A 57,671-nucleotide genomic window follows, 5' to 3' on the forward strand; every position below is an offset into this window, starting at 1 on the left:
AAGAGGTGCTATCAAAGCACAGTAGCTATGGCTTGTGCCTTCCTATGGCTACCCATGTGAAACGGGAACAGCCCCTAAGGCTGGGCTCTTTGTGATCATCTGCTGGGGACGGGAAGCTGCAAGCAATGCTACAGCCATATAAGGAAAGGCGTCTCATTCAGGGGGCACTACTCAAATACTGTATGTGTATACAGCTTGGTCTTGTAAGCCACTGCCGCCAAGGGTGAGGCTGACCGGTAGGCCGGGTAGTATTCACATAGCCAGCCTGATTGTTCCCCTGCCTTTGGGTTTTGCTCGCAGCGTCATTTTACCGACTATAGAGTTTCCAAAGCCAAATCCACTACCGGCATGAATGCCGTGCTCTAAGAACTCCACCAGACAGGAATTTTCAGGAGTTCAGATAGCACCTTTATCTCACTGATCAAACCATTGAGCGGAGTGCTTATACGGGGAGGAGCATGCGCAAAACAAACTTCAAAACCGGAGTAACACACCCACGCCACCGTGATATTCATTGTGATAGCTGGCAGCAAAGGATAAAAAATCCGAATGCCAATAAGTGAGTTCCACGACGTATTCGGATTTGGAGAAGGAATCGTACTCGTACTCAAAACCTAACCCGAACCGGTCAATAATCGCCAGCTCTCGACTAATCGTGATCCGTCCGTTGCCGCGGTCATCCGCCCACAACAGGGCATTAATTTTGAAAGGCAAAAGACAGTAGAAGCCTGCCACGGCACGGGTGCGGTGGGGGTCAAGATCGGTATCGGTATTAATGCCCGCAAAACCGGAGAAAAAGCGGTTCACAAAGCGATAGTACCCGAGCGTTGCTTGATACTCGTTGTCCCAGTTGCTCTCCCAGGTCAGAAATACATCGTTACGATTGTTGCGCGTTATCATGAAGCCTGTGTTCATATTGGTCTGCAGGCCAATATCCGCCCAGGCATACCAGGGGCCTTCCAGTGCTTTATAGCGAATCGCCTGAATTTCCGGGGACACTTCCGTGCCTTCGTAGTGAACGATTCGCGCCATACCTGACTCCAGGTGATACAGAATATGGCAGTGGAAGAACCAGTCTTTCTCCTCGTTGGCTTTAAATTCGATCATGGTGGTGTTCATCGGTGCCACATCCACCGTGTGTTTTAGGGGCGAATAATCGCCCTGGCCATTCACCACCCGGAAAAAGTGGCCATGCAGGTGCATGGGGTGGCGCATCATGGTGTTGTTTACCAACACAAACCGCACATTTTCTCCTTTCTTGATCTTGATATAGGCATCTTCACTCAGGGTTTTGCCATTCATGGACCACACATAGCGTTTCATATCACCGGTCAGCATCAATTTCACAATACGGGTAGGGGCGTGTTTGGGCAGGGCGGTGGAAGTGACTGAGCGCAGTTGCTGGTAAGGGGCTGGTGGACGTTGTTGCGCATCGCCACCGGTCAATATGGGGCCCTCGATATTAGTGATATGCCCCATATCTGATTTAGGCATCCCCCCGGGGCTTTTATGCTTCTTCTGGATACGCTGAATCATTTCAGTGCCCACGTTGGCTGCATAGGTATAGATATTCGGTTTCTCGATAGCCAGCGCATAGACTTTTTCGCCACGCCCGATCCAACTGGATGTATGGTTGGAACCATCGTAATTGGTGGCGCGAAACTCCAGGCTTTTGCCCTCGGGCACCGTGACCAGTATGTCGTAGGTCTCCGCGACGGCAATCAACATCCGCTCCAACTCAATCGGTTCAATATCCTGGCCATCAGCAGCAATAACGGTCATTGGACCGCCTGCATAGTTCAGGTAAAAATATGTGGAAGTACTGCCATTAATAACCCGCAACCGGACCTGCCGACCGGCTGGCTGATCCACAACCCAGTCCTTTCGGCCATTGGTGATGACCCTGTCGTAAGCGATATCGGAAACCTCCGCATTGATCAGGGAATACAGGTTGCGTTTAGTCACATTATCGATGGTTCCCGCCCGAATGGCGCCAACCAGGGTTTGCGAGTTACCGGTGCGGATGGCAAAGCCTTCGTTATCGCGTTTGAGCTTTCGCAGTGTCTCTTCCGGGCGCTCATCATTCCAATCCGCCAGCATAATGATCTGATCAACTGGTGCATTGGGAGGGCGCTCTTTGGGGTGAATAATGATAGGACCAGTCAGACCGTACTGCTCCTGCAACCCAAAGTGCGAATGATACCAATAAGTGCCGCTCTGCTTGATCGGGAATTCATAGGTGAAAGCAGTGCCAGGCATAATGGGGACATTGGTTACATAGGGCACACCATCCATATTGTCGGGCACCAAAAGGCCGTGCCAGTGGATTGTAATGGGTTTTTCCATGTGGTTTTCCACATGCATTACAGCGTAATCACCTTCGATAAATTCCAGTGTCGGACCAGGTAGCTGGCTGTTAATGGTGATCGCCTGCACTGTTTTTCCTGTAATACTTCTGGGCTCACGATCCACCACCAAGGTGTATTCCACACGTTTTGATAACGTCGGCAGTGATATCAACATCAGCAGAATCCAACTTATCCATAAAAGCAGAATTTTCATGTTGCTATCTCTAAAACACACCCAGCCCTAACTGACAAGGGCACATCTTGAACAAGCCGGAAAAATTAGTCGGCAACTTGTACAATAAGAGCCATTTTTTCTCTTATCACTCAATTTTTTATTTTCTCAAAAAGTATGCCATGCGTACCCCGGTCCATTTTGCTCCCTGCCTCTTGATTGCCCGGAAATTTTTGACGCTCTTGTTACTGATTCCCAGGGGCTTTATCCACAACGATTGCCATGGCAATCGTGCATGATTGCATTGATGTATTCGATCACTGTGTAGATATTAAAAAACGAACCAAGAATCACGGAACACATACTCCGCGCACCAACAGTCCACACAGACCTGCAAACGCTGCACTGCCGGTCACCCGCCCTGCCAATGCCCATTCACCAGACCGGCTATCGCTTGTGTCAGGGGAGAGAACAACGACCATCCCCCAGCAATACTGGCAGCGGTAGCACAAAAAACACCCGACCCCAAAGTCAAACATTAGTATCCAATTGTAGTTGCGACATCGGCCGCATGGAGAGTGCGTTGAGTGAAAATGGGCTGCTTCTAGAAAGACAATGCCAGGGGGCAATAGGGAACACACCTGGACAGGTTGTTATCAGACTACTCCGAGCCCGGATAGTAGAACTCCCCGGTGCTCAGGTGTCTTGTGGCAGATACAGGGGACCCTCCCATGTCATACACCGCCCCACCTGAATTGTGGTGCTGTACCAACCCGTGGCTCTATCTGTTGGCGGATAGTAGAAGCCAGCCATGATGCTCCAGCAGTACTGGCAAGAGTTGAAGCGCCAGTTCACCCTTCAAGCCGCCGGCAGGCCCAGTCCTTGCTATCCCCCAACCCCATGGGCAGCAATCCCCCCCCGTAGAAGCGCCGGCCGCCAAGCGGCGCCATCCAACGCCCGACAGATGCAAGCGCTGGCAAAGCCTGGCGGGAGACGGAAACCCAGAGTTTCCCAGCATAACCAGCGACTGCGACGACCTCCGCCCAGCCCCTCGACACTGGAGCGTCGGGCGCAAAAAGTCACCGCTTATATCGCCCAAACCCCCTGCTGGGTGATCACTCTCCATCCCCGAGGTGAGGGTGTACACGGCCTGCTGGACGTCCTTAGGAGCCAGCGTCTGCGCACTGGTCTTGTTGCCGGTATCGACGGCCGCACGGATTTTCCCCAGCTTGAAACGGGTGAATATATCGCCAATGCAGCCACCCGCTGGCGCCACTTATGCGAGCTGACAAGTTCTGAAATCGGCTGCTATCTGGCCCACCTTCGCACCATAAACCGCGCATACCGGGCCGGATTCAACAGGATCTGTATTCTGGAGGACGATGTACAGCTGGAGCCGGATTTTGGCAGGGTCCTGGCAGAGCTGGAGCGCCTGCCCCCCGAGGTGGAGATGATCCGCCTGATGGGGCTCAAGCTCAGGAAGCGCCGGGTAGTAAAAATCCTGGGGGATGGTATCCACAAACTTGTGCGCCCCGAGCGCGGCTGGTGCGGAGCCCAGGGATACCTCATCAACCGGGAGGGGATGCAGAAAGTGTTGAATTATGCCAACCGTATCTTGAAACCCATCGACAAAGTTTTTGATCACTTCTGGCAATTCGATCTGCACCTGTATGGCGTCGAACCACATTTGCTGTGGGAGACCGAACACGCTTCCAGCATCGTGAAGTCCAATATGGGCAGGACCAAGGTCACCTCATGGCTGTACTGGTTGCACCCTATTGGAAAACTGTGGCGCAGTGTCGGGCGGCATTACTATCTGATCCGCCATACGCGCGCATTCTATCCGGCACAAAAACCCCATCGACGTACCGGGCGCACGATGAGAATAAAACCCTGACACCCGCTTCAGAGAGCGGCAGTGCTAGCTCTCCCAGTGCCTTTGCATTTTCACGAACATAAACGAAGCGGTCCAGGTAATCATCATCAATCCCGTCAGCGCCTCCAGACCCGCAGTAAAACGCAGGTGCCCGTGCGGTTCGATATCCCCGAAACCGAGTGAAGTGTAAGTGGTGAATGAGAAATAGGCACAGTCCAGCAGGCTGCCATTAAAGTTACCAATCAGTGTGCCAAAATACGGTGAATTCACCATAAAGTAATAGCTGTAGGCGAACAGCCAGATCTCCGCCACATGGGCCAGCAGTGCGCCAAATACCCCGATCATAAGCCCCACATTGTACCGCAGGGAGTGCCATTGCCCGATACGAGCGAGCACATTGAGTACTGTCTGGTGAATCAGCACGACGGCCGCGGTAACAATGCAATTGATCACAAAGGCAAAGGCTGTTTCAGCGTCGATCATAAAAAAACTCGCGCACCAGTCTTCCCGCTTCCTCAGCCATAATCCCGGATTCTATATAAATTTTATGATTGAAAAAGTCCATCTGGCCCAAACTTAAGTGACTCTCTACAACGCCTGCGCGGGGTTCGCAGGCACCGTAGACCAGGCGCCGCACCCGCGCATGCACCAATGCACCAAAACACATGGTGCAGGGCTCGATGGTTACATACAGCGTAGTATTTGGCAGACGGTAATTTTGCAGCCCTGCGGCAGCGTGGCGCAAGGCGACAATTTCCGCGTGAGCGCTGGGATCGCAGTCTCCGATAGGGCGATTGCTGCCCTCACCGATTACCTTACCGTCATGCACCAAAACCGCCCCTACCGGCACCTCGCCACGCGAGGCAGCAATTTCTGCCAGATCCAGGGCTCTGCGCATAAATCCGTAATCTTTTGGTGTTGCCATGAATCTTTCTTGTTACCTCTGCTTCACCCATGTACAGCCCTGAGGTGGGTCTTAATGCCACCGAGGGAATGACACGCGCCCTGGGATACGGGCAGCTCCGGCAATTGTACCGATATTTCAATAGCGATCACCAGACAGGCCGTGAAAACGCTATCAGGATGCAGGGTTAATAAAACGGCGTACGATAAAGTCGGCTTCCAGTGTCAGGCTGTCCTGCTGAGCCAATGCAGCACGGACCTCCCGATTTCCCCTCCAGGCGAGCGGTGTCATGGCGAGGAAGTCGGCAATTGCCGCACAGCCTCGCAGCTCAAGTGGAAAGCAGCAACGCAGATCCACTTCGGGATAAAGCCCTTTCACAACCCTGGGCACAGGGTGCTTGCGCGGCTCTTTATACAGTCGGCCTTTCAGGGTCCATAGATGATCCGGGCCGGGGGAGACATCCAACAGACATCCCCCGGCTTTTATGACCCGCAACATTTCGCTATCCGGTGCTGGTGCAAAAATACGCAACAGGTGGTCCACGCTATCCGAGGCAACTGGCAAATTGACATTGCTCGCCACGACAAACTGGGCGCCGCTGTCCGACTTGGCCGCCATACGCACCCCAAACTTGGCAATATCCACCCCGGCAAGCGCGTGCCCGTGCCAGCCGGCAGACTCCAATTGGCGCAGATAATAGCCCTCGCCACAACCGATATCCAACAGGTTGCCTCCCGGTTTATAGGGAAGCAGCGCTGTAATCGCCTCTACCAGCGGGCGGTAGTGTCCCGCCTTGAGAAAGCGCCGCCGCGCGCGCAGCATCTGTGCCGAATCCCCGGGTTCTTTACAGCGTTTGCGGTACACGGGCAGAAGATTGACATATCCCTCGCGGGCACAGTCGAAACTGTGCCGGTTACTGCAGTGCCAGCGCTTATTATCGGGTATCAATGGCTTTGCACAGAGAGGACATTGCCAGATCATTCAGTTTCCTGATGTTGTATATGCTTCATCAATGACAGCGAATCGCGCTGCAGGATAAGATCCGCCGCCTTTTCCGCAATGGCGATCACAGGCGCATTGGTGTTGCCGCTGATCAGGGTGGGCATTATGGAGGCGTCCACAACCCTCAGTCCATCCACCCCATACACTTTTAACTCTGCATCAACCACGGCAAGTTCGTCATTGCCCATTTTGCAGGTCCCCGCCGGGTGGTAGATGGTCTCTGCATTCTGGCGAATATAGTGTTCTATAGCAGCCTTGCTAGTGAGCTTTTGCTCCGGCAGCCAGTGGCGTTTCTGATAGCGCAGTAAATCCTTCTGGGAGAGAATATCCCTGGCCATCTCAAATGCCTCCAACATCACCTGCAGGTCCTCGGCCTCACTGAGATAACGGGGCTGAATACGCGGCAGCGCCCGCGGATCTTGCGTATCCAGGGTGATTTCTCCGCGGCTTCTGGGGCGCAGCGCACAGGCGTGCAGGGAATACCCGTACCCGGGCTTCTTGATCAGGCCGTGATGAAATAGCGGTGCCGCAGTCAGATGAAATTGAATATCCGGACAGCCGTTGGCCAGGGTGGAGCTGGCAAATCCCCCGGCTTCGGCCACGTTACTGGTGAGCGGTCCCCGATTCAGAAACCAATACTCGGGCGCGCGCAAGGCGCTTTGCAGTTTGGGCCACAAAGACTCAGAAAAGCTCACCGGCGCCGACGCCTCCATGACCTGGGTGATATCCAGGTGATCCTGCAGATTCTTCCCGACACCGGGCAAATGATTCTGGGGCAGCAGGTCGAATTTGCTCAGTTCTTCCTGTGGGCCAATGCCGGAAAGCAGGAGAATCTGTGGAGACTGGATCGCCCCGGCACAGAGCAGAACCTCCTTGTTGGCCAGAATCTGCTTGCCGTTGATCAATTCCACCCCCGCCGCCCTGTCTCCCCTTAAAATCAGGCGGGCAACCGGGCTTCGGGTACGGATACGCAAATTCGGCCGTCTCTTGACCGGATGCAAATACGCTGCAGCCGCAGAACAGCGACGCCCCCTGCGCTGGGTGACCTGATAAAAACCGACGCCCGACTGCTGACTGCCATTGAAATCCGGGTTAAGCCTGTGCCCCGCGGACTGCGCAGCCCGAACAAATGCCTGCCCCGCCTCCGTCTTCCACTTCAAGTCCGCAACAGACAGGGGGCCATAGCCGCTGTGGTGGGCATCGCTTCCCCGTTCATTGCCCTCGGCCAAAAGGAAGTACGGCAACAGGTTCCGCCACCCCCAACCGGGGTTGCCGGCAGCCTCCCAGGCATCATAGTCCTCACCACTACCGCGAATATAAACCATGGCATTGATAGCGCTGCTGCCGCCCAGAGTGCGTCCCCGCGGCCAGAACAGGCGGCGATTCAGCAAATGCACCTGGGGCTCGGTGTAGTGGTGAAGGTTGTAGCGGGTACCCGGCAGCAGGTGACCGATACCCAAAGGCATTGAAATCAGCGGACTGCTATCGGATGGCCCTGCCTCCAGCAGGCAAACCCGGTGTTGCTCATCGGCGCTCAGTCGGTTGGCCAGTACACAGCCGGCAGAACCGGCACCTACGATCACATAATCAAACACCATTTGAGCAGACATAAGAGCGTGGCCCCTTTGCAACTGGATTTCCCACGACGGTACACTCAACCAGAAGCGAATAACAGCCAGGCGGGGAATCCATTGTGAGGGATTGCGAATTCAGCGATAGGAAAATCCTGCAGAGTTGGCACAAAAATGCCAGAGAGTGGGTGCGGGTAATAGAAGAGGCCGCAATCCCCAGCCGCAGGCGGGTAACCGACCAGGCAATTATCGATGCGGTGCGGGCGTGCAAACCCAAAAGCGTGTTGGATGTGGGTTGCGGGGAGGGCTGGCTGGCCCGGGCCCTTGCGGCAGAGGGGATTGAGGTCTGCGGCATCGATGGCGTCGCCCGGCTGATCGAAGTGGCACAGCACCGCGCGGGAAAACACCAGGAGTTTCGGCTGCTTTGTTACGATAATTTATGCGCCAGCACTCTACAGCGAGACTTTGACCTGGCGGTGTGCAATTTCTCACTGTTTGGTGAGTCCATAAAGGGTTTCTTCACAGAGGCGAGAGAACTGCTGTATCCGGGAGGACATCTGGTGGTGCAAACTTTACATCCCCCGCTCTGTTGCGGCGAATTCTGCTATCGGGACGGCTGGAGGGCGGGAACCTGGGAGGGCATTGAAGGGTGCTTTGCAGATACACCACCCTGGTATTTTCGTACGCTGTCGAGCTGGGTCAGACTGTTTATCGACAATGGTTTCGCATTGACTGCGCTACAGGAGCCTCTCCATCCGGATACAGGCAAACCCGCCTCCCTGATCCTGTGTGGACAGCTTAAATCTGACACCGGCGTTTCGCCCTGAAGGGCTTTACTGGCCTCTCAGTATAGATACGATGCACGCCAGATGCTCTGTGGAAACGATAGACCGGGCGGCCGCCAAGATCGACCGACCCGGTGCACAAGATCAATTTTTCATCAAGTCTGGCGCCACAATATCAAAAAAATAATAAAAAAACCTTGGCGCCATCCTGCTCACAGATCCGACCCCTTGGACAAAAATGGAAAACTCCCCAATTCATGCGGTCTCCGGGGAAGGAACTGCCATTTCCCGACTGTCCAGTATGAAAAGTTGCAACAGCCGCCTAATTAATACAGGAAAACACATTGACATAGGTGTCCCATAATTAATTCAACCACCGCTTGCGGCCACCTAAGTGAATCGTCATGCCTTTGGGGGAGATAGAATGGTACTCTGCAGTTTCCGAATCAGTTTGCACAGCACCCTGGCAAAGACATTCGGACTACTCTTACTTCCCGCCTGCTGCCTCTGCTCCGCCGACGACCTGTTTATCCCCGATTCCCACCAGGCACTGAATATACAATCGGAAAGCGTATTTTTCTCCGACAGTGCCTTTGCCATGGATAACACGGCCTTATTCCAGGCCGCAGATTACCTCAGGAATAACACCATGAGCGGCGTGCAGCGACGCCTTAACTACCAGTGGCTGCAAATGCATACCAACCCGGATGAATTCCGTCCCACTACCGGCGGCAAAGTGCTTTCCAAAATCCTGAAAATGGGCTGGGAAACCTACAAACAGCACAACAAGCGGACTGTGCAGAACAGCCTGCTTCGCTATACCACCCATCAAGGTAAAATCAGCAGTGTCATCGATTACGACATCAGACTCTCCAACGACAAGTTTCGTTTTTCCTTTGAGTATGAGTTTTAGCGCTTGAAGGCCCCTCCTGATTGCCCCCAAGTTTGTTAGAATCTCCGCCAACTGGTATTGGCGGAGACAACCTTGAGTACCTCAACCCGTGCGACCTCGTTCCCGAAACTGCCCATCGCCGGTGTCGGACGGCGCCTGGCGGCACTGCTTTACGACCTCCTGATTTTGACGGGTCTAATGATGGTCTACGGCTTTGTCGCCCTACCTGTGGCATCGGTGTTCGGGGGATTGAATTGCCAACCGGAAACCCTCGATTACAGCCCCTGCGTGGGTGGCCCCCTCTTCCAACTGGGTGCAGTGGCGGTTATTGCCGGTTATTTTTTCTGGTCGTGGCGTGCGGCGGGACAAACAGTCGGCATGCGTGCCTGGCGGCTGTTGTTGGCCAACCCAGACGGCACCCAATTGACCTGGGGGCAATGCCTCCTGCGTGCCACAGTGGGCCCTCTCTCTATCGCCTGCCTGGGCCTCGGCTATTTTTCCGCTTGGGCCAGGCCGGATAAGGCCAGCTGGCACGATCTGATCTCCAAGTCCCAGGTGCGCCTGCTGCCCAAGAAGCAAAAATAGCCCGCCTGCTCAGCGCGCACGCTTGAGCAATAACCAGCCAGCGGCAAAGCACAGCACGATCGGCAGTAGTACCGCGAGAAATGGCGGGAAGCCAAACACTAGCGAGGAGGGGCCGAGCATATCCTGCACGGTCTGGAAAACGATGCCCACAATAATGCCGGCAAAGACCCGAAGCCCGGTGGTCACTTCCCGGAGTGGACCGAATATAAAGGAAATAGCCACCATCACCAGGGCGGCAATCGTGAGTGGCTGCAGGAGTTTTTTCCAGAATTGCAGCCAATAGCGGCTGGCGTCTTCCCCTTTGCGATCGAGGAAAGTGGCATAGGACCACAGATTCCGCGGCGAGAGATCCGAGGGCAGCGGCACAATCAGCGCAAACAATTCCGGTGAGATTTCCGCTTTCCACGCACTGGTTGGCAACTGTGCGCTGTGGGAGTTTTGTGCGGAAAACGAGGTAATACGGCTGTTCTCCAGCGACCACTGCTGTCCGGTAAACTGGCCGCGCTCGGAGAATTCCACTCTCTCCAGCTCCCGGTTGTCACCGAACTGGTAGCGGGTCACCCCGTAGAGTGCTCCATCCGGCAAGGCGGCATTGAAGTGCACGAATTCACCGCTGTCTCTCAGCCAGAGCCCCCGCTCCAGACCACTGGCCTCAAGCTCACCAAGCGCCCGGGCCTTGTTGCCCTCCGCAATCGCATTGGTCTTGGGAATCACAAACTCCGCCAGGGCGAGCCCCGACATAATGAGCACGAGAATCGGTTTCATCACCGCCCAGGCAATACGGCCAATGGACACACCGGCGGCGCGCATGACGGTCAGTTCGCTGGTACCGGCCAGGGTACCCAGTCCAACCATACAGCCCACAAGTGCCGAAAAACCCAACTGCCCATAGATTCGAGCAGGTAGCGTCCAGATCACATACTGCACTGCCTCAGCTAAGCCATAGCCCCTCTCGAACTCACCCAACTGATCGACAATGGCAAAGACGATATCGAGGCCGAGAATAACCAGCAGTACGGCACCTATTGCCAGGGCGATGGTGCGCCCAATATAGAGATCCAGCTTAAGCATCTGCCGACTCCTTTGTCCCTTCCGGCAGGCGTCCGGGTCTGCGCCACCACCCTCTGCCAGTGAGGAGTAACAACCCAAGCAGCAGAAAAGGCAGATGCACCAGCCAGATCACCCCCGGAATGGCAATCTCGCCGTCTTCAATCGCGCCGCGAACCCCCTGCAACGTCACCAGATAAGTGATATACAGCAGCACCGCAGGGATCATTTTGGCAAACCGCCCCTGTCTCGGGTTGGTGCGTGACAGCGGCACTGCCAATACTGCAACAACCAGTACCAATAGCGGAAGGCTCAAGCGCCAGTACAGAAAGGCCTTTTCCTTGGGATCGTCACTACCCAGCAGTTGCAGAGTCGAAGCCGACTCCATCTGGTCGCGCCAGCGATTGCGCATTTGCGGCGCTTCCAACAGTACCGCATAACTGGCAAACGCCATCCGGCGGTAATCCCGCTGACCGGGAACACCCTCGTAGCGGTAGCCGTCACGCAATACCAGGTAGCGCAATCCCGTCTCCGGATCTATCTCCTGCACACCTTCACGAGCGCGAATCACTACCTGGTGACCCGCTTCAGTCCCGGCACCCGCGTCGCCCAGCTCGGCAAGAAATACCCCCTGCATGGTGGATTTGTCCTTACTGAGGAAATCGGCGTAATACACCGCGCGACCATCCCCGGTAGAGACAAATTTTCTCGGCACCAGATGGTCAAACTCATTGCGGGCTTTTTCCGCATTTAACAGGCTCGAAGATTGTTCCACCCCTGCCGGTGAGAAGTACAAACTCATGGAAGCCACCGGCAGAGCCACCATCAACGCCGGCGCCAGGGTGTACATCAGCAGACGCCACTCGCTGAACCCGCAAGCGTGCAGCACCGTCATTTCACTCTCTATATAGAGCCGTCCGTAGGCGAGGAGAATTCCAACAAACAAACCCAGCGGCAATACCAACTCCAGAAAACCCGGCAGGCGGAACCCCATCAGGGAGAAAAGGATATCGGCCGAAATATCACCTGCCGCAGCCTCCGCCAGATATTTTACAAATCGGCCGCTCATCACCATTAACAGCAGGACTGCGCTGACTGCCAGCGTGGCAAAAAGCAGCTCGCGACAGAGATAGCGGAAGATAATCACGGGGCGAAGACATTCCTCGATGGCAATGGTGTGATACTGCACAAGTTTCCCACTGGGTACAGCAATCCACACACGGTCGGGTTAAACTAGCGCGACGCATTATCACTAAAAATTCTTGCTATGTCTCGGCTCGGGGCCATGCATCCACTGTCAGATTTTAAGGAAAGCGAAACATGCAGTTCTCCGCCAAGGTTTCAGATATCACCAAACAACGCAGTGCCTGTTCCATTATTTCGGCAGATGCCAAAAACGGCCTCAGTAGCAGCGGCAAAAGACTCGACCAGCTCACCGGGGGGGTGATCGGCAAAATCCTGAAACGCGGCGACCTGGGCTCCAAGCTGGGCAGCACTCAGCTGATCAATCTTTTCGAGGGCCCCAGCGAGCGCATACTGATCGTACGCGCAGGTAAAGCCCCCCTCACTCAGGCAGAGTTTCGCAAGTTGGCAATGGCCAGTGCCAATGGGGTGAAACACTGTAAGGATGCCATCAGCTACCTGTGTGAACTGGAGGTTGAGGGCGAAAACAAAGCCTGGCAGGCCCAGCAGGTCACCATGGCCGCGGGACTGGCCGGCTACCGCTTCATCCAGTGCCGCAGCGATGCCAGACCCTATCCCCTGACAAAATTTACACTGCACGCCCTGGAGCGCAAACAGCTCAAAGCCCTGCAGGACGGTATGAAACTGGGTGCCGCCCAGGCTTTGGGTAGTAATGTCGCCCGGGAGTTGGGCGATCTGCCCGGCAATATCTGTACACCGTCCTACCTGGCAGCAGAAGCCCGCAAGCTGGCCAAGAAACAGGCAAAGCTGACTGCGACTGTGCTCGACGAGAAAAAGATGCAATCCCTGGGCATGGGCGCCCTGCTCAGCGTGTCCAAAGGCAGCGACCAGCCACCTGCGCTGATCGCCATGCATTACAAAGGGGGCAAAGCCAGTGACAAACCCGTTGTGCTCGTAGGCAAGGGCATAACCTTTGACAGTGGCGGCATCAGTATCAAGCCGGGCCTGGCCATGGATGAAATGAAATACGATATGGGTGGCGCCGCCTGTGTATTCGGCGTCATGAACGCCCTGGTCGAACTGCAGCCCTCCATCAATGTCGTAGGGCTGGTGGCCGCAGCCGAAAACATGCCCAGTGGGGGCGCCAGCAAGCCCGGCGACATTGTCACCTCTATGTCCGGCAAAACCATTGAGATTCTGAATACCGACGCCGAGGGCCGCCTGGTGCTCTGCGACACCCTCACCTATGCGGGCAAGTATAAACCCCGTGCTGTGATTGACATCGCCACCCTTACCGGTGCTTGTGTCATCGCCCTGGGCCACCATGCCAGCGGCCTCTATGCCAATAACCAAGCGCTTGCCCAGGCACTGCTGAGTGCCGGCGAAACCACCGGCGATCGCGCCTGGCAGATGCCACTGTGGGATGAGTACCAACCCTCTCTGGATTCCAACTTCGCAGACCTCCAGAATATCGGTGGTCGCGAAGCGGGCTCAGTGACGGCCGCCTGCTTCCTATCGCGCTTTGCCAGGGACTACAACTGGGCGCATCTGGATATCGCCGGCAGTGCCTGGAAATCCGGCGCCGCCAAGGGCGCTACCGGCCGTCCGGTTCCCCTATTGGTGGAATACCTGCTGGGACAATAAATACCCCGGGCGCAAAAAAGTCGCCCGCAGTAATGGGTGGCGACCCCGCGCGCGGGGCGCCTGCCTCAGCAGGTTGAAGCCACAGTAAGGACAATAAACTGATGCACCGGCAACCTGAATGACCCAAATCGACTTTTACATTCTTTCCTCCCAACGAATCGAGCAGGCTGATATCTTCGCCTGTCGCCTGGCGGAGAAGGCGTACCGCACAGGGCTGGGTGTACTGCTGGCTGTGGATCATCCGGAGCGCGCAGAGCAGCTAAACCGGTTGCTGTGGACCTTTCGCGAAGATAGCTTCGTACCCCACGCACCCCAGGGCGAGGAGCCCCCTGCGGCGGTGGAGATCAACTGTGGTGAAGATCCGGGAGCGCACCACGGGCTCATGATCAACCTGTGCAGCGCGGTGCCCAACTGGTTTAGCCGCTTCGAACGGCTCGCCGAGATCGTCGTGCAGCAACCGCAGGCCCTGCAGCGCTCACGCACGCGATTCGGCCTCTTCCGCGAGCGCGGATATCCGTTAAAATCCCACAAGATCAACCAGAGCAACTAAATCACCAATACCGCCATGTCCGGTCGAAAGAACAAACACAAGCACCGCGGACAGCAGCACCGGCAGCCCAGAGAATTACTCGACGAGCTAAGCGCACTGCATGCCCTGCTCGACCGTGGCGGCCCGGATGCAATTCCCCTGCTGAATCAAGTGGCCAACCCCCGCGGCCAGGAGACCCCTGAGTTCGCTGCCAAAGAGGAGCGTCCGCAGGCGAATGTCCAAACCAAAACCTCCCCGGAGGCGCCGCCGGATGAGGACGCCGACCTGCCCATTCTATTCTCTCCACTCAAAGAGCAACTGCCCGAAGAACACAGGGTTCGGCTCGCGGACTCCGATTTGGCTCTGTTGCGCCCTTTGCAAAACCTGCCCAGACAGGATAGCGAGGCTACAACTGCCTGCACTCTCGCCGGGAAGGGAGGGGAAGCTCCCATTACTGATACGGTATCCGAAGAGCACGACGAACCTGCCCCCGAGCGGGCCACAGATACACAGCTCCAAGCGCCGAATAGCAAAGAAATACCGGAGAACCCCTTCCTGCCCGCCCATATTCGCGCGCGCCTGACCGGTGGCTGCCCTCCCGCAGACAACAGCCTGGCAGCACCGAATACCGCTTCCAGGCCCGAAACCACAAGTACAGTAAGTGCCGGTACCCGTACCCAGGCTCTGGTGATGGCTCAGGCCATGGCCGAGCGGGAGGGTCCTGCGGACCAGCTGGAGACTTCGGGTAAAAAACGCCAGCGCCGGGCGCTGGTGGAGCAACTGGTCTCACAGCAACTACCGGAACTGGAGCGCCAGTTGCGTGCCCAGATCGAAAAAGTGGTCGATGAGCTTGAGATCTGGGAGTGATCGTCACTAAGGACAACACCTGCCTTTTGCCCACCGCACCCCCGGCGGTATAATTCCCGCCTTTTCGACGCAGCCACGGTCGGGCATCCCGGACCAAACCGCTGCGCCCGCTGTCAGTTAACACAAGGCTTCCCACCCCCATGGACAAAACATACCAACCCAACACCATAGAACAAAAGTGGTACAAGACCTGGGAGGAGAACGGTTACTTCAAACCGAGCGGCGACACAGAGGCCAAGCCCTTCTGCATTATAATCCCGCCGCCGAACGTCACCGGCAGTCTGCATATGGGCCACGGCTTTCAGGAGTCCATCATGGACGCGCTGATCCGCTACCACCGCATGCAAGGGGACAACACGCTCTGGCAGGTGGGCACCGACCATGCCGGTATCGCCACACAGATGGTGGTGGAGCGCATGCTGGCAGCGGAAGGCACCTCGCGCCACGAACTGGGCCGCGAACAGTTCATCGAGAAAGTGTGGCAGTGGAAGGCGCAATCCGGCGGCACCATTACCCGCCAGTTGCGCCGCCTGGGTGCCAGCCCGGACTGGTCGCGCGAGCGTTTCACCATGGACGACGGCTTCTACAAGGCGGTACAGGAAGTTTTTATCAAGCTGTACGAGGATGGCCTGATCTACCGCGGCAAGCGCCTGGTGAACTGGGACCCCAAATTCCACACGGCGATTTCCGATCTCGAAGTGCTCAACGAGGAGAAACAGGGCCATCTGTGGCACTTCCGCTACCCGCTCGCCGATGGCTCCGGGCACCTGGTGGTTGCCACCACCCGCCCGGAAACCATGCTCGGCGATACCGCGGTAGCTGTACACCCGGAAGATGCGCGCTACCGGCACCTGGTCGGCAAGACCGTCAAACTGCCCCTCACCGATCGCGAGATCCCTATTATCGCCGATGAGTATGTAGACCGGGCATTCGGCACCGGCTGCGTGAAAATCACTCCGGCCCACGACTTCAACGACTACGAAATGGGGCAGCGTCACAGTCTTGAGATTATCAATATCCTCGACGCGGACGCCAACCTGAATGATGCCGTGCCGGCGCAATACCGCGGTATGGAACGCTTTGCCGCGCGCGTCCAGATCGCCGACGACCTGGACGCCCTCGGCCTGCTGGAGAAGGTGGAGCCCCACACCCTCAAGGTGCCCCATGGCGACCGCTCCGGCGCCGTTATCGAACCCTGGCTCACCGACCAATGGTATGTAAAAACCCAGCCCCTAGCGGAAGAAGCTATCGCCGCCGTGGAAGACGGCCGGGTAAACTTCGTACCGAAGAACTACGAAAATATGTACTTCTCCTGGATGCGCGATCTCCAGGACTGGTGTATTTCCCGCCAGTTGTGGTGGGGCCACCGCATTCCGGCCTGGTACGACAATGAGGGCAATGTGTTTGTGGGCCGCTCCGAGGAGGAAGTGCGTGAAAAATACACGCTCGATGCCGATGTCGCCCTGCGCCAGGACGACGATGTACTGGATACCTGGTTCTCCTCCGGCCTGTGGACCTTCGGTACCCTCGGTTGGCCCGAAGAGACCAAAGCACTGCAGGCATTCCACCCAAGCTCCGTGCTGGTCACCGGCTTCGACATCATCTTCTTCTGGGTCGCGCGCATGATCATGCTGACCCTGTATTTCAAAAAGGAAGTGCCCTTCCACACCGTGTATGTCCACGGTCTGGTACGCGACAGCCACGGCCAGAAGATGTCCAAATCCAAGGGCAATGTGATTGACCCCATCGACCTGATCGACGGCATTGACCTGGAGCGTTTGGTCCAAAAGCGCACCACCGGGCTGATGCACCCACAGGACGCCCCCAAGATTGAAAAGCTGACCCGCAAGGATTTCCCACACGGTTTTTCCGCCTTCGGCACCGATGCCCTGCGCTACACCTATTACTCGCTGGCCTCTACCGGTCGCGATATCCGGTTCGACGTGGGCCGTATCGAAGGCTTCCGCAATTTCTGCAATAAAATCTGGAACGCTTCCCGCTACGTATTACAAAATTGCGAGGGGTACGACTGTGGACAGGACAACAACGGCGATTTCGAACTGACCATCGCCGACCGCTGGATTGTTTCCCAGTTGCAGCGCACCGAAACCTCTGTGCGTCAAGCCTTGGACAGCTACCGTTTTGATCTCGCCTCGCAAACACTGTACGACTTTATCTGGGGCGAGTACTGCAGCTGGTACCTGGAGCTTTCAAAGCCAATTCTCAAAGACGAAAATGCCTCCAACACCATCAAGATAGGCACACGCCGCACCTTGATCCGCGTATTGGAGACCCTGCTGCGCCTGGCACACCCATTGATGCCGTTTATCACCGAGGAAATCTGGCAGCGGGTGAAAACCCTGGCCTGTGCCACAGGTGACACCATCATGCTGCAGCCTTACCCGAAGGCCGATAGCCACAAGGTCGACGAAGAAGCCGAAACCGCTATTGCCTGGCTTAAGCAGGTCGTTGAAGCGGTGCGCAATATCCGCGGAGAAATGAACATCTCCCCAGCCAGGAAAATTCCGCTGATCCTGCGCAGCGGTTCCATCCGGGACAAGGCGCTGCTGGAGCAGGCTCACAGCCTGTTAATGCAGCTGGTCAGTCTGGAAGCCATTACCTGGCTCGGCGCCGGTGAACCCACTCCCACCTCGGCTACCGCACTGGTGGGAGAGATGGAACTGCTGGTGCCTATGGCTGGCCTGATTGATGTGAAAGCCGAGAGCGCGCGCTTACAAAAAGAAATCGACAAGCTGACAAAAGAATTCCAGCGAGGCCAGGGCAAACTCAATAACCCCAAGTTTGTAAGCAAGGCGCCGGCAGAAGTGGTGTCCAGGGAAAAAGACAAACTGGCGGAGACAGAAAGTGCCCGGAAGCGCCTGCAGCAGCAGCTGGAAGCACTTAGCCGGCTTTAGTCCACAAGGCGGGTCGGTGTTGATCGTTTCGAAACGGCTATTGAACCGTCGCTCAAACAGCGCTTCTGCTGCCTGTTTGGGCGTCGCTGTTGAACAGGAATACAACGGCTTGAAGATACCTGTCTCTCAGGCGCTCGGGCCAGCCACCGGTGACACCCGGATTAATCGGTAACCCTGTCTTCACATTCGCCGCATCATCCATAGCTGGCATTTGGTTCTCAAATTAGATAATGCATACCCGGTTGCTCACAAAGGCAAGGCAACAGGACATTACCACAGCGGTCAGGAACTGATGTTATGGTGCTGGTGATGGACATAGTGACTGTTCATGTCAGCAGCGCTAGCTATTATTATGGCTAGTATCATCGCCATTGGAACACTGAACCGGGCCGCTTTTAGTCGCCGCTCCCTCGGGATAGCTAAACCCAGTCAACCAGGCTGGATATTTTGCAGTGCCAAAATTGCATAGAAATTCTTGCTGCAGCCCAGTGTCATGCACAGTTTGAACAGTGAATCACCCCGGGCTTCTCGGCGTACACAGTCTTGCCGCCCTTACTGCCACCTACCATTTTCTTTCTACACCTTCACCACTTCCGCAACTCCCGGAAATGGATTTCTATTTAAGGGCATCTCTATAAATTGAGTTTTCCTTGGTTTTATCGCCCTGGAGCCCCCATTATTCGGTGCTTATGGGCAACAAAAAAGTAATTTTTATAACTGCCCTTAAATGAAGTTCCAGTTACTCCCTGGAAGTAGCGTTCGCACTCTGACCAATAAGGTCGAGGTAAAATGCATACTGTAAGGCAGTTTCGTGGTAACGGCGGAAGCGACCAGAAGAACCTCCATGCCCAGCCTCCATATTTACTTGAAATAAAAGCTGGTTTTTATCGGTTTTTAGCTCGCGTAACTTGGCCACCCATTTCATGGGCTCAAAATATTGCACTTGGGAATCATGCAAACCGGTAGTCACAAGCAGGTTGGGGTAGTCCTGGGCCCGGATCTGGTCGTAAGGAGAATAAGACAGCATATATTCATAGCTGTCCTTATTATTGGGGTTCCCCCACTCATCATATTCATTGACCGTCAGGGGAATGGACTCATCCAGCATTGTGGTCACAACATCGACAAATGGAACGGCTGCAGTCACACCACGATATAGCTCCGGAGCCAAATTCACCACGGCCCCCATCAGCAAGCCCCCAGCACTGCCACCGGATGCAAATATTTTATCGTGTGCGCCATACTTCATCTTGGTAAGACCTTTGGTCACGTCGATAAAGTCGGTAAACGTGTTCTTCTTATTGAACATTTTTCCATCTTCATACCAGGCCCGCCCCAATTTTTGTCCGCCTCGAATATGAGCAATAGCAAAAACAAAGCCACGATCGAGCAGGGAAACGATTGAAGAACGGAACCAGGGATCAACGGTACTACCGTAAGAGCCATAGGCGTATTGCAGCAGCGGATTGGAGCCATCCTGCTTGAATTTATCCTTACGATATACCAGGGATACCGGCACTTTCACTCCATCCCGAACAGTGATCAGGATACCTTCGCTCTGGTAGTGCTCGGGGTCAAAGCCACCGGGAACTTTATCCTGCTTGAGTAAACTCAACTCTCCATTGTCCAACTTTGCTTCATAAATACTGCGGGGAGTGGTTAAGCTGGAATAAGAAACCCGCACACGATCCGAGTCAGGGCTGGGGTTGGCGCTTAAACTCAATTGATAAACCGGATCATTAAAACCAACCTGCAAGTCTTTGTTGTCTTTCAGGTTGATAATACGCAAACTTGCTTGCCCCGCTTTCCGTTCTATAACGGCAAGATGCCGGTCGAACAGGGTAAAATCCTCGAGCAACACAGCCTTGTCATGGGGGATAACTTCAAGCCACTTGGATTTATTCGAAACATCTCCCATGGCGACTTTCATCAGACGGAAGTTTTCAGCCTGCCAGTTGGTCAGGATATAAAAGTCATTCCCAAGCTTCAGGGCTGAGTATTCATGGTTTTCCTCGCGCGGATACAGAGGAGAGAACTCTCCCTGTGGTGAATCAGCACTGAGGATGGACTGGCCGCTAGTCGTGGTGGAATCGTGGTGAATATTAACCAGCTCCCCATCCCTGGATTTTGAAATCCAGGTATAGAACGCCTTGTCACGCTCCTCATAAACAACAACATCCTCACTTTGTGGCGTTCCCAACTTGTGGCGCAGTACCTGGTAGCCGAGCAAGGTCTGACGGTCTTTATTAATATAAAAAACGGTCTGGTTGTCATTAGCCCAAACCGCTACAGGAGACGCATTCTGCAATTTATCCGGCAACAATTCCCCGGTTTTTAAATCCTTGAAGCGAATAGTATAGACACGGCGTCCCATATTATCTTCGGGATATGCCAGCAGCTGGTTGCTGGGGGAAACCGCCAAGGGCCCAACACTGAAGTAGCCAGTGTCTTCAGCAAGCTTATTGACATCCAGCAATACTTGCTCGGTAGCCTCCAAGTTACCTTTACGGCGTGCGTGGATAGCATATTCTCTTTCAGGCAGATAACGGGTGTAATACCAATAGCCATTGTGAAATACCGGCGCAGTGGATTTGTCTTTCTCCAGGCGTCCGGTCATCTCCTCAAACAGCGTTTCCTGCAACTCCTTAGTGTGCTGCATAACAGAATCGGTGTAGGTATTTTCCGCCTCGAGATGAGCGATAACCTCAGGAGCCTTACGTTCATCATCGCGCATCCAATAATAATTATCGACCCGTTCATGACCATGGATGGACATCTTGTAGGGTACTTTCTTGGCAACCGGAGCCGATGGCAGCTCTGCAGATGCTGTCACTTTCTGATCGGTTTTGGCTGCTTCATCACCAGACTCGCCACAAGCCACAAGGCCAAGGGCGAGCATCACTGTTGCGGTGGTGATTTTCATGAATTTTGATTCCTCTCTAGCTCTGTGAGTTTAAGGAGAATAAACACCTTATTTGGTCATTCACAAGCAAGCACAGACTCTGATTTGCGGCCCTTTTCTTGTCTTTTTGTAGCATTTCCGGGTGAAGATCGGACGGATTTTCACTGGCTTTAGCTTGCATTGAACAACCTGGACGACTGACCCACGAACTGGGACCCATCGGGCTCGCAGTGTAAATGGAAAAGGTTCATCGAACAACCGCATCACTGGTAGTGCGCATTCCTACGGGAGTTCGTACGGCTACATACCGGTTCTCAAGACTTCCTTCTGTTTCACGCGTTTTAGAATATGTGCAATCACAGCCGGGCCTTCGATACTGGCAGTCACCTTAACCTTTCCACTGCAACGCTCAAAGATTTCGATATCGTGATTGAAAACCCACCTCCGTCGCTGCATCCACTTTATTACCGGTATATTCCGGCCTACCCTGAACCTCTATTCCAGTTCTTCGTGAACACGTTTGGCAAATTTTCTGATATCAGTGTTCACGAGGAACCGAAATTCCTCTTAAAGCAGTATTTATCCATATTTTTTGCTACGTTTCGTACTTCTTGGAGGAGCGAGCGTGACCAGGTTGAGAGTCACAATGCGTCATATACGAGAAATCCTTCGCCTGGGCCGTAAGCATCTTTAAGTCAACGCCTTTTCCCCGCCCAATCCCACGCGCAAAATTGCTCCCGGCTCAATTACTACTAGGCTGGAAGGAAAGAATATCCCCCTCCCAAGACGCGCCGTAAATACATCCCTGTACGCTCGCAATCGGCATCCATGCCTCATACGATCCTGGCAGAGGGGTAGTCTTCCCTCTTGCCTTACCAGTACCTTCAAGGAGGCACGCTATGGATACCAACCCCAACCAGAATCACAAGCAGAATACTGACAGCAGCAAATTCCGTCTGGCAGCAGTCGGGCTTCTCAGTCACCAAGTTCTGCCAGGCCAATGCTCAAGCTTATCTCCGGTTTTTAGGTTCTTAAAAAGTATTCTGTAATCCTGTGGAATACAGTCATACTTTCATCGGGGAATTACCAAATCCTCTATGGCGAAGTGGATTTCAAGCGTCACATGTATCAGACGTCGCGTGGTAGGAAAATACTGCTCCCTGGACTCGACAGTATGCATCATTCGTGCAGCCATTCCCCCGGCCTGCACCGCGAGCAGTTGCAAGCGGCTATTACCCGCTTTGAGCACCAAATGCCACGCATGGATTATGCAACCAATGTAAAGCCGAATTTCGCCATCGGCTCGGGCGTGACTAAGGCGGCTTGCAACAGGTTGATCCAGCAACGCTCCTCTTGTTCCCGCATACGCTGGAAGGAAAAGGGCCCGAAGACGGCTCTCAGCTTGTGTGAACTGACCCAAACAGCTGGACGACGAGATCCATTCTGGAAGAAAGTTGATCAATATGATGCGATGATTGCTGCGTGAGAACAACATACAGAGGCAATATCCATACTTTAGGGCATCACAGCCGTGCTTTTCTCTACCCTTTATTCCTTAGATTTCCCCTTCCTTTTGTTCTAAAAAACGGTTGTCGCTAAATATTACAGAATTATAGTAAATAAAAAAAACACCCCTAAGAAACAAACGTTCTTTAGTGATGCTGGCGCTATCTGCCGCAACGCTTTATAAAAAGAACACAACCGCGCCTGCTCGCAGAATCCGACCGGGAACTCAGAAACTGCGCACACGCCGAGAAAAAGAACGCTTTACTCAAGAGACTTTCATTTTAAATGAAAGTCTCTCTATGAAACCTTTTTAACGCAGTGTAGTTAACCGAGGTACCAGTAATTTATCCGGGCCAGGTCCCGGCATAAACTCGGGGGAGAGTAACGTTGAACCACCCAGACCAGTTCAACCCGGAAGTATGGCCACTTGTAGTTTACTGCCTTGCCGTATTTGGGTTGATCGCCTTAATGCTCGGCCTTTCCTATTTTCTCGGTCAAAAACGCAGAGATCCCGCAACCGACGAACCCTTTGAATCCGGCATTATCTCCCAGGGTAGCGCGCGGCTGCGTATTTCTGTCGCCTACTATCTGGTTGCCATTTTATTTATCGTCTTCGATTTGGAGGCGATCTACCTTTTCAGCTGGTCCATAGCATTTTTCGAAACCGGGCTGCTCGGATTTATCGAGGCCACTGTTTTTATCGTGATACTGCTGGTGGGTCTGATTTACCTCTGGCGCCTCGGCGCATTGGAGTGGGGTGGGCATCAGGAAAGCCTGGTCGGCCGCAAAGATCATCGCTAAAAATAGACAGGAAGACACTATGCGCTGGCAGCTTAGCAAAGCACGGGATGTGATTGCCGCAGATTCTACCCAGGCAGAAGAAGGCGCAATTGCCGAGGACCTGAAAAAAAATATTCTGCTGGCGAAACTGGAGGAACTGGTTGCCTGGGGCAGGGCCAATTCACTCTGGCCATTCAATTTTGGCCTCTCCTGTTGTTATGTGGAAATGGCCACCGCCTTTACCAGTCGTCACGATATCTCGCGTTTTGGCGCAGAGGTTATCCGTGCCACACCACGCCAGGCAGACCTGATTGTGATTTCCGGTACGGTATTTTTAAAAATGGCACCGGTGTTGCAGCGTCTGTACGAACAGATGATTGAGCCGCGCTGGGTGATATCCATGGGTTCCTGTGCCAACTCCGGCGGAATGTATGACATTTATAGTGTGGTGCAGGGCGTAGATAAGTTTCTCCCGGTAGACGTCTACGTACCCGGATGCCCACCCCGCCCCGAGGCGCTGTTACAGGGGCTCACCCTACTACAGGCCTCGGTTGCCGCCGAGCGACGAAACTTCAGCTGGGTGGTGGACGAACAGGGCGCCAGAAAGACCCCCAAACCCAGCCAGCGCGATCTGAACCGTGAAGAGCGCATGCGCGCAACGGTTTTGCGCTCGCCGGATACAGTCTAAGTGCGCAGTTGTCGCCGAGAAACAGACCTCTGATAACGGAAATCCCGATGAGTGGCGTCATAGCAAAAAGTGTGCATAGCAAGACCCCCTATACAAAAGAGGCCAAGGTCTTTGTGCGGGACCTGGCACTGGAGTATCGCTGGCACAATTATTGGCTGCAGCACGATAGCCCCGATATGCCCATTCTGTGGATAGACGCCCACGCATTGATTCCTCTGCTGCATTTCCTCAAGCAGGAGATTTCCCGTCCCTTCGCCATGCTCTATGACCTCAGCGCCATCGACGAGCGCCTGCGGGCCAACCGGGGAAGGGGGAAAGAGAGACAGCCAGCCAGTGACTTTACCCTGGTTTACCAGTTGCTGTCTTTCACGCGCAATTTATTTATCAGCATTAAGGTCGCCCTGCCAGAATCCAATCTGTCCGTGCCTTCCATCACCGGGGTTTGGAAAAATGCGAACTGGTACGAGCGGGAAGCCTGGGATTTGTTTGGGATCAATTTTACCGGTCATCCCAATTTGCAACGTATTCTGATGCCCACGACCTGGAAAGGGCATCCCCTGCGCAAGGACCATCATGCCCGTGCCACCGAAGTGGATCCCTATACCCTTTCCGAGGAAAAGGAGCGCAGGGAACAGGAGGCCCTGTTGTTTTGCCCGGAGGACTGGGGCATGGCGCGTGCCAGTGAAGACTCGGAATTTATGTTCCTGAATCTGGGGCCCAACCACCCCAGCGTCCACGGCGTTTTTCGCGTGGCCCTGCAACTCGATGGCGAACAGATTGTGGATGCCGTACCGGATATCGGCTACCACCACCGCGGTGCTGAGAAGATGGCCGAGCGCCAGGCCTGGCACACCTATGTGCCCTATACGGACCGCATCGATTATCTGGGCGGGGTAATGAATAACCTGCCCTACCTACTCGCGCTGGAACAGCTGGCGGGCATACAGATACCACCGCGGGCTCAGGTGATCCGCGTGATGCTGTGCGAGCTGTTCCGCATCTCCAGCCACCTGGTGTTCTTCGGCACCTTTGCTCAGGATATCGGACAGATGTCGCCGGTCTTTTATATGTTTATCGACCGGGAAAAACTGTTTGGCGTTATCGAAGCAATCACCGGCGGACGCATGCATCCGGCTTGGTTTCGCATTGGTGGTGTCGCCCAGGACCTGCCCGAGGGCTGGGACAAAATGCTGCGTGAATTTCTTGATTACATGCCCGCCCGCCTGCGTGACTACGACGGTTTGGTGATCAAAAACAAATTAGTGCAAAAGCGTACCCGAGGGATTGGCGTCTATGATACCGCCGAAGCGCTGGAATGGGGGGTGACCGGACCGGGTCTGCGCGCCACCGGATTGGCATGGGACCTGCGCAAGAAGCGCCCTTACAGCGGTTACGACCAGTATGAATTCGATATCCCCAGCTACGATGGTGGCGATTGTTTTGATCGCTGCCGCGTACGGGTCGACGAAATGTGGCAGAGCCTGCGCATTATTCGACAGTGCCTGGAAAACATGCCCCCCGGTCCCTATAAATCCGATCACCCGCTGACTACCCCGCCACGCAAGGGGCGCACCATGCAGGATATCGAGACACTGATCCAACACTTTGTAAATAACAGCTGGGGCCCGGTAATGCCCGCCGGCGAGGTCTGCTTTCCCATAGAGGCCACCAAGGGCCTAAACAGTTATCAGATTGTCAGTGACGGCGGCACCGCCTCATATCGAACCCGAATTCGCGCCCCATCGTTCCCGCATCTGCAGATGATTCCATTGATGTCACGGGGGCTGCTGATCGCCGACCTGATTGCAATTATTGCCAGCATTGATTTTGTGATGGCGGATGTGGATCGGTAAAAACTATAGCAGTGCGCGGCTCAAGCCGCCATCACAACGGAGGAGACCAGTGCACGGGAGAGAGCCGTACACCCCTGCCGCAGAAGAATATTTCAGCGGCACAGTCACTTCACATATGCCTCTCCGAAGTCGGCCGAGGAAGCATATATGTCCAGCTTACTAGAACCGGAATTGATTGAAGTAATGGAGCACAGCAGCGCGGACCCAAAAAAAAGCCCCGGTGGCCTCACAGCCGTGGAAAAAGAGGAAATCGATCGCGAATCTTCTCACTACGAGAACAAATCAGCCGTGGGGCTGGAAGCACTCAGAATCGTACAGAAATATCGTGGCTGGATTTCCGATGACACCCTACAGGCGATCTCCACCTACCTGGATATTCCCGTAGCACAACTGGAATCTGTGGCCACTTATTTCCAGTTGATCTTTCGCCAGCCCGTGGGCAAGGAGGTCATCTACCTGTGCAAAAGTGTCAGCTGCTGGATTAAGGGCTGTGACCGCCTGCAACAACGCATTTGCGAACACCTGAAAATCCAACCTGGACAAACCTCTGCAGACGGCATCTTCACCCTGCTGGAAGCTCCCTGCCTGGGGGACTGTGACAAGGCTCCGGTATTGATGCTCGGCGAAGAGATGTTCCGCAATCTCGATGAAGCCGCCCTAGAGAATCTGATCAAAAAAAAGAAGAAATACCATGCTGATCAATCCCCTGACTAAAAATGTCACCGATCAGAATATCGCCACCGATCTCGAGCGCTACCTGGGCAACGGGGGCTACGTGGGCTGGCGCAAAGCCCACACCATAGATCCAGACAAGATTATTGATCTGGTCAAAGACGGTGGCCTGCGCGGGCGCGGTGGCGCGGGATTCAATACCGGACTCAAATGGAGTTTTGTCCCCCGCGGAGCAGATGCACCGGAACAGAAATTTATTGTCTGCAACGCAGACGAAATGGAACCGGGGACCTTCAAAGACCGGCTGCTGATGGAGCGCGACCCCCATCTGCTGCTCGAGGGTATGGCTATTGCCGCCTACGCCATTGGCGCTTCCATCGGTTACATTTTTATCCGGGGTGAATACCACTTGGCTGCAGAGCGTCTGGAATATGCCATCGAAGAGGCAAAAGCGCAGGGGCTTCTCGGTACCGACATCTGCGCGAGCGGATTCAGCCTGGAAATCTTCGTGCATCGCAGCGCCGGAAATTATATCTGTGGCGAGGAAACCGCGCTGTTGAATGCGCTGGAAGGTCGGCGCGCGATTCCCCGGGCAAAGCCGCCCTTCCCCCAGGTCAGCGGGCTTTGGGGTAAGCCCACCGTGGTCAACAACGTAGAAACATTTTGCAATATTCCCCATCTGGTGGAATTTGGCGTTGACTGGTATCGGGGACTGGGGCGCGGAGAGGATGCCGGCAGCAAGCTGTTCGGTGTGAGCGGCCATGTCAAGAATCCTGGTACCTGGGAGTTGCCTATGGGCACACCTATCCGGGAAATCATCGAACAGCATGCCGGCGGCATGCACGACGGCTTGCGGCTGAGAGGCCTTCTGCCGGGCGGCGGCTCTACGGATTTTCTCGGGCCCGAGCACCTGGACCTGCCGATGGATTACGACGTGATCGGCAAAGCAGGCAGCCGTATGGGTACCGGCACCATAATTGTGCTCGACAACAAGACCTGCCCGGTGGGACTGGTGCTGAACCTCTCCCAGTTTTTCGCCCGCGAATCCTGCGGCTGGTGCACCCCCTGCCGCGACGGGCTGCCCTGGGTCGTGAAAATATTACAGCGTATAGAAGCGGGCGAAGGACGCTCCGAGGACCTCGATCTGCTGCACGAACAGTGCAAACGCATAGGCCCCGGCAATACTTTCTGCGCCCTCGCACCCGGAGCTGCGGAACCATTACAAAGTGCTCTGGTGCGTTTTGAACAGGACTTTTTCAACCATATAAATCAGCACCGCTGCCCCTACCGGTAGCGTTTAGCGAAACCCAGGCGATACAACCACAACGGACTGACAATGCCAACCATCACGATTGACGGCGAAAAATATCAGGTCGACGGAGAACAGAACCTGCTCAACACCTGTCTGTCTCTGGGCCTCGATATTCCTTATTTTTGCTGGCATCCGGCAATGGGCTCCGTAGGTGCCTGTCGACAGTGCGCGATGATCGAATACAAGGGCAAAGAGGATCAGAGCGGCCGCCTGATCATAAGCTGCATGACCCCCATCCGTGACGGCGCCATTTACAGTATTGAGGCCGAGGCCGCAGAAACGTTTCGCGGTAGTATTATCGAAAACCTGATGATCAACCACCCGCACGACTGCCCCGTCTGTGAAGAGGGCGGCGAGTGCCATCTGCAGGACATGACGGAAATGTCCGGGCACACCCTGCGCCGCTACCGGGGCACCAAGCGCACCCACCGCAACCAATATCTGGGGCCCTTTATTAACCACGAAATGAACCGCTGTATTACCTGCTATCGCTGTGTGCGGTTTTACGATGACTATGCAGGTGGGATGGATCTTCAAGCGCTCGGCAGGAATGACCAGGTGTATTTCGGGCGCCAGGAAGAGGGGCGGCTGGAAAATGGCTTTAGTGGTAACTTGGTCGAAGTCTGCCCCACGGGAGTCTTTACCGATAAAACCTTCAGTGCACACTTTGTACGCAAGTGGGACTTGCAGACCGCTCCCTCTATCTGTGAACACTGCGCGGTGGGCTGCAACACCGCTCCGGGTGCACGGGAACCCGGCAATGGGCACGAGCCGATACTGCGCAGGGTGATCAACCTCTATCACCGGGATATCAACGGCTATTTCCTCTGCGACCGTGGTCGCTTTGGCTATGAATACATCAATAGCGCGACACGCATTGAGAAAGTATTCTCAGCCAGACACGAAACGGTCATCAGCTCCACGGCACAAAGTGGCGATCGACTACACAGGGAGGTCGCACCACAAAAAGCGCTCCTGCATTTGGCACAACAGATATCGGCAGCCCAAGACAACAGGAGACACATGCTCGGCATTGGCTCACCGCGCACCTCCCTGGAAAATAATTTCGCCCTGAGACAGCTGGTGGGCCCGGAAAATTTCTTCTCCGGCCTCAATCAAAGAGACCAGGAGTTGCTTCAGCTGGTCAATAATATCCAAAGCGACAACCGAATCCTGTGCCCGACCACACCGGAAATTGAGGCCGCCGACGCAGTGTTCATTCTTGCTGAGGATATCTATAACACCGCACCGCGTATTTCCCTGGCAATACGCCAAGCTGCCCGCAATCGTCAAAAACAACAAGCACAATCACTAAAAATCCCCCTGTGGCAGGATGCTTCTGTCCGACAATTGGAGGGGAATGGCAGCCCGATTATTTTCGCCGGTACAGAACTCACTGATTTAGAGAACATAGCCTCCACCACCCTGTTTGAGACACCGGAAAAAGTAGCACAGTTTGCCCGATCCCTGGCCCTTCTGCTTTCCAATCCAGAAAACGCTCAGACCGGACTGGAACCACAACAGCAGGAAATCGCTGTGCATGCGGCAGAAATACTCCGCAACGCCAAAAATCCACTGATCATCTCGGGAACCTCCAGCAAGCACGCAGAAATACTGCATGCTGCGGCACAAATCGCCACCACCTTGAGCGAACAAAAAACCGTGCCCGTTATGCTGTATCTGGCCTGTGACGAAGTCAACAGCCTGGGGCTCAGTCAGTTTTTTAGCGGAGAAAGCGGTTATCTCGAGCAGCTGTTGCAAACACTCAGGGAAAGGGAACAAAGTGAAGTACCCACTACCCTGATTGTATTGGAAAATGATCTCTACAGACGCCTGGATAGAAAATCGCTTGCGCACTTGTTTGAGCACATCGATGAGGTCGTGCTCCTGGACACGCTGTTCCACTCCACGTCCAAGCGCGCAGACTGGATTTTTCCCGCAGCTGCCACGGCGGAATCCCAGGGAACTGTTGTGAACGCCAACGGGCTGGCCCAGCGCTTTTACGCAATTTATGAAGGCAAAGGCTTTATACAGGAAAGCTGGCGCTGGCTGGTGGATGCCGTGGAATTCTGTACGGAAAAATCCGGAGCGCTGTCGCAAATCACCAGTTGGAAACACAGTACCGATCTCAGTGAAGCCATCGCCAGGGAGTTCAAAACTTTAGAGGTCCTCAATGTACTCGGGCCGGACGAAAACTACCGTATCGATGGACTCAAAGTCGCCCGCCAAAGTGGCCGTTACAGTGGCCGCACAGCTGTCCATGCGCAAGAACATGTCTCGGAAGAGCCACCCATCCAGGACCCGGATGCCCCCATGAATTTCAGCATGGAGGGGATACACAACCCTGACAAGACACAGCTCCAAGCCAATATCTGGTCCCCCGGCTGGAACTCCAATCAATCTATCAACAAATTTCAGGAACAGATTGGCGGCGAGCGTAAGGGGGGGCCTTCCGGTCTGGCCATCAAACGTTCCAAACACCCGATGCCAGAATGGATCACTCCTGCAAAGGAAACAGCAACAGAGGAATTACCGGACATCCCCAACCCCGTACAGATGCAGCCGGTCTATCGGCTGTTTGGCTCCGGAGAACTGAGCAACCAGTCGAAGTGCATTGTTGAAGCAACTGAAGCGCCCTTTGTGCTCATTAATCTGGCGGAGGCAAAAATACCCGGTATCCACGACGGACAACCGATCGAACTTGTGACCAGTTGCGGCACCTATCGGGCCGAGGCGCGCTCAGCCCCCACAATACCGCCGGGCAACGTAGGCGTACCCTATGGATTGCCAGGCCTTGAAACCCTGACCCCCCTACTCCCCGGATACGCTTCCCTGCGCCCAGCGGAAGCGTCCGCCAGTATTGAGGACTGAGAGACCGATGAGCACGCCACTTTGGATAACACTGCTGAATATCTTCGGTGTATTGATCGCCACAGTCCTGCTGGCGGCAGTACTCACCTGGGGGGAACGGCGCCTTCTGGGATTCTGGCAGGACAGGCCCGGCCCCAACCGGGTAGGCCCCTTCGGCACCCTGCAGGTCGTTGCCGATATGATCAAACTCTTTTTCAAAGAGGACTTCATACCACGCTTTGCGGACATTCCGGTGTTCGTGCTGGCACCCACCGTGGTGATGGCCACCATGTTGATCGCCTTTGCCGTCGTACCCATGTCCCCCAGTATCGGCGTGGCGGATCTCAATATCGGATTACTGTTTGTGCTCGCCATGAGTTCCATTGCGGTCTACAGCATTATTCTCGGTGGCTATGCCTCCAACAACAAATACGCCCTGCTCGGCAGCCTGCGTGCCGCCGCTCAGACAGTCTCCTATGAAGTGTTTATGGGATTGAGCCTGATGGGTGTCGTGATGCTGTCCGGCAGCTTCAACCTGCGGGATATTGTCGACGCCCAGGCAGGTTACTGGTTTATCCTGCCCCAGTTCCTCGGGTTTATTGTATTTTTTATCGCCGGAATCGCTGAGAGCCGGCGCACACCGTTTGATCTTCCCGAGGCGGAACACGAGCTTACTGCCGGATTTCACACCGAATATTCCGGAATGAAATTCGGCATGTTCTTTGTCGGCGAATATCTTGCCGTAATCCTGATCTCGGCACTGATCACCACGTTGTTTCTGGGCGGCTGGCACGGCCCCTGGCTGCCACCCATTGTCTGGTTTTGCCTGAAAACCGCATTTTTGGTGGCCCTGTTTATCCTGCTGCGCGCTTCCCTGCCACGCCCCCGCTACGATCAACTGATGAAATTTGGCTGGAAAGTGATGCTGCCCCTGTCACTGGTTAATCTGCTCGCCACCGCAGGGATACTACTATGGATCGCTTGAGCACCAGCCAACCTCAGGAAAAACCGGCGGGAGGAAAAAGATGATCGCAAGCCAAATCCGCAGCCTGTGGCTGGTGTTCAAGCACCTGTTTCGGCGCAATGTCACAGTACAATATCCAGACCAAAAGCCCTACCTGGCCCCACGCTATCGCGGACGGATCATTTTGACCCGGGACCCCAACGGGGATGAACGCTGCGTAGCCTGTAACCTCTGTGCAGTGGCCTGCCCACCGGACTGCATCTCCCTGCAAAAAACCGAAGATCCGGACGGACGCTGGCGACCCGCGTATTTTCGCATTAATTTCTCACGCTGCATCATGTGCGGCCTGTGTGAAGATGCCTGTCCCACCTATGCAATCCAGTTGACACCGGATTTTGAGATGTGTGAATACGACCGGCAAAATATGGTGTACGAAAAAGAAGACCTGCTGATCGACGGTCCGGGAAAATATCACGATTACAGTTTTTATCAGGTAGCGGGCAAGGCAATCCGGGGCAAAGGGAAAGGCGAGGCACAAAATGAAGCCGAGCCCATCGACATAAAGAGCCTTAATCTATAAAGCGTCAACAAACCCCTGGATAAAAATACCGATTTTCATCCAGGCGTGAAAAGTACCTGCAGATGCTCATTACAGTGGGAGGGTTTTTGTGAATTACCTATTCTATCTCACCGCGGCAATCGCGGTACTTTCTACCACTATGGTGATTTTTCACCGCAACGCGGTCCATGCACTTTTGTATCTGGTCACTTCCCTGCTGGCCGTGGCTGTTATTTTTTACCAGTATGGTGCCCCCCTGGCTGCGGCTTTGGAAGTCATTATCTATGCCGGTGCCATTATGGTGCTGATCATATTTGTCATCATGATGCTCAACCAGGGGGATTCCACGGTGGTTCAGGAACGGGCCTGGTTGCAGCCCAGCACCTGGGTCGGCCCGGCCCTGTTATCCGCACTATTGCTGATTCAACTGATTTTATTGGTCAGCAGCGCTCCGTTCTCTGCAGTCCGGGCCTTCCACTATATCGGTCCCAAGCAGGTGGGCATTGCTCTGTTCAGTCACTATGTCCTCGCCGTGGAGCTGGCTTCAATGCTTCTGCTGGCAGGATTGGTTGGTGCCTTTCACTTGGCCCGACATCGAAAACCAGAAACAGGGAGATCCGGCAATGCCAATTGAGACGGCACCTGGGCTAGAGGCCGGAATCCTTCTGGCCTCGACACTCTTTTGCCTGGGTTTGGCCGGGCTGATGATGCGGCGCAATGTCATTTTTATGCTGATGTGTGTCGAGATCTGTACCAATGCTGCGGCCCTGATGTTCGTCGTCGCCGGCGCCCACTGGGGCAATGCCGACGGCCAGGTGATGTTTATTTTTGTGGTGACCCTGGCGGCAGCGGAAGTCGCCATAGCCCTCGCTCTGGTCCTGCAGTTCTACCACCGCAAACACACCGTCGATATCGATCAATTGAACGACCTGAGAGGGTAATATGCAGGGGCTTTTGGCCTGGGTGCCACTTCTACCGCTGATTGGCTTTTTGATACTGGTGGGTATCCCGTTGTTTTATCGGCGCGAACCTCCGGAGAGCGTGATCACGGTGATCGGGGTGGGCAGTGTCGGCATTGCGGCACTGTTCACGGCAGTCGCAACGGCCGCTGTTTTTTGGCAAACCCCGTCCGGAGTGGTCAATATTGCCCTCTGGCAGTGGATGCAACTGGGGGAGCTTAAACTCGGCATCAACTTCCATGTAGACTGGCTGACACTCGTGATGCTGATGATCGTTACCGGTGTCGGTTTTCTGATTCATCTCTATTCTGCCGGGTATATGCGCAAGGACCCGGATTTCCGCCGCTATTTTGCCTACCTGAACCTGTTTATCTTTGCCATGCTGACCCTGGTGATGGCCGATAACCTGGTGCTGCTTTATCTGGGCTGGGAGGGCGTAGGGCTTTGCAGCTATCTGCTGATCGGCTTCTGGTACAAAGACCCTGTCAATGGCACCGCCGCGTGCAAAGCCTTTATTGTCACCCGTATCGGCGATACCGCCATGGCCATCGGCCTGTTCCTGCTGTTTTACGAGTTCTCGACCCTCAATATCCCAGAACTGATCAATGCAGCGGGCGACCCTGGCGCAGACCGGGAAATAATTACTATCGCCACCCTGCTGCTACTTGGCGGCGCAGTGGGCAAATCGGCACAGCTGCCACTGCAGACCTGGCTGCCCGATGCCATGGCCGGCCCAACCCCGGTGAGCGCTTTGATCCACGCGGCCACCATGGTCACTGCAGGTGTCTACCTGATCGCCCGTATGCACCCCTTGTATACACTCTCTGAAACGGCGATGACCGCAGTGGCCATTGTCGGCGCTCTCACACTACTTCTCGCCGGATTCAGCGCCATCGCCCAAAGTGACATCAAACGAGTGCTGGCTTATTCCACCATCAGCCAGATTGGTTATATGTTTCTGGCTCTGGGTGTGGGCGCCTGGTCCGGGGCCATTTTCCACTTGATGACCCACGCCTTTTTCAAGGCACTGCTTTTCCTCTCCGCCGGGTCGGTTATTCTGAGTCTGCACCACGAGCAGAATATTTTCCGTATGGGCGGTCTATACCGGAAAATTCCGTTTACTTTTCTCTGCTTTACCATCGGCTGCGCTTCCCTGGCAGCCCTGCCCTTGACTTCCGGGTTTTACAGCAAAGACCAAATATTGCTGCGTGCCTGGGAATTCCACCAGGGTTTTAACAGTCTCTGGCTTGCGGGAGTCCTCGGCGCCCTGATCACCGGTATCTATACGTTTCGCGTACTCTTCCTGGTATTTGCCGGCAGTGAGGGGGCCGCCTCAAGACACTGTAAAGATGCCAATACGCCGGCAATGACGATACCTTTGGCCATTCTCGCAATACTCGCACTGCTCGGTGGGCTGTTGACGCCGCCTCTCCAGGCGGTATTCGGCACTACTGCAGAGAGGCACCCCGCGGCATGGGTCGAAGGTGTGGCCATTGCCATGCCGCTGATTGGCCTGGGCGTGGCCTGGCAGCTGTATCGGCGCGAAAAAAAGACGGGCGAACAGCGCTCCCGGGTTACGCAATTCTGGTTCAGTGGCTGGGGCTTCGACTGGCTCTACGATCACCTGCTGGTAAGGCCATTCAACATGCTCGCGCGCCTGAACCACAACGACATGATCGACGCGTTATACAAAGGCACTGCCGCGTTCAGCCGCCAGTTGAATACGCTACTGAGCGCTTCACAAAACGGCCAGGTGCGCTGGTACCTGGCAACCTTTGCTGCGGGTTCTATTCTATTCCTCGCACTTTTGGTGGCCCTATGACACTAATGGCAATCATTATTCTGTTGTTCGCTGGCGGTATACTAGCCTGGCTTTCGGAGCGTTATCTGCAGCGGGGCGGGCACTGGATCGGCCTTGTCAGCCTACTGCTGGCCAGTTTGCTGCTGGCCAGTTACTGGCCCTATTTAGGTGCGGCACAAGTGATCGGCAGTGGTCCCTGGTGGGACAGTGTGCAAATCAACTGGATTCCCAGATTTGGGATCAGCTTTCACCTGGCCATTGATGGTTTGGGCTTCCTGATGCTGGCTCTGACCATGGCGATGGGTATTTTCGGGCTGGTCATGACCTGGAACGATATACATTTTCGCCGTGGTTTTTTCTATTTTAACTACCTGTGGACCCTCGCCGGTGTAGTCGGTGTATTCACGGCCATGGACCTCTTCCTGTTTTTTTTCTTTTGGGAAGTGATGCTGGTTCCCATGCTTTTCCTTATCGCGGTATGGGGGTATGAGCAGCGCCTCTTCGCCGCCATCAAATTCTTTATTTTTACCCAGGCCAGTAGCCTGCTGATGCTCATCGCCATCGTGGCACTGGCTTACCTCCACTACGGCAATTCCGGGCAACTGACCTTCAATTACAATGACCTGCTCGACGCCCAATTGGCACCCTCGACCGCCTACTGGCTGATGCTGGGCTTTTTCGTGGCATTTATTGTCAAGTTACCCGCGCTTCCATTCCACCCCTGGCTGCCCGATGCGCACACCCAGGCGCCGACGGCCGGCAGTATCCTGCTGGCGGCCATTCTGCTGAAAACCGGTGCCTATGGTCTTTTGCGGTTTAACCTGCCTCTGTTTCCCGAGAGCTCTGCGGCATTTGCACCGGTGGCAATGAGCATCGGCGCTGTTAGTGTAATCTACGGCGCTATGCTCGCCTTTGCCCAAAGTGACATGAAGCGGCTGGTCGCCTATTCCAGCGTCAGCCATATGGGGTTTGTTCTGCTCGGACTCTACGCGCTGAATACGATTGCCATGCAGGGGGCCGTGATGCAGATGATTGCCCACGGACTCAGTACCGCCGCCCTGTTTGCGCTGGTGGGCGCCCTGCAACACCGGTTGCATACCCGAGATATGACGCAGTTGGGCGGAGTCTGGGCCATCCTGCCCAAGCTGTCCGCAATTGCGCTGTTCTTCGCAGTGGCCTCCCTGGGTCTCCCGGGGCTGGGGAACTTTGTCGCCGAATTCACAGTTTTGGTGGGCAGTTTTCGCAGCAGTCACTGGATTGCCGTACTTGCCGCCACAGGTCTGATTGGCGCCGCCCTGTACGCACTCATCATGATGCAGAGGGGGTTTTTTGGTGCACTGAACAAGCGGCTCCAGAAACTTTCCCCGCAGGCCCCAATAGCGGATCTGAATTTGCGGGAATCCTGTGCCCTGCTCTCTCTCGCCGCACTGTTGGTGCTGCTGGGCCTGCGCCCGCAACCGGTATTCGATATCGCCAGCCCCACCGTCGCCCGTTCCCTGGCACACATTGAAACTGCCAGAGCGCAGTATGCCAAAGACCAGGGTATCGGCACTCGCTTTACTTCCCAGGAACAGACCTGGGCAAAGCCACATCCAAAAGAGAGTGAATCCCCATGAGCACGCAGGAACTTTTCGCAATACTGCCACTGCTGCTACTGAGTGCGGGCATTGTCATTCTCCTACTGCAGGTTTCCTTTTGGCGCGGACATCGGAGTGCACTGGCGACGACTTTAATCACCCTGTTGCTCGCAGCAGGCTCCTGCTTTTGGGTTGGCGCTACACTCTCTGGCGGTGTCAGTTCTGTCCAAGCCACCGGGCTACTGCTGGTAGATCACACCGCTCTGTTTTTCTGTCTATTGCTGTTACTGACGGCCACTGCCGTCAGTATCATGGGCTATAGCTACCTGCGCCTGCGCTGCAACCCGGAGAGAAACCCCGGCAGTTACCCGGAAGAATTCTACATACTGCTGCTACTGGCGATGTTGGGTACAACCACGCTCGTTTGCGCCAGCCATTTCGCCACCTTCTTCCTGGGCCTCGAACTGATCAGCCTGGCACTTTACCCCATGCTCGGCTTCGCGGTCACCGGCGATTTATCTCCTGCGCGAGAGCAGGCGCAGTCGCTGGAATCGGCGATCAAGTACCTGTTGTTATCCGCGCTTTCCACAGCGCTCGGCCTGTTTGGTATTGCACTGGTCTACAGCGCAGGCGGCGCGCTGGACTTCAGTGGTATCGCTGCTCTTATGCCGGAACTGGCACAGACCTCTGCGCTGTTTGCCACAGGAATCACCCTGTTTTTAATCTCGGTCGCTTTTAAACTATCGCTGGTACCATTTCATATCTGGACACCTGATGTTTACCAGGGCGCTCCGACACCGACAACCGCCCTTATTGCCACTGTGAGCAAAGGCGCAGTAATCGGATTCCTGCTGCGCTTCTTTAACACCCTGGACCTTTATGGAAGTCCCGTTTTGATCAACCTGCTTTCCATCGCGGCCATCGCAAGTATGCTGGTCGGCAACCTGTTGGCGCTGATGCAAACCAATATCAAGCGACTCCTGGCCTACTCCTCCATCGCCCATATCGGCTATCTGGTGGTAGCCTTTATCATCGGCAAGAGCACCTTCGGAACCGAAGCCGTTATCTATTATCTGGTGGCCTATATCATCACGACACTGGGCGCTTTTGCCGTGGTTGGCCTGGTAGCGGATTCCGTCGAAGACAGGATTCTCAAGGGGGAATATCCGGAAAGTCCACCGTCCGATGCCGACAACCCCTACCATAGGGACTTTTACCGCGGATTGTTGTGGCGCTCACCCTGGCTCGCCAGCTGCCTCGCGGCCATGTTACTGTCCCTTGCAGGCATCCCCCTGACCATCGGCTTTATCGGCAAATTCTATATATTCACCGCCGGTGTGGAGGGACAGCTGTGGGTACTTCTGGCAGCTGTTGTGATCGGCAGCGCGCTGGGTCTTTTCTACTACCTGAGACTGCTGTTAACCATGGTACAGCGCGACCCCACGCTTACCGCGGAATCCACCGGCAGCGTACAAATTGCAGTATCCGGCCAATGGCTGCTGGTTGTATTAACCGCGATCCTGCTGCTGTTTGGGATATTTCCACAACTCTTGATCAACTGGATAAATGCACTATAACGATACATAAGGGTATGGCTGCAAAAGCACACGACCTGTTTTTCCTGCCCAATAAAAAGCCACCAGCGAGCAAAGGGCAAGCTTATGAAAACCTTCAAGCAGGCATTCGAGATTATAAAAGACGCAGAAAAGTTCCATCTGGATATGGCCGAACTCTACCAGGATCTGCTGAATAAATCAGAGGACTACCGAACGGGGCTTCTATTGAGACATATGCTGGAACACGAACAGCGTATGGCGAGAAACCTCTCCAACTATGGCGCAGTAGCGCAACAAAAAGTCATGCAGACCTGGCTGCAATACACCCATGAAGAGAGCGCACAGGACTTTATTCGCCATCTGCCCTTGAGCGATCCCCCCACCATCAGGGAAATCAACAATTTGGGGCGGGAAGTGGACCGCTATTTCTCCGGTCTCTACGAAGCCGTTTACGGTGCGATAGAATCCATGGAGGTGAAGGAAGTCTTCGATGATCTAAAGCAAATACAAGACAAGGAACGCATCACGCTCTCCATGGCCACCAACTCCCTGTGGGACATGTAGCCCACCGAAACGCGACACAAAAACATGTCGCCACCGGTTCAGGACCGGTGCAATTTGTTTGAATTCATGCATTCCCGCCCATTTGCGCGGACTTTTCAAAAGCGGCAATCAAACAGGTTTGAAATACCAGTTTGATTGCCGGAGTAATCAAAGCGCGTCGTTTGCCCCCTCAACTTGGGAGGCTGACTTGCGACGCCTTAGAAATTCCATTGTGCGCGCACATAATAGAGTGCGCCGTTAAAGCCCATGGGAGCGGTTTCCGGGTACTCGGCACCGGCCACACCCGCCCAGGGATTTTTATCGGGATAATTGTTCAACAAATTCTCGGCACCGGCAATCAGAGACAGGGATTCGCTGAAATCATAGGCCCCCTCAAGGTCCACCGTCCACTCCTCTCCAGCAGTAAGGGGAAAGTCTTTATCATCCAGATGCGCCTCCCAATAGCTGCCGTAGTAATTCAGGCGCACCAGGCCACGCCAGCCGTCTCCAGCATGGGTGATCGTTGCATTACCACGCAGATTTGGCAGACCATCTTCCAGTTGCCTGATGCGCTTGTCATCCATGGTCTCCGGGTTGAAATCCGTAACCTCGGTATCCTTCCAGTTCATGGCGAAACTCAAATCGGTAGCATCTCCCAAGGGATAAGTGGCCACCAAGTCGATTCCCTGGGTTTTGGTATCAAAGTCATTGGTATAGAAACGGAAAAAGTTGAGAGAATCGGCTCCACTGATGCCCTCCGCCACCAACTGGGCGCGTTCTTCGTCACTGAGCTCTTGCTCTGCGGACTGGCTAAGACGATCACTAACCGCAATCAGGAAGTAGTCGAGGGTAACCTCCCAGTCACCTGCCGCGACAATCGCCCCCAGGGTAAAGCTCCCGGACTCCTCCGGCTGTAACTGCTTGCCGCCTTTGAGGACCGCGATCGGGTTTGTGGGGGGAATGGTGCCCAGGTTTTGCAACTTGCCATCCGTAAAAGCTGTCGTCACATTGCTGATATTGGACTGGCCGGGCGTTGGCGCGCGGAAACCGGTACTGAGAGTAGAACGCAGCGCCAGCATATCACTGACAACATAGTGCCCTGACAGCTTGAAGTTAAAGGTGCTGCCGAAATCAGAGAAGTCCTCCCAGCGCAGGGCGGCGCCAAAGCGCAGGTTATCGGTGGCCTGCAATTCGGAATCAGAGTAAAGCGCGATATTGTCCCGCTCGAAAGCACCGGCCACTTCCGGCCCAAACCCGGAGAAACCGTTGGAACCGATCAGAAAACCCTGCTCGGTCAGCGGGCCCACTTCCCAAGAGGCCCTATCGCCCATTTTTACCTGGAACTCCTCTTCGCGCCACTCGAAACCACCGGCCAAATACAGAGGCATGCCAGCGAACTCGGTCGTCTTGCTCAGGTCGATATTAAAATTCGTTTCATTTTGAGCATAGCTACCGGGGCTAAACGCAGTGGGCGAATCCGGCCCCAGCGACGCATTCACGGTGTTATAGATATTAAAATCCACCCGGTTATGGCCCCTGCTGGCACTGACATCGTAGCCGATACCATTGGCAAGCTCACCGCGCAGGCCGAAGACCATGGAGTAATCCTCCAGCTCTCCGCCAAAACGGGGGGTAAATCCACCGGGAAACATTTCTACAAAGGAGAAACATTCATTACTATCGTGCGCCTCTGCAACAGTGAAGCCCGCGCAATCGTCGATGCCATTACTCGCATCAAGATCCCCTATTAAAGGCACGAGTATTTCTTCAGGAATCCCATCTCCATCTTCATCTCGTAAAACCTTGGTAGCAAAAACCCCTTCGCGAGTTTCAGGGTTACGGAAATAAAACCCCCCGTCGGTAGAGCGGCTGGCATAGTTACCAAAAGCATAAAGCTCAACGGCATCGCTCAGTTCAATGGCACTGTTGACAAAGAACTTGGTGTCATCCTCCACTTCCGGCTGGCCCCAGATTTGCGCCGGACTGGCGACAAAACTATTACCATTCTCAATCAGCTGCGCTGCGTCATCACGCTGTACACTGCGACTGGTGGCATCCTGTTCGCGATATTCCATGCTGAAATTCACGAAGCCATCGCCGGTCAATGGCAGACCAACATTCGCGGCCACCATACTCTGGTCACCATCCCCCGCGTTGGTGGTTGCATGCTTCACTTCCACCGCGCCACCCTCGGCCGCATCCTTCAGCTGAAAGTTGATCACCCCGGCGATAGCATCAGAGCCGTACTGGGCGGCGGCGCCATCGCGCAACACCTCAACCTGCTTCAGGGCGATCGCAGGGATAGAGGAAATATCCGGCCCCTGAGCGCCATCGGAGACACCATTGCCGAGAAAGGAAATCACAGCGGCGCGATGACGGCGCTTACCGTTCACCAGCACCAGGGTACTATCCGACGGCAAGCCACGCAGATTTGCCGGGCGCACAATGGAAGCCGCATCCGAAATCGGCATTGTATTGACGTTGTAAGAGGGCACAAGATTGCGCAGCAGATTGTTGAGATCTCCATCTCCCTGATTGACAAACGCCTCGCCGGATACGATATCAATGGGGGCGGCAGAATCTGTGGCGGAACGCCCTTCCACACGGGTACCGATGGTAATGACTTCCTCGAGAAGGGCTTCCTGTGCAATAGCGGGACTTGACAATGCGGCAATGGATATTGCCAGCAGTGATGGCGCGCCACAGGCGGTTAACCGGCGCCTCTTATTTTCTTTCATATAACTACCCTGTTAGTTCTCTATAATTGTCTTAGACGCCAGTCTACTCCCTGGCCATACTCCAACACACGCTGCACACATATCAGCGCCAAGTGAAGAGATTCCACTTTAACGGATCATTGCACTGGCAGCCAGAACACTTTAATAACAAATTACTAAAAACGATCCCTTCTAAAAGCATCGTGCTATAAGATAACTCTCACAAATAAAAAATTATCGTCTAACCCTCCATTATCAATTTACTTTTCGCGTTCGTATATAAATATCCTGACCACTCCTGCACACAAATAACCTTTAAAGCCCGTACGGCAAAGGAAGATATCGTCATCGGACACAGTCTGGCACGCATCCTCTAACTATAATTACCCCAACAAATTACGCGGCATATTAGAAACAGCGATTGAACAGCACGGAAAGCTTGACTCTAATGTCAAACAAACCTGGACAGCCCGTAAAGAAAAAGTGATAGGACACGAACAAAAATACAGCCTTCAACAGGAAGGCCGTCCAACCTGTATTGCAGGTATTCATTTATCAGCTTAACAAACGTTCACAAATACAGTCCACTCACCCAATGAGAGCGTGAACTCCGTACACTTTCGCAGGGAAATTACCTCAATGGTGGAAAGGAAACACCAGAGGCAAAAGTGTTAATACCGTCAGGCTATAGGCAATCGTTAAAGGCAATCCGGAACGCATAAAATCCCGCAAATGGTAACCGCCGAGGTTTTGCACGATCAAATGGGTCTGATAACCGAATGGCGTTAAAAAACTGGCACTCGCACCATAAGCCACTGCCATTACAAAGGGCATCCAACTAACGCCAAAGCCCTCTGCAAGACCCCATGCCAATGGAAACACCAAGGCTGCGGCAGCGTTATTTGTCATCAACTCGGTCAACAACAGCGTCAAGAGAAAGATAGCGATCAAACCCACAGAGGGGCCTGCATCCTCGAGGGTATCACGCATTCCTCCTACCAGAGTATCTGCCAAACCACTCGCGGAAAAAGCTTCGGCCAACACCAGGGCACTAGCAATAATAATCCAGATCTGGAACGGAAATCTCCGCTGCAATTCAGAGCTGGAGACTATATTTAGACCAATCATACAGCCCAGTAAAACCACAAGCCCTTTCAGCAGGGAAAACACCCCCAATGCCGCACCTGCCACCACCAATGCGAAGCCTGCCCCGAGCAGCCAACTGTCCCGCCAGGACAACTGCCTTTGCACCTCTGAGCCACTGATTACGTAGAAGTTCTTGTCAATATTACGGTGATGTTTGAAATCCTGCCCCACCGCCAGAAGCAATGCATCACCTGCCTGGAGCGGAATTTCACCAAGCTTTCCGGAAATGCGGTCACCACCGCGGCGCATGGCCACCACCGCAGCATCGAATCGTGTGCGGAACTGACAACTCTTCAAGGACTCACCGATAATACTGGAACCTGGAGTGAGCACCACCTCGGTCAAATCCAGATGCAGCGCCTCGTCCTCAAAGGCGAACAAGCGCAAGCCCTCTATATCCTTCAGTCGTTCGAGGTCGCGAATATCTCCACTGAAGATCAGCTTGTCGCCGTTGCGCAGCACTTCTGTAGGTGCTACCGGGCTGATCGTCTGCCCGCCGCGCACTATCTCAATCAGGTAGAGCGTCTCCAACCGGCGCAACTTGTTTTGCTCAACACTGCGGCCATCAAGAGGAGAGTTGGCAGCCACTTCGGCCTCCAACAGGTAATGTGCAAACGTCTCCTCATCGACCGGCCCTTCGGGCAACAAGCGATTGGCAATCAGTAATACGATAAGTCCAATAATGGTTGCACAGGCCCCTATGGGCAGAAAAGCGAAAAAATCCAGCGCGGGCATGCCCCGGTCCAGTACAAAGCTGTTCACAATCAGGTTTGTAGAGGTACCAATCAGTGTCAGTGTACCGCCGAGGATTGCCGCATAGGAGAGTGGCAATAGCAGCTTGGCGGGCGGGTGGCGTCTCTGCGCTTTGACACTGGAAGCCAGCGCGGCAACTACTGCGGTGTTATTTAAGAACGCAGAACTGAGAGCGGTTGCGCTGGTCAACTTAAGCAAACTACCTCTCAGTGAACCGCCAATCAACCCATCTGAGATACTGCGTAGCCAACGGGCTTTCTCCAGCCCTAGGGAGGTTAGAAGAAGCACTACCAAGGTGACCAGGCCGGGGTTTACCGCCTTTTGCAGGACGGATTCTGCGGGCACCAGGCCGGTCAAAAAACAGACAACAGCAGCCGAAGCGAACACCTGAGAGGGGCGGATACGGGTAAAAATCAGGGAAAAAATGACCAGTAAAAAAATACCGGCGACAATAGATTCACTCAGGGCCATGGATTCTTCACTTTCGGCAAAATACCTTGTGAAGGATAAATATTCCCGGGCCGGAAGGAAAGAACCTCCTCTCACCAGACAGAGAAAGAGAATACAAAGCCCCTAGGCCCGCTATCGGCACCAAGACCAGAAGCTATTGTGCTCTCTGCTACCCGGCAAACTAGCAGATTGCCGGATTACTACCTTCAGAGGCCTCCACCATCAGCGGCAGACCAGGGGAAAGCATAAAAAACACACCATTACACGCAGCTGCACAGATTTCTCAAGGGGAGCAAACCCATTAAGGCTTGCTGGCCCGAACTGCATAACCGCCACAACCAGCCTCTGCATTATCCCCAAACTTCCTCCAAACGCTGATCCCGTCCACAGCGGAAGCGGTAATACTTGTAGCGCAGGGGATTGCGCTGGTAGTAGTTCTGATGGTAGCCCTCAGCGGGATAAAAGGTACTGGCCGGTTTTATCTGGGTCACCACTGTTTTACCCAACTCCGCCTCCACCTTTTTCTTGCTCGCTTCCGCCAACTCCCTTTCCTGCTCATTACTGTAAAATATTTCACTACGGTACTGACCTCCACGGTCACAGAACTGGCCACCGGCATCGAAAGGATCAATATTATGCCAAAAGATCGTGAGCAAATCGGAATAACTGACTTTATTGGCATCATATTTTATCTGTATCACCTCGGCGTGACCGGTACCCCCCGCAGAGACCTGTTCGTAGGTCGGGTTCTTCACATGGCCACCACTGTAACCGGATGTGGTTTCAAGCACACCATTGACCTTGTCGTAGGGGGGTTCCATACACCAGAAGCAACCGCCGGCAAAGACGGCGGTGCGGATATTGGAGGATTCCTGGGCGCTGCCAAGTGTGGCAGCCAGAAGCATGAAAAGGGCAAAGATACCGCGCATAGTTGTATCCTGATGATAGGTCCGGTTGATCGATACTCTTCTGTCGATGCAGAGGAGGAAACTCTTACAGTTTGACAGTGCCTGCGCAGGCGCGCAGAAAAATTTCGCGATATTCCCCTGCACCAAACGACATGGGATTGCTGGTGGCGGAGGGATCTGCCGCGGCCATCTGAGCTATTTTATTGGCATTGACGGTATCTATGCCGATGTCAGCGAGGTTATGGGGAATCCCCAACTGTTTGCGCAACCCGAGGATCCAGGTGAGCACTGACTCAAACCCATTGGCAGACGCCGTCTTACCGACAAGTTGCAGATAGCGCGCCAAACGCGCCATAGGCGTCTCAATCGCCGGGCGATTGGCCACCAGTACATAGGGTATCAACACCGCGTTGAGCAAACCATGGTGTTTGTCATGAAGGGCACCGAGCGGATGTGCCAGCGCATGGATCGCACCCAGCCCGCGCTGGAAGGCGGTAGCACCCATACTGGCGGCCACCAGCATCTGCTGACGCGCTGCCAAATCTGTACCAATCGTATAGGCCCGTGGCAGGTATTCCTTGACCATGCGCATCCCCTCCAGAGCGATACCCTCCGCCATGGGGTGGTACATGGGTGAACAGTAGGACTCGAGATGATGGGACAGTGCATCCATTCCCGTGGCCGCGGTGATCCCGGGCGGCAGGCTCAGAGTCAACTCCGCATCCAGAATCACAATATCCGGCAGGAGTTCCGGATGAAAAATCAGGCGTTTGATATGCGCCTTTTCATCGGTGATGACCGCCACCCGCCCCACTTCCGAGCCAGTCCCCGCAGTCGTGGGTACCGCTATCACCGGCAGCATGCCATTGGTATCTACACGCCGGTAGTTTTCACCAACATCCTCGAAATCCCAAATCGGTCGGCTCTGCCCGGCCATCAGGGCAATGGCCTTACCGGCGTCTATAGCGGAGCCACCGCCAAAAGCTATCACCCCATCGCACTTCTTTTCCCGCAACAGCTCAACACCACACTCAATATTTTCGCTGTTGGGGTTGCCCTTGATCGCTGAGAAAATTTCAAGGTTCAGACCATTGTCACTGCAGGGATTGAGTACACGCTCAATCAGGGGCAGCTCGGCGAGGATGGGGTCAGTGACCAGCAGGGGGTGCATTACTCCAAGTTCTGCACAGGCCTTGGCAAGTTCTGCCACCCTGCCAGGCCCTACCCAAATAGCAGTGGGATAATTCCATTTTACCCAGTATTGATCCACATCACCCTCGCTCGGCTTCTCAGATCCTGAAAATTTGCAAATAACTGCCCAATAGCAATCAACTGCCTGCCGGCACATTGGGCCTGAGCGATCGGGTCAGGTCAGATGCGTGCTCAACCTGCTTACTAGTAAGGCAGGGGGGAAGCACACCTGATTCACTGCTTTCCCCCTGAACAAAAAAAGCCACCTGCTTGGAGTGTATAACGTCCTGTTCTTAAGCAACATTCCCCAGCCTTCATATTCAGGGAGGGCAAAAAAACTGCTCCAATACGCCCACAACCCTACCATCTCACAGAAAACGGCCCTTCCTATTCGCCAATTTTAAAATGAAAAGACTTGGGCCGAGTCAACTGCTCGAAACCGATACAGGACAGAGTACACCCCCTGCCCGACTGTTTTACCCCGCTCCAGGCCAGTTCCGGATCCAGATAGTCACACCTATTCAGAAAAACCGTACCTGTTTCCAGGTGATCTCCGATCATTAAGGCAGCCTCTTCATCGCGACTGAATATCGCAGCAGAAAGACCGAACTGGCTGTTGTTCATCAGTTCCAGCGCCTCGCCATCGTCATGCACTTTTTGCACCCCCAGCACCGGCCCAAAAGATTCCTCACGCATGACACGCATTTTATGCCGCACTCCGGTGAGTAACTGCGGTGCCATATACTGAGTGCCGCGCCGATCCATTGAGAAATCGCCAGTTTGCAGGTGCGCCAGAGCCCCCTCTGCCACCGCCTCGTCGATTTGTACCCGCACCCTGTCGGCTGCAGCTGCGCACACCAGTGGCCCCAGCGTGGTCTGTGGTTCTTGCGGGCGCCCGAGACGATATTGACGTATGATGGCGACCGCACACTCGACAAATTCGTCGAATAGCTGCTCGTGGACATAGGCTCGTTCAATGCCACAGCAAGACTGCCCGGAATTAAAGTAAGCACCATCCACTATTGACTCAACCGCCGACTGCAGGTCGGCATCCGCGCGCACATAAGCGGGATCCTTGCCACCCAACTCCAAACCCAGCTGAACAAAACGGCCAGCCACACTGCGCTCTATAGCCACACCGCCATCTACAGAGCCGGTAAAGGCGATATGCTGGATTTCGCCGGCGCATGCCAGCCGCTGGGTACAGGGATGATCGAGATGCAGATACTGGAAGACACCGTAGGGAAGCCCCGCCTCTCGAAAGGCCTCCACCATACGCTCGGCACAGAGAGGGGTTTGTGCGGAGTGCTTTAAGATAACCGCATTGCCTGCCAGCAGTGAGGGCACCACCGCGTTGACCGCGGTTAAATAGGGATAATTCCAGGGGGCAATTATCAGGGAAATACCCAGGGGGTCGCGACGGATAAAGCGAGAAAAGCCCGGCTTGAACGACAATGGGATATCTGCCAAAGCCGCTTCGGCAATATCTGCCATGGCGCAGGCGCGTTTGGCAAAACCGTCAATCTCTCCCCCTGAGTAACGAATGGGGCGTCCCATCATCCAGCAGAGTTCCTCGCCAAGGCGCTTCTTGCGATCACAGAAAAATTCCACCGCCCGATGCACCACGGCAATACGTTCGGCTATTGGTGTCAGCCGCCAGGCCCGCTGGGCAGACGCGGCCCTGTCCAGGGCCACACGAATCTCCACCTCGCCAGCCAGGGCCCGCTCCAGGTACACACTGTTATCAACCGGTGAAATACATTGCAGAAAATGCATGCTTGAAAAGTTCCTTTTTTATTTTGTCCTGTGATAGACCCCCCGACCAGCGCATGACCACCCGAACACTGTCGGCGGGAATTTTTCTGCTTGGCATTGACCTGGAACCGGGCTGACCGCCGGATATAGGATGAACATAACTATTCTGGGTCAGATGATTTCGAAATACCTGTCCAGCTCCCAGTCACTCACATGACGCCGGTACTCACGCTCCTCCCACTCCCGGCTTGCGGCAAAGTGTTCGATAAAATCGCAGCCGAACAACTCACGCGCGGCCTGCGAACTTTTCAGTTTCTGCGCTGAATCCCATAGGGTATTGGGTAGTGCCTGCTGGGCCTGCGGGGCCAGCGCATAGGCATTGCCAGTAATGGGGTCACTGGGCTGCCACTGCTGCATGATGCCGTAAAGGCCGGAGCCCAGGGCAGCGGCTAAGGCCAGATAAGGGTTGGCATCAGCGGCACCCAGCCGGTATTCAATACGCTGGGACTGGCTATTTCCCGGAATGGCGCGCAGGGCGGCGGTGCGGTTTTCCACGCCCCAATTGGCACCGGTGGGTGCCCAGAAACCGGGTACCAGGCGACGGTAACTGTTTATTGTGGGGGCGAGCAGTGCCAGAAATTCCGGCATCAGGCGCTGCTGCCCGGCGAGGAACTGGCACATGGTCTCGCTCATCCCCTGAGCCTGGTGCGAGTCGACAAATGCGGATTCCCCGCTGTCGTTATCGCGCAGGGATAAATGAATATGGCCACTCTGTCCGGGATAGTGGCTGGACCAGCGGGACATAAAAGTCGCCATCAGGCCCATGCGCTGGGCCAGCACCTTTATAAAGGTTTTAAAGAGAGCGGCCTTGTCTGCTGCCGCCTCGGCACTATCCACAGCGATGGCCGCTTCCAAAACCCCAGGGCCCGTCTCTGTATGCAGTCCTTCCAGCGGGAAATCCATACGCTCACCCAGGTCGAGAATCTCCCGGTAGAGCCCCGAGTGTACCGAGTTGCGCAGTAACGAATAGCCAAACCAGTCCGGAGTGAAGGGTTTGAGGTTGCGAAAGCCTTTGCTGCGCACCGATTCGGGCGTTTCATCAAATAGGAAGAACTCGTACTCCAGCGCCGCAAAAGGCGCAAACCCCATGGCTTTGCAGCGTTCCACCACACGGCGCAGAAGTGCGCGCGGACACACTGCCTGGGCGCGACCGTCAAATTCGGCCAAAAACAGCAGCATAGTGTCTTCGAAAGGAATATCGCGACAGCTGTGGGGCAGGATACGTACTGGCGCATCCGGGTAGCCCGTATGCCAGCCGGTGTAACGAACGTTATCGTAGAGTTGGTCCTTCAGGTCCCAGCCCAGAACCACATCGCAAAATGAAAAGCCCTTAGCCAGTGCGGAAAAAAACTTGTCGCGGCTCATATACTTGCCACGCAATACCCCGTCGATATCGAAAAGGCCCACTTTGACATGACTGAGACCGCGTCCCTCCACAATAGCGCGGGCCTCTTGTACGGTTTTCACCTCCCGAGCTTTTACCATGACCGCTCTGCCCCGCTGTTGTTATCAATGCATTACAGGATAGACCCGCCAAACGCCTTCGACGCCAAAGCGTTACCAGAAGGTCGCGGCTTTCCGCCTGGTTGGCCAGCGTATATAATCCGCGCTCAAAAGTTTTCCTTTTATCCAGTCAGGACCAGCGATGAGCTTCGACAAAATTCCCGCAGGTGTGGACCTGCCCAACGATATCAACGTAATCATTGAGATCCCTGCCAACCACGACCCGATAAAATACGAGGTTGACAAGGATTCCGACGCAGTTTTTGTAGACCGCTTTGTGGCCACTCCGATGTTCTACCCGGCCAACTACGGCTATATACCCCAGACTTTGTCTGAAGACGGAGATCCCCTGGACGTGCTGGTGGTCGCACCCTATCCGGTCATGGTTGGCGCCGTAATCCGCTCTCGCGTGATCGGCGTGCTGAATATGACCGACGAATCCGGTGTTGACGCCAAACTGTTGGCCGTACCCCACAGCAAACTGACCAAGCTGTACGACCATGTTCAGGAAATTGGCGACCTGCCGGAGCTACTGATCAAGCAGATCGAACACTACTTTGAGAACTACAAGACGCTGGAACCCGGCAAGTGGGTGAAAGTGGAAGGCTGGGCCGATGGGGAAGCCGCGCGCAGAGAAGTGCTGGCCTCTCGCGAGCGCTACCTGGAAGAAGGCTAAGCGCGCCGCTGCTGATTGCTCTGGCAAACTACCGCGGGGATAAAGACATCAATACCGGCCACTGGCCGGTATTGATTTGCAACCCGCCAGGGTAAGAGCGCCTCATCAGAATTACTCAATTGACCTCCCACTGCGGAACCTGCACCGGCACGACCTCGCCCCGGTCCCGCTCCATCTCATCGAGCAGGAAGCCCTCTGCCGCACGCAGGCTGATATGCTCCACAGAAACCTGCACCGGCACCACCTGCCTGCGCTCTTGATCCCTGATCAGATTCCCCTCCATTGGTGCGAGCGTCCAGTTGGGCACCACCACAGCGGAGGCGTTCAGCCCGTCAGCGGGTTGTGGCTTGGTTGCGGGCACAGCCTGGATAGTTTCGCCGCTGCATTCATTTCTGATGCTCACCTGCGCGCCGATTTTGCCAAGGGTAACCTGGAACTGCTCGGCATGGCCGCGGCTGAGCCCTTTTTTTAAGATTAACGGGCGCCCACTAAACAAATTTTCAACAGACTGTGCCTGAATCTTGAAAAGGCGGGCCATATTGGCTTTTACGTCATTGGCGGTAAATCCATCAAGCAGGTCACCGCGAAAGATCAGGCTATAGGTGGGTTCTGACATCCTTTGATCTCTCTGTTATGCATCTGGGTCCAGGGTCTGATCCATGCTAAAGGCAGGGGCATCCCCGGTTCGGCCACCAACCTGGCGCGCCGGTACCCCCGCCACCGTGGTGTGATCCGGTACATCCTGCAACACCAGGCTGCCGGCGGCAATTTTAACATCAGACCCCACCCGTACCGGCCCCAGCACCTTGGCACCCGCGCCGATCATCACCCCGCGACCGATTTTCGGGTGGCGATCCCCAGAGCCCCGACCACTGCCGCCCAGCGTGACCGAGTGCAGTATGGAAACGTCGTCCCCCACCACACAGGTTTCCCCCACCACCAGACCGGAAGCGTGGTCAATCATAATACCGCTGCCAAATGTCGCCGCCGGGTGGATATCCACAGCGAGCTGCTCCGATACCCGGCTCTGGAAATACAGAGACAGGGTGGTGCGCCCCTGCTGCCAGAGCCAGTGGGCAATCCGGTGCGACTGCAGGGCGTGAAACCCCTTGAAGTAAAGGAAGGGGATCAGGTACTGGTTACAAGCCGGGTCCCGGTCGTACCAGGCACAAATATCAGCGAGCATGCAGCGGGCAATATCGGGATCGCTCTCCAGGGCTGCGGCAATCACTTCCTGCAGGGAAGCGGCGGTCAGGGCATTGTGGTTCAAGATAGTGGCAAGCTGGTCGGCAATGGCGTGCTCGAGAGACCGGTGGCGCAAAATGGTATTGTGGAAATAGCTCGCCAGAATTGGCTCGCCACTGGCCGCTACAGCGGCCTCGGCGCGCATGGAGCCCCACACATCACGAGGATTTGTCTGGCTGTCGATAATAAGCTTCTCGCCTTTTGTATCCACTATTCCACGATGTCCCATAGGCTGTAACAGAGAGTATGTCAGGGCCTTTTGCCACCACAGCTTGGAGCTTGGCAGGAATAGTGGGCACTTTCAACCATCGCTCCCGGTTGTCAGAACCGGTGGATCAGACGATAAACACCCCTATCCTCAACGCTGCGAAAATTTGGGGTAACAGTGATCCGGGACCCATATAAAGCGCGTATAGATTTCCAGGAGCTGCTCACACACCGTATCATACAGGGCCAGATTGCTGCGACGCAGCTGTTCATCCAAGCGCTCAAGCGTGAGTAGTTGTTGCAGTTCCCAGGCGCGCGGTGCATAGCTGAGATGCCAGCGCTCTGGGGCTATGCCGCCGTTGTCCTCGGCGTAAGGGCGAAACAGGCCGTAACTCCGGCCTGAGGCAATACGCGCATCTAGCCATCGATGGAAGGGGCCAAAAACACCATCGCCGGCCGCTTCCTGCGGTGTCAGTTGCGGGCGATAATCTTCGGGTACCGCAGCAGCATCGATAACGTCGAAATCCGTACCCCAGTGGTGTCGGGAAGCACCGGGCAGTGCCGACCAGCGCAGGATGGCAAATACCAGATCCCGCGGCGTCAGGCGGGAAATTTCCAAGGCTACCCCACGGCTGTCGAGTACTGGCCGCAATCCCTGAGCTTTGCCGTTCCAGATAATGCGCTGGCGCTTGAAGTCGCGGAAACCGGAGACAACCCTGGGGGCGAAACCCGCATCCTGGGCATCCCTGCACAGGCGCTGAAAAGCCACCAGGGCCTCGGGGTGCAGCAGCTGGTCGGATTCGGGATCGAGGATGACATGCGTATCACCGAGACCGAAGAGGATACGCCGAAGAGATACGTCTAACATTAGTGTTCCGTAGCAGCCAATTTTTGCATTGCGGGCTAAAGTAAACACACCCCGCTGCCTACTTTACCAAAGAGCGTGCCGAAATATGCGGGTCCGCCAGGCTTTGCCGGGGAGTACAACAGACGCTGCCCGCTGTGCGTCGGCAATAATGTTTATTGGCGGACCGTTGAATTATGTTAAGTTCAGTCGCGCGATTGAAGGAGTAATCGCATTACCTGGACGTTAAACCTAGTAGGGAAAACTGAATGCATCCGAGCCAATCAGAACTACTGAAACTGAAGAACCTGGGCCTGGCCTCTGTCAATATTCTGCACTCTATCGGTATCCGCTCCTACGACGACCTGCACCGCATAGGTCCGGTAGAGGCATTTATCAGTATTCGCAACCGCGGTATCAACGCTTCCAGAGTCATGCTCTACGCCCTGCAGGGCGCGCTGATGGACGTACACTGGAACGACCTGGACCCCAACCTAAAGCAGCAACTGACCAGCGAAGTTGACCGGCTGCTCGCCACGCAAAATCCCGAATAGTTTAACAGACAGCCCAGAGTCCATTCGCCCTGTCAGCCAGTGGGCCACCCTCGGTCTAATGGATTGTGCCCTTGAAAAGCTGGCGCAACTGGGTAGAGTTGCGTGTATTTTAGGGGCCCGGGTCAGTTTGTCCCACGGTGGGTATACGCCCAACCCGGTGCTATCTAAACTTCCCTTGGATAACTTAGAAGGAGAGCGCCGATGTTGCGCATTGGGCTATTCTTGCTGACCAATTTGGCTGTTTTGGTCCTGGTTGGCATTATTTTCAATATCTTCGGTATCGGGGGCATCCTTCAGGCCAACGGGGTGGACCTGAACCTGGGTGCCCTGCTGCTCCTGTGTGGCCTATTCGGCTTTGGTGGCTCTTTTATTTCGCTGTTGCTCTCCAAGACCATCGCACGTAGGAGTACCCGTACCCAGGTGATCACGGAACCGCGCAGCGCCGATGAGCAGTGGTTGGTGGAAACCGTGCGGGAACTCTCGCGCAAAGCCGGTATCGGCATGCCGGATGTGGGCATATTCCCCATGCCCCAGGCCAATGCCTTCGCCACCGGCTGGAACCGCAACAACGCTTTGGTATCGGTCAGTGCCGGACTGTTACAGCGCTTTGGGCGCGAAGAGGCGCGGGCGGTGATCGGACACGAAATCGGTCATGTGGCCAACGGCGATATGGTGACCCTGGCACTGATCCAGGGGGTGGTGAATACATTTGTCATGTTCTTTGCGCGCCTGGTGGGTTTCTTTGTAGACCGGGTGATACTGCGCAATGAACAGGGCCTGGGTATCGGCTACTTTATCACTTCCATCGTGATGGATATTGTATTCGGCTTTTTCGCCATGATGGTTGTGGCCTGGTTCAGCCGTCGCCGGGAATACAGGGCGGATCATGCCGGTGCCACCCTGGCCAGCCCCAACGCCATGATCGCCGCCCTGGAGACCCTCAAGGTGGAATCGGAGCGGGGCCAGGAGGAACCGCTGCCAGGCAATATGAAGGCCTTCGGTATCTTCGGCAATATGGGCGCGCTGATGGCCACGCACCCGCCCCTGACCGACCGCATCCTCGCACTGAAAAACTTCCGCAAATAGCCTCGTGTAAAAAGCCATACCCGGCACCTGGGGGCAACCCCCTCCCCCAGTGCCTGTCAAGGCTTTGGCCCACAGGGTCCACCGGTTAGGACAAAGCAACCGCGGGAGCAGGCACTGTATAAGCCGCATCTTCCCGCCTCTGCCGCGGGCACGGTAAACTTACCGACCCGACCCCAAAGCAACAGTGCCATCCATGACACCGCTGAACACACTAATAACGCTTCTCTCCACGCTACTGCTCTGTGCCGCTACCCTGCTGTTTGCAGAGGAAGTACAGGAGTTTGCCACCGATGACGAGCGCAACACCATGCAGGTGTTCAATTTCGCCAGCCCCTCGGTGGTGTATGTCACCAATGAAACCCTGGTGCGCGATCGCAGAACCCTGCGGCTGCACACAGTGCCCAAAGGCGCCGGCAGCGGCTTTATCTGGGATGAACACGGTCACGTGGTCACCAATTTCCATGTGATCGAGGGTGCGCGCAAGGTGACCATCACCCTGCAGGACCGCAGCGAATGGCCGGCAAAACTGGTGGGATCAGCGCCGGAAAAAGACCTGGCCGTACTGGAGATCGAGGCCCCCAGAGCACTGTTGAAACCACTGGTGGTAGGCACGTCCAGCAACCTGTCGGTGGGGCGCAAGGTACTCGCCATCGGCAATCCCTTTGGCCTCGATACCACCCTGACAACCGGTGTGGTCAGCGCCCTGGGGCGCGAAATTGAGGCGGCCAACAACCGCACCATCCGCAACGTGATTCAGACCGACGCCGCCATCAATCCGGGAAATTCCGGCGGCCCGCTGCTGGATTCCCTCGGCCGTCTGATCGGTGTCAACACCGCCATCTACAGCCCCAGTGGCACCAGCGTGGGTATCGGCTTCGCCATTCCGGTAGATACGGTCAAGAAAATTGTACCGGAACTGATCAAACACGGCCGCCTGGTACGCCCGATTCTCGGCATTGAGTCCGCGCCCGACCAATGGCGCAACCGCTACGGATTCGAGGGTGTGGCGATATTGCGAACAGCGCCGGGGATGCCTGCGGAAAAAGCGGGCCTGCGCGGTATCCACCGCACTCGCCAGGGCGGCTGGCAACTGGGGGATGTGATAGTGGAAGTGGAGCGTCAAGCCATTCGCAGTTACGACGACCTGCTCAACGCACTGGAAAAACACCGCGCCGGGGATGAGGTCACCCTGGGTATCATGCGCGATGGGATTATACGCTACACCGCCATTACACTCGCCGCGCCCCAGTAACGGCACACACAGCCTGTGCGCAGGAAATTCCCATTGGCGAATCGTTTCACAAGGAACAACCACCCCCAAGAGTCGGACATTTATGCAGAAATACTTCCTGTGCCGCTACGATACATTGAGCGAAGGGCAATCCAGGGGCTTCTCTCTCGGCGACAATACCACCGGCACTGACAATGTGTTCGCGGTGATGAAAGGAGGTGAGATTTATGTTTACAGCAATACCTGCCCGCACAGAGGCATTAATCTCGACTGGCAGGAAGACCAGTTTCTCGATCCAGACGGCGCACTGATCCAGTGTGCGTCCCACGGCGCCCTGTTCCTGATTGAAACCGGTGAGTGCATTGCCGGCCCCTGTAGCGGCGATGCACTGACCCCCATACCGGTCGAGTATGCCCAGGACGGGCTCTATGTCCTGCTGCCGGAGTAAGGCAGCCCCGAGAGGCACTCAGGCAAACGGCAGCCTCTCCGCCAAAACTATCTCCTCGGCACTCAGTCGCGCCTTGTAGGCGAGTACTTGCACCCCTGTCGACACTGCACTATGGAAGGCCTCTGCATAGCCCGGATCAATTTCCCGCGCGACCTCCACACTGTCAATGCCATTGTGCTGCACGCAATAGAAAAGCACCGCGCGCACGCCGCTACCGGCCAGCTTCTGTAACTCGCGCAAGTGCTTGGCGCCCCGGGCGCTGACTGCATCGGGAAAGAAACCCCGGCGCGCCTCCGCCAGGGTGACATTTTTCACCTCGACATAACAATCGCCGTCACAGCCGGACAAGAGAAAATCAATCCGGCTGTTCTCCTCGCCGTAGCGCACCTCTCTGCGCAGGGACTCGTAGCCTTGCAGTTCGCTGACGATGCCGGCGCGAATAGCCTCTTCCACCAGCGCGTTGGCGCGTGCTGTATTCACCCCAGCCAGTGCCCCCTCTGGCGTGGTGCTGATCTCCAGCGTATGGCGATACTTGCGCTTGGGGTTGCCGGAATCCGAGTACCAGCAGACGCCCCCCTCAATCCAGCAATTCTTCATGGAGCCGGTATTTGGGCAGTGAATGGTGAAAACCTCTCCCTCCGGTGACGCTACATCGGCAAGGAAACGCTTGTAGCGACGCAACAGGGTTGCCTCTTGTAGCGGGGGGGTAAACTTCACGGGCCAAGCCTTTTGGTACTTTTGAACGCCGCAAAATAGCAGACAACTATTTGTAGCGCGAATCGCGCAGATTTGATAGCTTCCACGCTCCCGGTCACCGAGGGGTATCGGCAACCGGGGCAAGGATTAGCCTGCCACCACAACCGTTTTGGCTGGTGATAAAAGCATCACCCAACAGGTTTCCGGTCTAGGCTAGATTGAATTTGGTGGTATCGCCCCCATTATCGGGGGCCCGTATAGAAAGAGAGGCACCGACTATGCCCAAAACTGCTGCGAGCGCCGATTCTCTGCACGGCTTTGAGCCCTACCACGAGGTCAAGGGCGAGGAGTACATGAATGAGAAGCAGCAGGCGCATTTTCGCAACTTGCTGTTGGCCTGGAAGGCCGAACTCATGGCGGAAGTGGACCGCACCGTTTCCCATATGAAAGATGAGGCTGCCAACTTTCCCGATCCCGCCGACCGTGCCAGTCAGGAGGAGGAATTCAGCCTCGAGCTTCGTACCCGCGACCGCGAACGCAAGCTGATCAAGAAAATCGATGCCACCCTGGAGTTGATCGATCAGGAGGACTACGGCTATTGCGAAGCCTGCGGGGTTGAGATTGGTATCCGCCGCCTGGAGGCACGCCCCACCGCCACCTTATGCGTGGACTGCAAAACCCTGGCGGAAATCAAGGAACGGCAGATTTCCGGCTGATTTCCAACCGGTAACAGCCCAAAGCGCCCGAGGTAGCCCGGCGCGAAAGGGCCGTCTGTGGGACCACCGCCAATCACCTTGGAAAGTGCTAAGCCCTATATTGGCCGTTTTGCGCCCTCACCCAGCGGCCCCCTGCATTTCGGGTCGCTGGTGTGCGCACTCGGCAGCTTCCTCGATGCCAGAGCCCACGGCGGTCACTGGCTGCTGCGTATGGAGGACCTGGACCCCCCGCGCGAAGCCCCAGGCGCAGCGGCGCGCATTCTGAGCGCCCTGGAGGCCCACGGCTTGCATTGGCACGGTACTGTTAAATGGCAAAGTAAACGCACCCCACTCTATGAGGATACCCTGCAGCAGTTGCGCAAACAGGGTCTGTTGTACCCCTGCTACTGCTCGCGCAACCGGATTCGCCAGAGCGGCGGGCACAACAACAGCCGCTGCCGCACCGTAAATCCCGGCAAGGGCACCTGTGCCCTGCGCCTGGTCTGTGCCGGCGGCGAGGAGCATTTTTTGGATATCTGGCACGGGGAGCAGCGCCAGTACATCCGAGACGATACCCTCCTCAAACGCCGCGACGGCCTCTACGCCTATCAATTGGCCGTGGTGGTTGACGATATCTCTCTGGGCATCACCCATGTGGTACGCGGTGCGGACCTCCTCGACACCACCGGCGCGCAGATACGCCT

General features: G+C 55.2%; 49 protein-coding genes (1 of these 49 running past the window's edge). 30 read left to right on the forward strand and 19 right to left on the reverse strand.

What is annotated here, in order from left to right; all coding sequences use genetic code 11:
• Nucleotides 1-474: 474 nt before the first annotated feature.
• On the reverse strand, nucleotides 475-2,523 hold the full coding sequence (locus tag Q1A48_RS08930; RefSeq protein ID WP_299943687.1) for a multicopper oxidase domain-containing protein: 2,049 nt from the start codon (nucleotides 2,521-2,523) through the stop codon (nucleotides 475-477).
• A gap of 808 nt (nucleotides 2,524-3,331) precedes the next feature.
• On the opposite strand from Q1A48_RS08930, the gene Q1A48_RS08935 reads away from it, so the two are divergent.
• Nucleotides 3,332-4,417: a glycosyltransferase family 25 protein gene (locus tag Q1A48_RS08935; RefSeq protein WP_299943690.1), complete on the forward strand. Its 1,086-nt coding sequence runs from the start codon at nucleotides 3,332-3,334 to the stop codon at nucleotides 4,415-4,417.
• 24 nt (nucleotides 4,418-4,441) lie between these two features.
• Here Q1A48_RS08935 and Q1A48_RS08940 read toward each other — a convergent pair whose 3' ends face one another.
• The 4 genes from Q1A48_RS08940 to Q1A48_RS08955 form a co-directional block, all read right to left on the reverse strand.
• On the reverse strand, nucleotides 4,442-4,879 hold the full coding sequence (locus tag Q1A48_RS08940; protein WP_299943693.1) for a potassium channel family protein: 438 nt from the start codon (nucleotides 4,877-4,879) through the stop codon (nucleotides 4,442-4,444).
• A complete protein-coding gene (gene tadA, locus Q1A48_RS08945) occupies nucleotides 4,866-5,321 on the reverse strand; it encodes a tRNA adenosine(34) deaminase TadA (RefSeq protein WP_299943696.1) in 456 nt (151 codons plus the stop codon). The genes Q1A48_RS08940 and tadA overlap by 14 nt, the downstream gene beginning before the upstream one ends.
• 153 nt (nucleotides 5,322-5,474) lie before the next feature.
• Nucleotides 5,475-6,281 (reverse strand): putative RNA methyltransferase, encoded by an 807-nt coding sequence (locus Q1A48_RS08950; RefSeq protein ID WP_299943699.1) that lies wholly within the window; start codon nucleotides 6,279-6,281, stop codon nucleotides 5,475-5,477.
• Entirely contained in the window at nucleotides 6,278-7,912 is a 1,635-nt protein-coding gene (locus Q1A48_RS08955) for a GMC family oxidoreductase N-terminal domain-containing protein (protein WP_299943702.1), read from the reverse strand. The genes Q1A48_RS08950 and Q1A48_RS08955 overlap by 4 nt, the downstream gene beginning before the upstream one ends.
• A gap of 83 nt (nucleotides 7,913-7,995) precedes the next feature.
• On the opposite strand from Q1A48_RS08955, the gene Q1A48_RS08960 reads away from it, so the two are divergent.
• The 3 genes from Q1A48_RS08960 (at nucleotide 7,996) to Q1A48_RS08970 (ending at nucleotide 10,135) form a co-directional block, all read left to right on the forward strand.
• Nucleotides 7,996-8,700: a class I SAM-dependent methyltransferase gene (locus tag Q1A48_RS08960; RefSeq protein ID WP_299943705.1), complete on the forward strand. Its 705-nt coding sequence runs from the start codon at nucleotides 7,996-7,998 to the stop codon at nucleotides 8,698-8,700.
• A 382-nt stretch (nucleotides 8,701-9,082) separates the two neighbouring features.
• A complete protein-coding gene (locus tag Q1A48_RS08965; RefSeq protein ID WP_299943708.1) occupies nucleotides 9,083-9,571 on the forward strand; it encodes a hypothetical protein in 489 nt (162 codons plus the stop codon).
• 72 nt (nucleotides 9,572-9,643) lie between these two features.
• A complete protein-coding gene (locus tag Q1A48_RS08970) occupies nucleotides 9,644-10,135 on the forward strand; it encodes an RDD family protein (RefSeq protein ID WP_299943711.1) in 492 nt (163 codons plus the stop codon).
• A 9-nt stretch (nucleotides 10,136-10,144) separates the two neighbouring features.
• Here the strand turns inward: Q1A48_RS08970 and lptG are convergent, their stop codons facing one another.
• Together lptG and lptF are read right to left on the reverse strand one after the other, a co-directional pair.
• Nucleotides 10,145-11,206: an LPS export ABC transporter permease LptG gene (gene lptG / locus Q1A48_RS08975; protein WP_299943714.1), complete on the reverse strand. Its 1,062-nt coding sequence runs from the start codon at nucleotides 11,204-11,206 to the stop codon at nucleotides 10,145-10,147.
• Nucleotides 11,199-12,371, reverse strand: coding sequence for an LPS export ABC transporter permease LptF (gene lptF, locus Q1A48_RS08980; protein WP_299943717.1), 1,173 nt, complete (start codon nucleotides 12,369-12,371; stop codon nucleotides 11,199-11,201). Before lptF ends, lptG begins: the two co-directional genes overlap by 8 nt.
• Nucleotides 12,372-12,502: 131 nt before the next feature.
• On the opposite strand from lptF, the gene Q1A48_RS08985 reads away from it, so the two are divergent.
• From Q1A48_RS08985 to Q1A48_RS09000, 4 genes are all read left to right on the forward strand, one after another.
• Complete coding sequence (locus Q1A48_RS08985; protein WP_299943719.1) at nucleotides 12,503-13,969, forward strand: leucyl aminopeptidase; 1,467 nt, start codon at nucleotides 12,503-12,505, stop codon at nucleotides 13,967-13,969.
• A 118-nt stretch (nucleotides 13,970-14,087) separates the two neighbouring features.
• Entirely contained in the window at nucleotides 14,088-14,519 is a 432-nt protein-coding gene (locus tag Q1A48_RS08990) for a DNA polymerase III subunit chi (RefSeq protein WP_299943722.1), read from the forward strand.
• Nucleotides 14,520-14,534: 15 nt separating this feature from the next.
• Entirely contained in the window at nucleotides 14,535-15,365 is an 831-nt protein-coding gene (locus Q1A48_RS08995) for a hypothetical protein (RefSeq protein WP_299943725.1), read from the forward strand.
• 140 nt (nucleotides 15,366-15,505) lie between these two features.
• Nucleotides 15,506-18,280 carry a valine--tRNA ligase gene (locus Q1A48_RS09000; protein ID WP_299943727.1) on the forward strand — a complete coding sequence of 925 codons (2,775 nt, stop codon included), beginning with the start codon at nucleotides 15,506-15,508 and terminating at the stop codon, nucleotides 18,278-18,280.
• Nucleotides 18,281-18,332: 52 nt separating this feature from the next.
• On the opposite strand, the gene Q1A48_RS09005 is transcribed toward Q1A48_RS09000, so the two are convergent.
• Both Q1A48_RS09005 and Q1A48_RS09010 read right to left on the reverse strand, forming a co-directional pair.
• The gene (locus tag Q1A48_RS09005) at nucleotides 18,333-18,491 is read right to left on the reverse strand and encodes a hypothetical protein (RefSeq protein WP_299943730.1); all 159 of its coding nucleotides are present in this window, start codon (nucleotides 18,489-18,491) and stop codon (nucleotides 18,333-18,335) included.
• A gap of 528 nt (nucleotides 18,492-19,019) precedes the next feature.
• Nucleotides 19,020-21,203, reverse strand: coding sequence for a S9 family peptidase (locus tag Q1A48_RS09010; protein ID WP_299943733.1), 2,184 nt, complete (start codon nucleotides 21,201-21,203; stop codon nucleotides 19,020-19,022).
• Nucleotides 21,204-22,356: 1,153 nt separating this feature from the next.
• Here Q1A48_RS09010 and Q1A48_RS09015 point away from each other — a divergent pair.
• From Q1A48_RS09015 to Q1A48_RS09085, 15 genes are all read left to right on the forward strand, one after another.
• Nucleotides 22,357-22,668 (forward strand): hypothetical protein, encoded by a 312-nt coding sequence (locus Q1A48_RS09015; protein ID WP_299943735.1) that lies wholly within the window; start codon nucleotides 22,357-22,359, stop codon nucleotides 22,666-22,668.
• Nucleotides 22,669-23,075: 407 nt separating this feature from the next.
• Nucleotides 23,076-23,489, forward strand: coding sequence for an NADH-quinone oxidoreductase subunit A (gene ndhC, locus Q1A48_RS09020; protein ID WP_299943738.1), 414 nt, complete (start codon nucleotides 23,076-23,078; stop codon nucleotides 23,487-23,489).
• A gap of 19 nt (nucleotides 23,490-23,508) precedes the next feature.
• Nucleotides 23,509-24,156 (forward strand): NADH-quinone oxidoreductase subunit B, encoded by a 648-nt coding sequence (locus Q1A48_RS09025; protein WP_299943741.1) that lies wholly within the window; start codon nucleotides 23,509-23,511, stop codon nucleotides 24,154-24,156.
• A 47-nt stretch (nucleotides 24,157-24,203) separates the two neighbouring features.
• Nucleotides 24,204-26,009: an NADH-quinone oxidoreductase subunit C/D gene (gene nuoC, locus Q1A48_RS09030; protein ID WP_299943744.1), complete on the forward strand. Its 1,806-nt coding sequence runs from the start codon at nucleotides 24,204-24,206 to the stop codon at nucleotides 26,007-26,009.
• A gap of 147 nt (nucleotides 26,010-26,156) precedes the next feature.
• A complete protein-coding gene (gene nuoE, locus Q1A48_RS09035; RefSeq protein ID WP_299943747.1) occupies nucleotides 26,157-26,723 on the forward strand; it encodes an NADH-quinone oxidoreductase subunit NuoE in 567 nt (188 codons plus the stop codon).
• A complete protein-coding gene (nuoF, locus tag Q1A48_RS09040; protein WP_299943750.1) occupies nucleotides 26,701-27,975 on the forward strand; it encodes an NADH-quinone oxidoreductase subunit NuoF in 1,275 nt (424 codons plus the stop codon). Before nuoE ends, nuoF begins: the two co-directional genes overlap by 23 nt.
• Nucleotides 27,976-28,017: 42 nt before the next feature.
• The gene (gene nuoG / locus Q1A48_RS09045) at nucleotides 28,018-30,864 is read left to right on the forward strand and encodes an NADH-quinone oxidoreductase subunit NuoG (protein ID WP_299943753.1); all 2,847 of its coding nucleotides are present in this window, start codon (nucleotides 28,018-28,020) and stop codon (nucleotides 30,862-30,864) included.
• Between the two features lie 7 nt (nucleotides 30,865-30,871).
• The gene (gene nuoH, locus Q1A48_RS09050; RefSeq protein WP_299943756.1) at nucleotides 30,872-31,828 is read left to right on the forward strand and encodes an NADH-quinone oxidoreductase subunit NuoH; all 957 of its coding nucleotides are present in this window, start codon (nucleotides 30,872-30,874) and stop codon (nucleotides 31,826-31,828) included.
• Between the two features lie 40 nt (nucleotides 31,829-31,868).
• A complete protein-coding gene (gene nuoI / locus Q1A48_RS09055; RefSeq protein WP_299943759.1) occupies nucleotides 31,869-32,387 on the forward strand; it encodes an NADH-quinone oxidoreductase subunit NuoI in 519 nt (172 codons plus the stop codon).
• An 88-nt stretch (nucleotides 32,388-32,475) separates the two neighbouring features.
• On the forward strand, nucleotides 32,476-33,000 hold the full coding sequence (nuoJ, locus tag Q1A48_RS09060; protein WP_299943762.1) for an NADH-quinone oxidoreductase subunit J: 525 nt from the start codon (nucleotides 32,476-32,478) through the stop codon (nucleotides 32,998-33,000).
• Nucleotides 32,996-33,307 (forward strand): NADH-quinone oxidoreductase subunit NuoK, encoded by a 312-nt coding sequence (gene nuoK / locus Q1A48_RS09065; protein ID WP_366523396.1) that lies wholly within the window; start codon nucleotides 32,996-32,998, stop codon nucleotides 33,305-33,307. Before nuoJ ends, nuoK begins: the two co-directional genes overlap by 5 nt.
• A gap of 1 nt (nucleotide 33,308) precedes the next feature.
• Nucleotides 33,309-35,147 carry an NADH-quinone oxidoreductase subunit L gene (gene nuoL, locus Q1A48_RS09070; RefSeq protein WP_299943768.1) on the forward strand — a complete coding sequence of 613 codons (1,839 nt, stop codon included), beginning with the start codon at nucleotides 33,309-33,311 and terminating at the stop codon, nucleotides 35,145-35,147.
• The gene (locus Q1A48_RS09075) at nucleotides 35,144-36,742 is read left to right on the forward strand and encodes an NADH-quinone oxidoreductase subunit M (protein WP_299943770.1); all 1,599 of its coding nucleotides are present in this window, start codon (nucleotides 35,144-35,146) and stop codon (nucleotides 36,740-36,742) included. The genes nuoL and Q1A48_RS09075 overlap by 4 nt, the downstream gene beginning before the upstream one ends.
• On the forward strand, nucleotides 36,739-38,280 hold the full coding sequence (locus Q1A48_RS09080) for an NADH-quinone oxidoreductase subunit N (protein WP_299943773.1): 1,542 nt from the start codon (nucleotides 36,739-36,741) through the stop codon (nucleotides 38,278-38,280). Before Q1A48_RS09075 ends, Q1A48_RS09080 begins: the two co-directional genes overlap by 4 nt.
• Nucleotides 38,281-38,364: 84 nt before the next feature.
• Entirely contained in the window at nucleotides 38,365-38,823 is a 459-nt protein-coding gene (locus Q1A48_RS09085; RefSeq protein ID WP_299943776.1) for a hypothetical protein, read from the forward strand.
• 197 nt (nucleotides 38,824-39,020) lie between these two features.
• Here Q1A48_RS09085 and Q1A48_RS09090 read toward each other — a convergent pair whose 3' ends face one another.
• The 6 genes from Q1A48_RS09090 to Q1A48_RS09115 form a co-directional block, all read right to left on the reverse strand.
• The gene (locus Q1A48_RS09090) at nucleotides 39,021-41,540 is read right to left on the reverse strand and encodes a TonB-dependent receptor (RefSeq protein WP_299943779.1); all 2,520 of its coding nucleotides are present in this window, start codon (nucleotides 41,538-41,540) and stop codon (nucleotides 39,021-39,023) included.
• Nucleotides 41,541-42,155: 615 nt separating this feature from the next.
• Nucleotides 42,156-43,889 carry an SLC13 family permease gene (locus Q1A48_RS09095; RefSeq protein WP_299943781.1) on the reverse strand — a complete coding sequence of 578 codons (1,734 nt, stop codon included), beginning with the start codon at nucleotides 43,887-43,889 and terminating at the stop codon, nucleotides 42,156-42,158.
• Nucleotides 43,890-44,218: 329 nt separating this feature from the next.
• Nucleotides 44,219-44,797: a peptide-methionine (S)-S-oxide reductase MsrA gene (gene msrA / locus Q1A48_RS09100; RefSeq protein ID WP_299943783.1), complete on the reverse strand. Its 579-nt coding sequence runs from the start codon at nucleotides 44,795-44,797 to the stop codon at nucleotides 44,219-44,221.
• Nucleotides 44,798-44,861: 64 nt separating this feature from the next.
• Nucleotides 44,862-46,046 (reverse strand): iron-containing alcohol dehydrogenase, encoded by a 1,185-nt coding sequence (locus Q1A48_RS09105; RefSeq protein WP_299943785.1) that lies wholly within the window; start codon nucleotides 46,044-46,046, stop codon nucleotides 44,862-44,864.
• 308 nt (nucleotides 46,047-46,354) lie between these two features.
• Nucleotides 46,355-47,743, reverse strand: a complete 1,389-nt coding sequence (locus tag Q1A48_RS09110) for an aldehyde dehydrogenase family protein (RefSeq protein ID WP_299943788.1) — start codon at nucleotides 47,741-47,743, stop codon at nucleotides 46,355-46,357.
• 150 nt (nucleotides 47,744-47,893) lie between these two features.
• The gene (locus Q1A48_RS09115) at nucleotides 47,894-49,267 is read right to left on the reverse strand and encodes a glutamine synthetase (RefSeq protein WP_299943790.1); all 1,374 of its coding nucleotides are present in this window, start codon (nucleotides 49,265-49,267) and stop codon (nucleotides 47,894-47,896) included.
• A 160-nt stretch (nucleotides 49,268-49,427) separates the two neighbouring features.
• Between Q1A48_RS09115 and ppa the strand changes: the two genes are divergently transcribed.
• Nucleotides 49,428-49,961 carry an inorganic diphosphatase gene (ppa, locus tag Q1A48_RS09120; protein WP_299943792.1) on the forward strand — a complete coding sequence of 178 codons (534 nt, stop codon included), beginning with the start codon at nucleotides 49,428-49,430 and terminating at the stop codon, nucleotides 49,959-49,961.
• Between the two features lie 115 nt (nucleotides 49,962-50,076).
• On the opposite strand, the gene Q1A48_RS09125 is transcribed toward ppa, so the two are convergent.
• The 3 genes from Q1A48_RS09125 to Q1A48_RS09135 form a co-directional block, all read right to left on the reverse strand.
• Nucleotides 50,077-50,577 (reverse strand): hypothetical protein, encoded by a 501-nt coding sequence (locus Q1A48_RS09125; protein ID WP_299943795.1) that lies wholly within the window; start codon nucleotides 50,575-50,577, stop codon nucleotides 50,077-50,079.
• Between the two features lie 15 nt (nucleotides 50,578-50,592).
• Nucleotides 50,593-51,435, reverse strand: coding sequence for a serine O-acetyltransferase (gene cysE, locus Q1A48_RS09130; protein WP_299943798.1), 843 nt, complete (start codon nucleotides 51,433-51,435; stop codon nucleotides 50,593-50,595).
• 129 nt (nucleotides 51,436-51,564) lie between these two features.
• Nucleotides 51,565-52,281: a M15 family metallopeptidase gene (locus Q1A48_RS09135; RefSeq protein ID WP_299943801.1), complete on the reverse strand. Its 717-nt coding sequence runs from the start codon at nucleotides 52,279-52,281 to the stop codon at nucleotides 51,565-51,567.
• Between the two features lie 245 nt (nucleotides 52,282-52,526).
• On the opposite strand from Q1A48_RS09135, the gene Q1A48_RS09140 reads away from it, so the two are divergent.
• The 4 genes from Q1A48_RS09140 (at nucleotide 52,527) to Q1A48_RS09155 (ending at nucleotide 55,576) form a co-directional block, all read left to right on the forward strand.
• Nucleotides 52,527-52,811 (forward strand): TfoX/Sxy family protein, encoded by a 285-nt coding sequence (locus Q1A48_RS09140; protein ID WP_299943804.1) that lies wholly within the window; start codon nucleotides 52,527-52,529, stop codon nucleotides 52,809-52,811.
• A gap of 201 nt (nucleotides 52,812-53,012) precedes the next feature.
• Nucleotides 53,013-53,897 carry a protease HtpX gene (gene htpX, locus Q1A48_RS09145; protein WP_299943807.1) on the forward strand — a complete coding sequence of 295 codons (885 nt, stop codon included), beginning with the start codon at nucleotides 53,013-53,015 and terminating at the stop codon, nucleotides 53,895-53,897.
• A 193-nt stretch (nucleotides 53,898-54,090) separates the two neighbouring features.
• Nucleotides 54,091-55,149: a trypsin-like peptidase domain-containing protein gene (locus Q1A48_RS09150; RefSeq protein WP_299943810.1), complete on the forward strand. Its 1,059-nt coding sequence runs from the start codon at nucleotides 54,091-54,093 to the stop codon at nucleotides 55,147-55,149.
• 82 nt (nucleotides 55,150-55,231) lie between these two features.
• Nucleotides 55,232-55,576, forward strand: a complete 345-nt coding sequence (locus Q1A48_RS09155) for a Rieske (2Fe-2S) protein (protein ID WP_299943813.1) — start codon at nucleotides 55,232-55,234, stop codon at nucleotides 55,574-55,576.
• A gap of 18 nt (nucleotides 55,577-55,594) precedes the next feature.
• On the opposite strand, the gene sfsA is transcribed toward Q1A48_RS09155, so the two are convergent.
• Nucleotides 55,595-56,293, reverse strand: coding sequence for a DNA/RNA nuclease SfsA (gene sfsA / locus Q1A48_RS09160; RefSeq protein WP_299943815.1), 699 nt, complete (start codon nucleotides 56,291-56,293; stop codon nucleotides 55,595-55,597).
• 257 nt (nucleotides 56,294-56,550) lie between these two features.
• Here sfsA and dksA point away from each other — a divergent pair, with 257 nt between their 5' ends.
• Together dksA and gluQRS are read left to right on the forward strand one after the other, a co-directional pair.
• Nucleotides 56,551-56,988, forward strand: coding sequence for an RNA polymerase-binding protein DksA (dksA, locus tag Q1A48_RS09165; RefSeq protein WP_299943818.1), 438 nt, complete (start codon nucleotides 56,551-56,553; stop codon nucleotides 56,986-56,988).
• Nucleotides 56,989-57,045: 57 nt separating this feature from the next.
• Nucleotides 57,046-57,671: the 5' portion of a tRNA glutamyl-Q(34) synthetase GluQRS gene (gluQRS, locus tag Q1A48_RS09170; RefSeq protein WP_299943821.1), read on the forward strand. 268 nt of this gene lie beyond the right edge of the window; only the first 626 of its 894 coding nucleotides appear in the window; it begins with the start codon at nucleotides 57,046-57,048; its stop codon lies off the right edge, out of view.

The sequence above is a fragment of the uncultured Microbulbifer sp. genome, from assembly GCF_947489355.1.
Classification (GTDB): domain Bacteria; phylum Pseudomonadota; class Gammaproteobacteria; order Pseudomonadales; family Cellvibrionaceae; genus Microbulbifer.

Excerpts from the sequence above, each read along its gene's own strand:
- Q1A48_RS08930 (WP_299943687.1), bottom strand. The coding sequence starts at position 2,523 with ATGTTGATATCACTGCCGACGTTATCAAAACGTGTGGAATACACCTTG.
- Q1A48_RS08935 (WP_299943690.1), top strand. The coding sequence starts at position 3,332 with ATGATGCTCCAGCAGTACTGGCAAGAGTTGAAGCGCCAGTTCACCCTT.
- Q1A48_RS08940 (WP_299943693.1), bottom strand. The coding sequence starts at position 4,879 with ATGATCGACGCTGAAACAGCCTTTGCCTTTGTGATCAATTGCATTGTT.
- tadA (WP_299943696.1), bottom strand. The coding sequence starts at position 5,321 with ATGGCAACACCAAAAGATTACGGATTTATGCGCAGAGCCCTGGATCTG.
- Q1A48_RS08950 (WP_299943699.1), bottom strand. The coding sequence starts at position 6,281 with ATGATCTGGCAATGTCCTCTCTGTGCAAAGCCATTGATACCCGATAAT.
- Q1A48_RS08955 (WP_299943702.1), bottom strand. The coding sequence starts at position 7,912 with ATGTCTGCTCAAATGGTGTTTGATTATGTGATCGTAGGTGCCGGTTCT.
- Q1A48_RS08965 (WP_299943708.1), top strand. The coding sequence starts at position 9,083 with ATGGTACTCTGCAGTTTCCGAATCAGTTTGCACAGCACCCTGGCAAAG.
- lptG (WP_299943714.1), bottom strand. The coding sequence starts at position 11,206 with ATGCTTAAGCTGGATCTCTATATTGGGCGCACCATCGCCCTGGCAATA.
- Q1A48_RS08985 (WP_299943719.1), top strand. The coding sequence starts at position 12,503 with ATGCAGTTCTCCGCCAAGGTTTCAGATATCACCAAACAACGCAGTGCC.
- Q1A48_RS08990 (WP_299943722.1), top strand. The coding sequence starts at position 14,088 with ATGACCCAAATCGACTTTTACATTCTTTCCTCCCAACGAATCGAGCAG.
- Q1A48_RS08995 (WP_299943725.1), top strand. The coding sequence starts at position 14,535 with ATGTCCGGTCGAAAGAACAAACACAAGCACCGCGGACAGCAGCACCGG.
- Q1A48_RS09000 (WP_299943727.1), top strand. The coding sequence starts at position 15,506 with ATGGACAAAACATACCAACCCAACACCATAGAACAAAAGTGGTACAAG.
- Q1A48_RS09005 (WP_299943730.1), bottom strand. The coding sequence starts at position 18,491 with ATGCCAGCTATGGATGATGCGGCGAATGTGAAGACAGGGTTACCGATT.
- Q1A48_RS09010 (WP_299943733.1), bottom strand. The coding sequence starts at position 21,203 with ATGAAAATCACCACCGCAACAGTGATGCTCGCCCTTGGCCTTGTGGCT.
- Q1A48_RS09015 (WP_299943735.1), top strand. The coding sequence starts at position 22,357 with ATGCATCATTCGTGCAGCCATTCCCCCGGCCTGCACCGCGAGCAGTTG.
- Q1A48_RS09025 (WP_299943741.1), top strand. The coding sequence starts at position 23,509 with ATGCGCTGGCAGCTTAGCAAAGCACGGGATGTGATTGCCGCAGATTCT.
- nuoC (WP_299943744.1), top strand. The coding sequence starts at position 24,204 with ATGAGTGGCGTCATAGCAAAAAGTGTGCATAGCAAGACCCCCTATACA.
- nuoE (WP_299943747.1), top strand. The coding sequence starts at position 26,157 with ATGTCCAGCTTACTAGAACCGGAATTGATTGAAGTAATGGAGCACAGC.
- nuoF (WP_299943750.1), top strand. The coding sequence starts at position 26,701 with ATGCTGATCAATCCCCTGACTAAAAATGTCACCGATCAGAATATCGCC.
- nuoG (WP_299943753.1), top strand. The coding sequence starts at position 28,018 with ATGCCAACCATCACGATTGACGGCGAAAAATATCAGGTCGACGGAGAA.
- nuoH (WP_299943756.1), top strand. The coding sequence starts at position 30,872 with ATGAGCACGCCACTTTGGATAACACTGCTGAATATCTTCGGTGTATTG.
- nuoI (WP_299943759.1), top strand. The coding sequence starts at position 31,869 with ATGATCGCAAGCCAAATCCGCAGCCTGTGGCTGGTGTTCAAGCACCTG.
- nuoL (WP_299943768.1), top strand. The coding sequence starts at position 33,309 with ATGCAGGGGCTTTTGGCCTGGGTGCCACTTCTACCGCTGATTGGCTTT.
- Q1A48_RS09075 (WP_299943770.1), top strand. The coding sequence starts at position 35,144 with ATGACACTAATGGCAATCATTATTCTGTTGTTCGCTGGCGGTATACTA.
- Q1A48_RS09080 (WP_299943773.1), top strand. The coding sequence starts at position 36,739 with ATGAGCACGCAGGAACTTTTCGCAATACTGCCACTGCTGCTACTGAGT.
- Q1A48_RS09085 (WP_299943776.1), top strand. The coding sequence starts at position 38,365 with ATGAAAACCTTCAAGCAGGCATTCGAGATTATAAAAGACGCAGAAAAG.
- Q1A48_RS09090 (WP_299943779.1), bottom strand. The coding sequence starts at position 41,540 with ATGAAAGAAAATAAGAGGCGCCGGTTAACCGCCTGTGGCGCGCCATCA.
- Q1A48_RS09095 (WP_299943781.1), bottom strand. The coding sequence starts at position 43,889 with ATGGCCCTGAGTGAATCTATTGTCGCCGGTATTTTTTTACTGGTCATT.
- msrA (WP_299943783.1), bottom strand. The coding sequence starts at position 44,797 with ATGCGCGGTATCTTTGCCCTTTTCATGCTTCTGGCTGCCACACTTGGC.
- Q1A48_RS09110 (WP_299943788.1), bottom strand. The coding sequence starts at position 47,743 with ATGCATTTTCTGCAATGTATTTCACCGGTTGATAACAGTGTGTACCTG.
- Q1A48_RS09115 (WP_299943790.1), bottom strand. The coding sequence starts at position 49,267 with ATGGTAAAAGCTCGGGAGGTGAAAACCGTACAAGAGGCCCGCGCTATT.
- ppa (WP_299943792.1), top strand. The coding sequence starts at position 49,428 with ATGAGCTTCGACAAAATTCCCGCAGGTGTGGACCTGCCCAACGATATC.
- Q1A48_RS09125 (WP_299943795.1), bottom strand. The coding sequence starts at position 50,577 with ATGTCAGAACCCACCTATAGCCTGATCTTTCGCGGTGACCTGCTTGAT.
- cysE (WP_299943798.1), bottom strand. The coding sequence starts at position 51,435 with ATGGGACATCGTGGAATAGTGGATACAAAAGGCGAGAAGCTTATTATC.
- Q1A48_RS09135 (WP_299943801.1), bottom strand. The coding sequence starts at position 52,281 with ATGTTAGACGTATCTCTTCGGCGTATCCTCTTCGGTCTCGGTGATACG.
- Q1A48_RS09140 (WP_299943804.1), top strand. The coding sequence starts at position 52,527 with ATGCATCCGAGCCAATCAGAACTACTGAAACTGAAGAACCTGGGCCTG.
- htpX (WP_299943807.1), top strand. The coding sequence starts at position 53,013 with ATGTTGCGCATTGGGCTATTCTTGCTGACCAATTTGGCTGTTTTGGTC.
- Q1A48_RS09150 (WP_299943810.1), top strand. The coding sequence starts at position 54,091 with ATGACACCGCTGAACACACTAATAACGCTTCTCTCCACGCTACTGCTC.
- Q1A48_RS09155 (WP_299943813.1), top strand. The coding sequence starts at position 55,232 with ATGCAGAAATACTTCCTGTGCCGCTACGATACATTGAGCGAAGGGCAA.
- dksA (WP_299943818.1), top strand. The coding sequence starts at position 56,551 with ATGCCCAAAACTGCTGCGAGCGCCGATTCTCTGCACGGCTTTGAGCCC.